At 42.6% G+C, this 40,772-nt stretch carries 38 protein-coding genes and 2 pseudogenes; 39 read left to right on the top strand and 1 reads right to left on the bottom strand.

Annotated elements, in window-relative coordinates:
• From J6I68_RS02610 to J6I68_RS02485, 26 genes are all read left to right on the top strand, one after another.
• Window positions 1–358: DUF1064 domain-containing protein (locus tag J6I68_RS02610; RefSeq protein WP_330622378.1), on the top strand; the 358-nt coding region annotated here is incomplete at its 5' end.
• Between the two features lie 11 nt (window positions 359–369).
• Window positions 370–2,484 carry an AAA family ATPase gene (locus tag J6I68_RS02605; RefSeq protein WP_292217099.1) on the top strand — a complete coding sequence of 705 codons (2,115 nt, stop codon included), beginning with the start codon at window positions 370–372 and terminating at the stop codon, window positions 2,482–2,484.
• A complete protein-coding gene (locus tag J6I68_RS02600) occupies window positions 2,484–3,038 on the top strand; it encodes a hypothetical protein (RefSeq protein WP_292217096.1) in 555 nt (184 codons plus the stop codon). Before J6I68_RS02605 ends, J6I68_RS02600 begins: the two co-directional genes overlap by 1 nt.
• 2 nt (window positions 3,039–3,040) lie before the next feature.
• Entirely contained in the window at window positions 3,041–3,217 is a 177-nt protein-coding gene (locus J6I68_RS02595) for a hypothetical protein (RefSeq protein ID WP_292217093.1), read from the top strand.
• Window positions 3,207–3,494, top strand: coding sequence for a hypothetical protein (locus tag J6I68_RS02590; protein WP_292217091.1), 288 nt, complete (start codon window positions 3,207–3,209; stop codon window positions 3,492–3,494). Before J6I68_RS02595 ends, J6I68_RS02590 begins: the two co-directional genes overlap by 11 nt.
• Before the next feature lie 47 nt (window positions 3,495–3,541).
• Complete coding sequence (locus tag J6I68_RS02585) at window positions 3,542–3,838, top strand: hypothetical protein (RefSeq protein WP_292217089.1); 297 nt, start codon at window positions 3,542–3,544, stop codon at window positions 3,836–3,838.
• 452 nt (window positions 3,839–4,290) lie between these two features.
• Window positions 4,291–6,645 (top strand): ATP-dependent DNA helicase, encoded by a 2,355-nt coding sequence (locus J6I68_RS02580; RefSeq protein WP_292217087.1) that lies wholly within the window; start codon window positions 4,291–4,293, stop codon window positions 6,643–6,645.
• A gap of 70 nt (window positions 6,646–6,715) precedes the next feature.
• Window positions 6,716–6,922: a hypothetical protein gene (locus J6I68_RS02575; protein ID WP_292217084.1), complete on the top strand. Its 207-nt coding sequence runs from the start codon at window positions 6,716–6,718 to the stop codon at window positions 6,920–6,922.
• 89 nt (window positions 6,923–7,011) lie between these two features.
• On the top strand, window positions 7,012–8,838 hold the full coding sequence (locus tag J6I68_RS02570; RefSeq protein ID WP_292217082.1) for an AAA family ATPase: 1,827 nt from the start codon (window positions 7,012–7,014) through the stop codon (window positions 8,836–8,838).
• Window positions 8,839–9,279: 441 nt separating this feature from the next.
• Window positions 9,280–9,450, top strand: coding sequence for a hypothetical protein (locus tag J6I68_RS02565; RefSeq protein WP_292217078.1), 171 nt, complete (start codon window positions 9,280–9,282; stop codon window positions 9,448–9,450).
• Window positions 9,429–10,388 carry a hypothetical protein gene (locus tag J6I68_RS02560; RefSeq protein WP_292217075.1) on the top strand — a complete coding sequence of 320 codons (960 nt, stop codon included), beginning with the start codon at window positions 9,429–9,431 and terminating at the stop codon, window positions 10,386–10,388. The genes J6I68_RS02565 and J6I68_RS02560 overlap by 22 nt, the downstream gene beginning before the upstream one ends.
• A gap of 131 nt (window positions 10,389–10,519) precedes the next feature.
• The gene (locus tag J6I68_RS02555) at window positions 10,520–10,801 is read left to right on the top strand and encodes a hypothetical protein (RefSeq protein ID WP_292217072.1); all 282 of its coding nucleotides are present in this window, start codon (window positions 10,520–10,522) and stop codon (window positions 10,799–10,801) included.
• 107 nt (window positions 10,802–10,908) lie between these two features.
• Window positions 10,909–11,673: a nuclease-related domain-containing protein gene (locus J6I68_RS02550; RefSeq protein WP_292217070.1), complete on the top strand. Its 765-nt coding sequence runs from the start codon at window positions 10,909–10,911 to the stop codon at window positions 11,671–11,673.
• Between the two features lie 68 nt (window positions 11,674–11,741).
• Window positions 11,742–12,257 carry a hypothetical protein gene (locus tag J6I68_RS02545; protein WP_292217066.1) on the top strand — a complete coding sequence of 172 codons (516 nt, stop codon included), beginning with the start codon at window positions 11,742–11,744 and terminating at the stop codon, window positions 12,255–12,257.
• Window positions 12,258–12,350: 93 nt separating this feature from the next.
• The gene (locus tag J6I68_RS02540; RefSeq protein ID WP_292217064.1) at window positions 12,351–13,580 is read left to right on the top strand and encodes a hypothetical protein; all 1,230 of its coding nucleotides are present in this window, start codon (window positions 12,351–12,353) and stop codon (window positions 13,578–13,580) included.
• A 188-nt stretch (window positions 13,581–13,768) separates the two neighbouring features.
• Window positions 13,769–14,407 (top strand): hypothetical protein, encoded by a 639-nt coding sequence (locus J6I68_RS02535; protein ID WP_292217062.1) that lies wholly within the window; start codon window positions 13,769–13,771, stop codon window positions 14,405–14,407.
• Window positions 14,400–15,143 (top strand): N-6 DNA methylase, encoded by a 744-nt coding sequence (locus tag J6I68_RS02530; protein ID WP_292217059.1) that lies wholly within the window; start codon window positions 14,400–14,402, stop codon window positions 15,141–15,143. Before J6I68_RS02535 ends, J6I68_RS02530 begins: the two co-directional genes overlap by 8 nt.
• A 166-nt stretch (window positions 15,144–15,309) precedes the next feature.
• Window positions 15,310–19,410: a DNA polymerase III subunit alpha gene (dnaE, locus tag J6I68_RS02525; RefSeq protein WP_292217057.1), complete on the top strand. Its 4,101-nt coding sequence runs from the start codon at window positions 15,310–15,312 to the stop codon at window positions 19,408–19,410.
• Between the two features lie 146 nt (window positions 19,411–19,556).
• Entirely contained in the window at window positions 19,557–20,465 is a 909-nt protein-coding gene (locus tag J6I68_RS02520; RefSeq protein ID WP_292217055.1) for a single-stranded DNA-binding protein, read from the top strand.
• A 120-nt stretch (window positions 20,466–20,585) separates the two neighbouring features.
• On the top strand, window positions 20,586–20,789 hold the full coding sequence (locus J6I68_RS02515) for a hypothetical protein (RefSeq protein ID WP_292217053.1): 204 nt from the start codon (window positions 20,586–20,588) through the stop codon (window positions 20,787–20,789).
• A 35-nt stretch (window positions 20,790–20,824) separates the two neighbouring features.
• Window positions 20,825–22,108 carry a hypothetical protein gene (locus tag J6I68_RS02510; protein WP_292217051.1) on the top strand — a complete coding sequence of 428 codons (1,284 nt, stop codon included), beginning with the start codon at window positions 20,825–20,827 and terminating at the stop codon, window positions 22,106–22,108.
• 328 nt (window positions 22,109–22,436) lie between these two features.
• Window positions 22,437–23,270, top strand: coding sequence for a hypothetical protein (locus tag J6I68_RS02505; RefSeq protein ID WP_292217050.1), 834 nt, complete (start codon window positions 22,437–22,439; stop codon window positions 23,268–23,270).
• Window positions 23,270–24,043, top strand: a complete 774-nt coding sequence (locus tag J6I68_RS02500) for a 3'-5' exonuclease (protein WP_292217048.1) — start codon at window positions 23,270–23,272, stop codon at window positions 24,041–24,043. The genes J6I68_RS02505 and J6I68_RS02500 overlap by 1 nt, the downstream gene beginning before the upstream one ends.
• A 166-nt stretch (window positions 24,044–24,209) precedes the next feature.
• Window positions 24,210–24,494: an HU family DNA-binding protein gene (locus J6I68_RS02495; protein ID WP_292217047.1), complete on the top strand. Its 285-nt coding sequence runs from the start codon at window positions 24,210–24,212 to the stop codon at window positions 24,492–24,494.
• Window positions 24,495–24,704: 210 nt separating this feature from the next.
• On the top strand, window positions 24,705–24,962 hold the full coding sequence (locus J6I68_RS02490; RefSeq protein WP_292217045.1) for a hypothetical protein: 258 nt from the start codon (window positions 24,705–24,707) through the stop codon (window positions 24,960–24,962).
• A 71-nt stretch (window positions 24,963–25,033) separates the two neighbouring features.
• A complete protein-coding gene (locus J6I68_RS02485) occupies window positions 25,034–25,453 on the top strand; it encodes a single-stranded DNA-binding protein (protein ID WP_292217042.1) in 420 nt (139 codons plus the stop codon).
• A 52-nt stretch (window positions 25,454–25,505) separates the two neighbouring features.
• Here J6I68_RS02485 and J6I68_RS02480 read toward each other — a convergent pair whose 3' ends face one another.
• Window positions 25,506–26,138: a hypothetical protein gene (locus tag J6I68_RS02480; protein ID WP_292217039.1), complete on the bottom strand. Its 633-nt coding sequence runs from the start codon at window positions 26,136–26,138 to the stop codon at window positions 25,506–25,508.
• Window positions 26,139–26,345: 207 nt separating this feature from the next.
• Here J6I68_RS02480 and J6I68_RS02475 point away from each other — a divergent pair, with 207 nt between their 5' ends.
• From J6I68_RS02475 to J6I68_RS02420, 13 genes and pseudogenes are all read left to right on the top strand, one after another.
• On the top strand, window positions 26,346–27,722 hold the full coding sequence (locus J6I68_RS02475; protein WP_292217037.1) for a hypothetical protein: 1,377 nt from the start codon (window positions 26,346–26,348) through the stop codon (window positions 27,720–27,722).
• A 5-nt stretch (window positions 27,723–27,727) separates the two neighbouring features.
• Window positions 27,728–28,963 (top strand): annotated as a pseudogene (locus J6I68_RS17400) (VirD4-like conjugal transfer protein, CD1115 family); the annotation flags it as partial.
• A gap of 282 nt (window positions 28,964–29,245) precedes the next feature.
• Window positions 29,246–30,109 (top strand): annotated as a pseudogene (locus tag J6I68_RS17395) (type IV secretory system conjugative DNA transfer family protein); the annotation flags it as partial.
• A 237-nt stretch (window positions 30,110–30,346) separates the two neighbouring features.
• Window positions 30,347–30,715 (top strand): hypothetical protein, encoded by a 369-nt coding sequence (locus J6I68_RS02465; RefSeq protein WP_292217035.1) that lies wholly within the window; start codon window positions 30,347–30,349, stop codon window positions 30,713–30,715.
• A 63-nt stretch (window positions 30,716–30,778) separates the two neighbouring features.
• The gene (locus J6I68_RS02460) at window positions 30,779–31,738 is read left to right on the top strand and encodes a hypothetical protein (protein WP_292217034.1); all 960 of its coding nucleotides are present in this window, start codon (window positions 30,779–30,781) and stop codon (window positions 31,736–31,738) included.
• Window position 31,739: 1 nt separating this feature from the next.
• Entirely contained in the window at window positions 31,740–32,189 is a 450-nt protein-coding gene (locus J6I68_RS02455; RefSeq protein ID WP_292217032.1) for a PrgI family protein, read from the top strand.
• A 9-nt stretch (window positions 32,190–32,198) separates the two neighbouring features.
• Entirely contained in the window at window positions 32,199–34,793 is a 2,595-nt protein-coding gene (locus tag J6I68_RS02450; protein ID WP_292217030.1) for a VirB4-like conjugal transfer ATPase, CD1110 family, read from the top strand.
• Between the two features lie 12 nt (window positions 34,794–34,805).
• Window positions 34,806–35,027, top strand: a complete 222-nt coding sequence (locus J6I68_RS02445) for a hypothetical protein (RefSeq protein WP_292217029.1) — start codon at window positions 34,806–34,808, stop codon at window positions 35,025–35,027.
• A gap of 53 nt (window positions 35,028–35,080) precedes the next feature.
• Window positions 35,081–38,518: an NlpC/P60 family protein gene (locus tag J6I68_RS02440; RefSeq protein ID WP_292217027.1), complete on the top strand. Its 3,438-nt coding sequence runs from the start codon at window positions 35,081–35,083 to the stop codon at window positions 38,516–38,518.
• 85 nt (window positions 38,519–38,603) lie between these two features.
• Window positions 38,604–39,689, top strand: coding sequence for a ParM/StbA family protein (locus J6I68_RS02435; protein ID WP_292217026.1), 1,086 nt, complete (start codon window positions 38,604–38,606; stop codon window positions 39,687–39,689).
• Window positions 39,686–40,249 carry a hypothetical protein gene (locus tag J6I68_RS02430; RefSeq protein WP_292217024.1) on the top strand — a complete coding sequence of 188 codons (564 nt, stop codon included), beginning with the start codon at window positions 39,686–39,688 and terminating at the stop codon, window positions 40,247–40,249. Before J6I68_RS02435 ends, J6I68_RS02430 begins: the two co-directional genes overlap by 4 nt.
• Window positions 40,242–40,565 carry a hypothetical protein gene (locus J6I68_RS02425; protein ID WP_292217021.1) on the top strand — a complete coding sequence of 108 codons (324 nt, stop codon included), beginning with the start codon at window positions 40,242–40,244 and terminating at the stop codon, window positions 40,563–40,565. Before J6I68_RS02430 ends, J6I68_RS02425 begins: the two co-directional genes overlap by 8 nt.
• A gap of 4 nt (window positions 40,566–40,569) precedes the next feature.
• Window positions 40,570–40,772, top strand: a 203-nt coding sequence (locus J6I68_RS02420) for a hypothetical protein (protein ID WP_292217019.1), incomplete at its 3' end; no start/stop codon positions are given.

Raw genomic sequence — 40,772 nt, 5'->3', positions numbered from 1 at the left:
ATATCAAAATCACAAGATTGAAGTAGACGGTCACACCTTCGACTCAAAAAGGGAAGCAAGGCGCTATAAAGAGCTAAAACTTCTTGAACAGGCGGGGGAGATAAGCGATCTTCAGATGCAGGTAAAGTTTGTTCTTATCCCTGCGCAGAGAGAGCCCGACACCGTTGGGAAAAGAGGCGGTATTCACAAGGGAAAGCTTCTTGAAAGGGAATGCGACTACTTTGCTGATTTTGTCTATACAGAAAACAGCACGGGACAGAAAGTAGTGGAAGACACCAAGGGAATGCGGACCACAGAATATGTGATAAAGAGAAAGCTCATGCTCTATACCCACGGAATAAAGATCGTTGAGATATAAGGAGAGGCGATTTGGAGAGGATATCGGTTATCTTTGACAAGTTCATACAGAGAAATGAAAAAACAGGGGAGAGCACTTTTATCGCAAGGATAAAGGCTCATCCTGTTAAATGCTGCGGAGAAGTCTTTTCATATCCAAAGAATGCCCCTCTTTCCCTTACAGGGGAATATGAGACCGTAGATGGCAAGAAGCTCTTTAGGATATCCGATTGCCATATAGAGGACGGAGAAGGTTCATCCATACACACATTCCTTTCTGACGGGAAATTTAATGGCGTAGGCAGCGCAGTGGCAAACATCATCACATCTACGCTCGACGAAGGCGTAATATACTCCCTTAAGAACAATTCTTTATCTGATGCCATGGATCTTTTTAAGAGCAACAGGGATGTTATATACAGATGCCTTTTACAGATCAAGAACATCGTTGACTTCGAGGAAGTGCATGATTATCTGAAAACCCTTGGATGTTCTTACTATAATGCATTTGTAATCTATGAAAAATTCGGTAAGGACTCAAAAGAAAGGATCTTAAACAATCCCTACATACTCAGATATGCAGACACATCTTTTGAAAAATGCGAGGAGATAGCAAAAAGAGAAGGGATAAAGTATTATGATGACAAGAGGATAAGGGCGCTTGTCGAGACTGCCATGGATTACAACCATGACAGCGGTAACACAAGGATGCCTTTTGATAAATTGTGCGAGCTGACAGAAAAGCTTGAAAACAAGGGCGGATTTTATAAGACAAAAAAGCTCTTCGTTGCCAAAGAGATAGTCTCCGACAGATACATCCTTGAGGATAACAGGGATCTTTTTGTCTACAAGAAAAGCGACTATGACAACGAGATGGAGATAATAAGGAATATAAGACGCATCAGCCTTGGAAGCAGAGCTGTTAATGATATCACCCCGATAAGGGATATTGAGGCTGAGCTTTGTGTAGAGTATTCAGATGAGCAGAGGCAGGCTTTTGACGCCATAAAGACCACCGGTATCAAGATAATCACAGGCGGGCCAGGTACAGGCAAGACAACTCTTGAAAACGGGCTTTTAAAGAAATATGAAGCAGACAACAAGAACAAGGAGATAGTCCTTTGTGCGCCCACGGGATGCGCGGCAAGAAAGATGAGTGAGCACACCGGAAGGCAGGCACTTACCATCCACAAACTCCTTGGAATATGCCCCTACGATGGCGAAGAGACAAAATCAAGGGTAGATATGCTCACGGCAGACTGCATTGTGGTTGATGAGTGCTCCATGATAGATAATGAGATCATGGCACTGCTCCTTAAGTCCGTAAAATCAGATGCACTTGTACTTATGCTCGGAGACAAGGACCAGCTCCCTCCGGTAAATGCAGGCAACTCATTTGCCGACATGATTGAGTCTGGAGAGGTAGAAAGCTATGAGCTTAAGAAGATATTCAGACAAAAAGGAAAGAGTCTTATTGTTTCCAATTCAAGAAAGGTTATAAACGGAGATCCAGACCTTGATACAGACAAGAGCTTTTCTATCCTCAGATACGAAAACGAAGGTCAGATGGTCGAAAAGGCTAAATCCATCTCAGATAAGTGCAGGGCCAGGGGTATAACCGACATTAAGTTTTATACGCCTTCAAGGAATAGGAAGTTTGCAACAGGCACTATAAGACTAAATCAGATGCTTAAGATAAAAGCATCCGATGAGTCCATCACCTACGGGCCGTACACTTTCTCTGTTGGGGATAGGGTCATCTTTAACAGGAACAACTACGACAAGGGCTATTTTAATGGTGAGGAAGGTAAGATAACATATATCCAGAAGAACTCGGCGGATATCAATATTAAGATACTGACAGATGACGGTGCGATCTTTTTAAAGGGCACAGAGCTTTCGGACATCGAGCTTGCCTATGCCATAACCGCTCACAAGGCGCAGGGTTCTGAATGCAGAAATGCAGTAATCATCATCCCTAAAAAGCCCATGTCAATGCTTAAGCGTCAGCTCCTTTACGTGGAGATTACAAGGGCAAAAGAAAACGTGATGATACTTTCCGAGGGCAATGCTCTGGAAGAAGCTATAAGCTCTAAATTTGAATTTGAGAGAAATACAGGACTTATTGAAAAATTAAGGAGTGCGTGATGAAAAAGACTATAATAAGCAACTTGTTTGCGAGTAAAGAAAAAGATCCCATAACCACAATATATCCCGATCAAAGCGAATCCTTTATCCAGGCAACAATGAAGCATGGACGCTACTCGGGCGTAATAAGGGGTGAATCAAGGAAGAATCTTATGCTTATGTTAGTTCCTCTTATTAACGATGCATTCCAAACACTAAATGTCCCATATGATGAAGGCATAAAGCTGCTACAATATGCCAAAATGGGGGACAAGGGAGAAGCCGTCATCAACACGTCTTCCCGTGAGCTAAGAGCCTTGACCGAGCAGTGCAATAAACTCGATAGCCTTCAAGACATGGAGACAGAGAACAAAAAACTAAGCCAAAAGCTAAAACAGACCGAAGATGAAATGGATAAGCTTAAGGCTTTGACAGAGGGAAAAGTAGCGCGCTATGAGAAGATCATAAGCCAGAAAGACGACGATATACGCGCTCTTAACAAAGAGATAAAGAGGCTGGAGCACAGGCTCAAAGAAATGGAACAAAAGACAATATTGCCTTTTGAAGAGGAATGATTATGGAGCAAAAAGAAGCATGGATATGTGCGTTGTCCTGTCTTGCAAGCGAGCAGGAGGCGATGCTCCGAATTCAGATGGAAGAAATCAGCAAAAGAATAACGGAAGTAAGAAATGCCGCCAACCATGCATCTGATACAGGCGAGGCTATAGGAAGGGGGAAGGGCTATGAAGTGTAGAAAATGCGGCGATAACATCATCAATAACAAAAAATATTATAACAAGGTATGTCTTGAAGAATACAAAGAAATGGCAAGTTCAGAGCTATGTCCGAACTGTAATGCGGTAGACTCCGTTGTGAACAGGTTAAGCGCAGGGAAAGGTTTATGCATGGCAGACCTTAAGATGTTACCCAAATACCTGGTATTTGATCCAAAAAATAATAACCCTGTGGAGCATTCTTATGGCTTGCAGTTTGCTCGGATAGTTGAGAGCCTTGAAAATGCGATGGTATAATGTAATTATCGCAACTACAATTATTGGTTTTAAGGGGGGTAACAAGTATGGGAAAAACAGTATCAAATGAAGCTATCAACAAGGCAGTAGATTATATCAAGACTAATTTAATAGGGACTAGAACACGCATTTTAGTTCAAAACCGTGACAAGTTAGATTTTAGTTTTTACAGCACTCTTAAAACAGTTATGTATGACGGCATAGAAATTAGAGTTGATGGAGAGAACTATACGGGATTTATTGAGGGGAATGCTGTCACCGATATCTTCTATCCTAATAACATTAGTAGTCCTGAAGTAGAATTTGATTGCGGAGAGGACAAGGTGACATTTATACAGGCATGAACTACCATGACCGACAACATCGGAAATGATTTCAACAATACCATGCGGTATAGTAAGGCACGTTCACGGTGCCACTACTCCGTCGGGCAAAACCCTTCGGCATACTTGAAATTGTAGTTTAGTGCGCTTGTGGCGCTTGGGAACTAACACCTTGTATATTTTACGCACCACAGGTTCTTGGTTTGTTAGATTCGTGGTACAACCCTATATACAGTTTTCAAGGTTCCGATATACTTATTTTATCACGAACAGTTGTTCGTGTAAAGTGCGATTCATTCCACACCCGACTTTATCGGAAGGGGTTTTCTCGCAAGTTATTTATAATGTGAATATAAAGCCTCGGAGCACGCTTCGGGGCTTTTATATTATTTGGGCAAATATCCTGTACAGAAAAGCTATTATACCTTCCAATAACCTATATTATAAATAGGACAATTTGCGGAGGGATATTTATGATCACAGGCGAGATAAAGAAAATCCTCACTCAGAAAGACAATGATTGGGGTAGATATGAGCTTTTAAATGCCGGAAAGAAAACCCTGGCGGTTGGTGTTATACCAAACGCTTCCATCGGTATGCTTGTAACCCTTGAGGGCGGAGAAGAAGTAAATAAGTATGGAAGACAGTTTAAGATAAGCTCTGTCATCAATGTGGAAGCCGATAAGAATGCGGGCGTAGTGCGCTTTCTTGCAGACGGATATGTAAAGTACATTGGCCTTGCCAAAGCTAGGGCTATTGCGAACGCCTTTGGCAGAGATGCCCTCAAAATGTTCGAGACAGAAGAAGGAAGGATAATGCTCTCTACGGTAAAGGGGCTTGGGACAGCCACTATCGAGAAGGCGCTTCCTTCATTTGAAGAGAATAAAAAGTACATGGATATTGTCATGTTCCTTAACGGGACAGGCACAAAGCTCCAGGTACAGCAGATATATGATAAATACGGCGATGATGCAGTAAAGACGCTCAAAAAAAATCCATACGTCCTTCAGACAGATCTTGACGGCTTTGGATTTATCAAGGCAGACAACCTTGCTATGGGGTGTGGCATTAAGCCCGACTCCATATACAGATTGCAGGCAGCGGTTTACTATGTTATCGAAAATGCACAGCAGGCAGGCGGGCACTGCTTCCAGACCATGGAAGAGATAAGGGAGCAGATCGTGCACATTCTTTGCCCGATGCCTAAATTTCCCGATGACACAACAGAAAAGACCGCTGAAAACGCCGCAAAGAACTGGGCTGTAAACAGGGAAAAGTTTATCAAAAAGTACGATCCCTGCGCAGAGACATTAGAGCTCATTGACAGAACGGTAGAGTCAAGGACTCTTATTCTTGACACTCTGGCTGACGCAATTTCACAGTCGGTTGAAAACGGGACTCTGGTAAATGATTATGGCAGGATCTACACCGCAAAGATGTATAACGTTGAGACATCCTGTGCAAAGATGCTCAAGGATATGCTTTCAGAGCACAGCGTCCGCTTTATCGAAAAAGACGTGATAGAAAAGTCCATTAAGAATGTGGAAGCAAGAAAGACTAAGGAGATGGAGAAGTCCTCCCTTGGAACTTTCGTAGTTACAGAAGAGCAGAGAAAAGCAGTATATCTTGGTCTTATGAACAGAGTGTCTATCATATCCGGAGGCCCCGGTAGAGGAAAGACCGCTATTGCCGAGATCATCGCAGAAAGCTTCTTAAATGCAGGTAAAAGATACGACAAAAAAGATATCATCATGCTTGCACCAACTGGAAGAGCTGCACAGAGAATGACGGAAAGCACAGGCTATGACGCAATGACAGCCCACAGGGCAATCTTTTCGATGGAAAAGACAGGACAGGCACCCGAGGGAAAGCTCATACTTTGCGATGAGTCCTCAATGGTCGATATCTTCCTTATGCATAAGATCCTTAAGTACGCAAGGGACTGTAATATCATCTTCATTGGTGACGTTGACCAGATCGCATCCGTAGGTCCTGGCAAGGTCTTAAAAGACATGATCGACTCAGAGGTAATTCCGTGCATCCTGCTCAAGCAGGGACATAGAAACTCCGGTACGATAGCCCATAATTCAGAACTTATAAATGCAGGAATGAAGATAGATAAGTATTGCTATGACGAGCATTTTGTCTATATCCCTGCAAATTCAGATAATATCGCCGACCTTATTGTTGCTGATTACAAGAAAAAGGTGGAGCAGTACGGTATCACAAATGTAATGCTCTGCGCAGCAATGAGGGAAAGGGGCTGTGTTGCAGTAAACAAGCTCAACAGCCTTTTGCAGGACGAGTTTACCAAGGGCAAGGATGAGGCTGTGTATTCACCAACCCTTAAGTTCAGAGTCGGCGACAGGGTAATGCAGACAAAGAACGACTATAACTTTGAGATGCGAAGAGGCGGCGAAATGGTACAGGGTATCTTTAATGGCGAAAAAGGAACTGTACAGAAGATTATGCCGGACGAAGAAAACGACTCATACAAGATGATCGTAAAATTCGATGACGGCTCTGTTGGTGGGTATACAAAGGCCACTGCTCTTAACCTTACACTTGCCTACGCAACAACCCTCCATAAATGCCAGGGGTCAGAAGCGGTCTGCATGATGATGGCTTATACCTTCGGAGACTACATCCTTTTAAACCGCTCACTTTTCTATACAGGAGAGACCAGAGCAAAGAAGGAGTTCCGCTTCTACGGGGAAGAAAAGTTCCAGTATGGTCGTATGCTCTCGGCATTTGACATCGCAGTTGGCAAAACCGATGACAATGAAAGGAACACAGCCCTTTCAGAAAGGCTCAGAGAAGCGGTCTAAAATATTGTTATACCTCCTCTTATCTATATTTTAAATGTAGCTATTATTGAAATGGAGTTGGAGGGACAATATGAAGAAAAAAATTGCGTTTGTGATAATGCTACTTATCTACACGGTTTACAGCATTGTAACTCACATTGCCGCAGGATATGGCGGAGTTGTTGGAACGGTCACAATGTTCTGTTGGATAGCGTTCACAATGCCTGTTGTAAGTGTGATAGTAGGTGTAATATCAGATACGTTGTTCCAGAAGAAGGAGTGGCTCAGTGAAAACTGAGCCTTTTTTCTATATTTTCAAACATTCATCTTTCTCCCATATTCTCTATGTAACTATTTTATTGGAAATGGAGCAGGAGGAATTTAATTATGGTAATCAAACACTTAAGAGTAGTCAATTTTATGGGCTATAAGGGCGCTACAGAGTTCGATGTACCCTCGATTGCTGCGCTTGTTGGAAGAAACGGTATCGGAAAGACATCCATCCTTAATGCGATCCGCTACGCACTTGCAGGAGAAGAGCCAGACGGGTCTATCATCAATAATGATGCTGATGAGTGCAGGGTTGATGTTACGCTTGTAGATCCCGTTGACGGGTCAGACATTGTGTTTTCCCGTTCTAAGCATCGCTCAAAGCCGTCAAAGTTTAAGATCGACGGAGTTGCAACAACAGCAACAAAGCTTAACGAGAAGATACAGGATGTGTGCGGCATCCCGATAGACAAGATCAAGGTGCTGTCTTCAGCCGAGGTTGTGGCTAATATGAAGCCACAGGAGTTCTCAAAGTTTATCTTGGATTATATTCCGGAAAAGGTAAATATTGAGTTCATCATCGACCATCTGGATAAGACAAACCCCCGCATACTTGATACTATCGCGGCTAATCTCCCCGAGGAGAATATCGACATGTCCGATATCGACGCTTTTCTGGATATGCTCAAGAGCTCAAGAAAAGAGCTTAAAGCCCGCATTGCTGAGAAGAAGGCGCTCTACGAGACCAAGCCAAAGGATATGCCAGCAATAAAGTCAGAGGTTGAAGGAAAGCTTTCTCTCTATACCGAGATCGCAAATAAGAGAGAGGTGTTGGAGGTTAAGAAGAAGGCATATAACACGGCGGTTGAGAACGCAAAGAAGCAGGAAGAGGTCATCGCATCGTTAAAGTCAGAATATGACTCTATCACGGCGGCAAGACCAAATCCCGCAGAGCTTCATTCCCTTAACGAAAAGAGGGCAGAGCTTAATGCTTCAAGGCGCAATCAGGACATCCAGCTTACAGGAATGACAAGCGCCTTAAAGAGACTTGAAACAACCCTTGCAGCCATCGAGACTTCTGTATGCCCCATCTCCCCTCTTATCACATGCCACACAGATAAGAGTGTTGCCAAAGAAGAAATCATGGACTCCATTGAGGCAACAAAGGAAGGGCTTAAGGCTTTCGATGAGGAGTCGAAGAAGCTCGACGAGAAGATAGCTCTTGTTGAGGCTCAGATAGAGGAGTACAACAAGGGCAGAATAGCCTACGAGAAGAAAGTAGACCTTGCAAGACGTATCAAGGAACTTGAGGACCGCAAGATCGAGATCCCTGAAAAGCCCGAGATGGAAGTACCGGAAGATGCCGGAGTGGCAGAAGAAATCGAGAATTGCAAAAAGCTCCTTTCGATCATCGAGGAGTATGAGGAAGGCATCAAAATCTCTGGTAATATCGAGGCCATGACAGAAGAGCTTGAGTGCCTTGAATATCTGGTAAAGGTATTTGGAGAAAAGGGCTGCGTAAGAGTAGCCATTATCGCCAAGTATGTGAAAGTCTTCGAGGATCTTATCAACGAAAGGTCACAGAAGATAAGAGGAGATGTGTCGTTCTCCATCATTCCGGAGGATGGCATAAAAATCCTTATGGATACGGGCAACGGGTTCCTTCCGTATGAGAACCTCTCCGGCGGAGAAAAAGCTTACATGCTCTTTATGATCATGGATATGCTCAATTCCCTCTCTGGTACACGTATTCTCTTCATTGACGAGCTCTCAGTAATGGACGCAGAGAACTTTAATGCACTTCTTGATATCATCTGCACATACAGTTCAGAATATGATCACGTTGTATTCGCAGCTGTAAACCATATGGAGACCGTAGCCGCCATCAAGGCACACGGTATTCCTATGGTCGAGATTGACGTTAAAGCGCCCGCTGCGGCTTAATTCCTTAAAAGTCCCTGGTTTAACCGCCAGGGATTTTTTATGTCAGATTTCTGAAAAATGCGAACACACATTCGTCCTTTAGAGTAATAAACAAATAAAAACAAAGACGTTAAATCATAAATTTTTTATAAACTGACAAATAAATTTCACCGTATGATGGGATAAAACGAAACAATAAATCACACCAAAAGCCGTATAAATACTGGTGTCTCAAAAATTTAATAATTTAAAATTACGATTTTGAATACCTGAGAACAAGACATATCGTTTTATGTTGTTTTTCGGCACTTGAAAACCTAAAAATCTGCGTTATGATAATTGTGTAGCGATTCAATAAGCAGTTCCTTTCCAACACAAATCCCCCTAACGATTTTTATTCCCCTGTCCTTCTTCCATATTTACTGTGTAATCATTAACAACAGCACAGGAGGACAAGGATAAATGCATAAGATATCTAACGATGAGGCAATCGAAGCTTACAACGCGTCCTACGGCGGGCAAGGAAAGCCCCTTGAGGAAGTTGTAAAAGAGCTCGAAGCTCTCACGAAAGTCCGAACTGTGTCCCTTGACCTTACAAGGAGGGTTTTATCATGGGATACGACCAGGAATTAAACATCAACGCAGAAACAACAGAACAGACAGAACAGAAAGACAACACTGAAGTGATCGCCATGCAGGACAAGTATCTGGCAGGCATCATCGACAAGGACTCTTGGATTCTCTTTGTGGCAGCCAAGATAAAGGGCTATTACGAGAGCCTGTACCGTCTCAACCACATGGCAGGATATGTTGAGCATGAGGACTACGAACAGCAGTGTCTTGAGATGATATGTAAAGAGATTGACAAGTATGACGCCAGAAAGTCAACTCTTACAACATTTTTTAAGACTAAGTTCCTTGAGGCGTTCAACACTGTACAGAAAGACAGTGGTAAGGCTAATTCGCGTCACTACGAGAAGCAGATCAAGTACCTTACAAGGGTAGCGCAGCAATATGGCTACGACGGAATCCTTGATCCAAGGCTCACACCCGAGAAGCTCTCGAAGCTCGCAGGTTCAAAAGAGCATTCACTGAAGACCGTTATTGAGACGAGGAAATATCTGATCGGCAATTCTGTATCATCACTTGATGACGTGACAGAAAACCACGATTTTGAATCTCCTTATAAGGACCCGGCTGTTATATATCTCAAGAACGAACAGTCCGAGGAAGTCTCCAGTGCGGTAGAGCGTTTGCATCTTACATCTTTTGAGGAGTTCCTCATTGAAAACCACATCAAGGACGATGGTTTAAGGCTTAAAACAAAAGAGGTCATCCGTTATCTCAGAGATTATGCCAAGGATTATCCCGACGACGAGGTGTTTGGAATGGACGTAAGAAGTTTCAATTCTCAGTACGTCAACTCAAGGTCATCACTTCTTAAGCAGAAGCTTTACAGCTCACTCAAGAAGTTTGCTCCGGTAAAGGAGAACAATGTCCTTATTGAGAGTCCCGTACTTGCATCCGACGAGGATCTGAAAAAGGCATTTGATCTTGGCGATCTGTTCTAAAAACAATCCTGAAAAGAGAGCGGCGAAAACCGTTCTCTTTTTTTGCTGTACAGAAATTATTTTTGTAAGCAAAATAACCCATATTATATGTAGGAGTAAAAGTATTGTGTATTTTCAAGGAGGATAATGATATGTACAACGAACACAAAAACAATTCAGGCGCAGTCATCGCATTAAGCTTCAGCCTTTTGTTTATCTCTTTTGCCTGCTTTTTCTCGGTCGTAATGATCGGCAAGGCCATAGGCCCCGAGCAGATGAACCAGGCGGGCAGCCTTTTCAGTTTCATGTTCGTGGAGATGGCAGATCTTATGAAAAAGCTCACCATTCTTGGAACTGCATGTTTTGTAGGGGGACTCGGGATATACGGGTTTTCTCTGTATAAGGTGCATAAGGATCTGACAAGCTGGGAATAACAGAAAGTAAACCAAAGAGTCGAGAAATCGGCTCTTTTTTACTGTACAGAAATCATATATCTAAAAGCTTTCGCCTATATTTATATCAGAAAGGCAGGATCTGACTTATGTTTAAGATTTTTATAGCCCTGGTTATCATCGGGGCGGCAGTGACACTTATCTCGATAATATCTGGCTTCATCTTTGGTGGTATCGGAGCTGTAAGGGTAAAGAGAAGAGGCGACGAATTTGAAGACATGGTAGCCTCTAAGTTCAAAAAAACATTCAATGCCGATGTTGTAAGAAACCTTATATTCTACAAGATAAAGACATCATATAAGGAACTTAAAAAACGTCCCATGGAGATAGGATATGAAGCCATGGCAAAAGAGACAGAAGCCGACATGGCATTTGTCTGCACAAAGGGCATCTTCTGTATAGAATGTAAATCCTTTAAGAATAGAGATATTCCCCTACAGGGATCATTAAATCAAAAGGTCTGGACAAGGCAAGAATATGCAGGAACATATCAGATGCAGAATCCGTTTAACCAGAACTATAAACATGTGATGGCGCTTAAAGACCATGGATTTACTAATATATATAATATTGTAATAACCAACTCTGATTTCGAGTTCACTTACTGCGGAGTCAAGAGAAAGAGCTTAAATAAACCATACGTCGGTATGCTGAAAAACAGCACCGAAAAAATGGCTCTTGTAAGGCAATGGGGTTTTACAAACGGGCTCAAACTCCTAAAGGAGGATATAAATTCACTTCCGGATGTGTTTACAGAAAAAGAAGTAGAGCAGATAACAGAAAAACTCAAGACATATGAGGCGACAAGACAGGAAAGAAAAGTCCATGCACTGGCTAAAGAACTGTTGAGATAGTTTTTTCATGGCCGTGCCAATAATCCATTTTCTATATGTAACTTAAATCAGAAATGGAGGACATAGCTATGACAAAGAAAACAGTTTTTATAGATTACGATGGTACACTTGCATATTTCCTTAAAGACAAGAGCCTTGAAGAAGTCGCACAGAAAGGATATACTCTGACGGTTCCGATGGTGGAATCTTTCTGCACTGCCATAGATATGCTTATGAATGATGATGAGCTGTCTGGGTACGACTTTAGGCTTCTCTCCGCCGTCCTTAACGAATATTCTGTACAGGATAAGAAGACCATGCTCACAAAAAGATTTGGAAGCGCATTTGCTGAAAAGTCAGTCTTTGTTGAGTATGGAATGTCTAAGGCTACATATGCCGAGGGCGGAAACATCCTTCTGGATGACTTTTCATTTAACCTGCACGAATGGGAGCGTTTCGGCGGCATAGGCATCAAGGTCTACAATGGGATCAACGGCAACAATGGTACGTGGAGAGGCTATTCTGTGCATAGCACTGCCACAAACAACGTAATCTATGCAACACTCAAAGGAATATTACTGTCCCTTGAAAAAGCTGCGGCATAACTAAGATAAAGCACTCCGGTGGGGTGCTTTTTTAGTTGGAGCAAAAATCCCATATTTAGGATGTAATCATTCAAAATAAATAGGAGGACAGTTATGGCAGCGAAAATAAGGGCAAGTAAAGCCGAGAGAAATGAGGCAAAAGAGTATATCAAGGCTCATCTTCCCCAGTACCTTGAGAGAGAAGGTATCAATCCGGAAAGGAACTTCAAGTGCCTTAATCCAAACCACGACGATACCCATGGTGACATGAGTTATCATCGCCCATCCAACTCATGTGCGTGTCATTGCGGTGCTCGCTATGATACATTCGACCTTATAGGCATTGAGTATGGACTCACAGACTTTAATGAGAAATTCAAAAAAGGATGCGAGATTTTTGGTCTCTTGGGACAGGAAGAAAATGATGAGGATTTAAAGATCCCCGCAAACTGGAGAGAGATAAATCCTCCAGATGAGTATAAGCTCCCAGAAAGGGCAGAAGACGAACTGTGCTCTAAAGTGTACTACAGGCTTACAAAGCTTAAATGCACGAAGCTTAAAGAGGAGCACAAAAAGGATCTGTTAAGGCGTGGCCTGTCTGAAGAAGACATAAAGCGTTTTAGGTTCTGTTCTGTACCCGATAGTGGTAAGGAAGCCGCAGGAGAGATAGTGTCTTCCGGCATCTTCCCCGCAAAAGTACCAGGGTTTTATACTTACGGTCATTACAGTATATATACGATGGTGGATGACACCAAAGGGTATTACTGTCCTGCATTTGATGGGGAAACAAACCAGATCGCAGGTATGCAGATAAGAGCTGATAACCCACAAAAAGGCGGTAAGTACATCTGGCTCTCATCTTCAAGAAAGCACGACGGAGCATCTTCCGGAGCACTTCCGACAATCCTTCCAGGGAAAGATACATCTCTCTGGATCGTGACAGAAGGAATACTCAAAGCCCTCATCATCTATTGCCTTCTCGGCAAAGAAGTGTCTGTGATAGGAGTGCCCGGTGTTGGCACAATCGGCGGCTTTAAAGAGTTCATGAAGAAAAAGGCGGGGCTTAACATTTGTTTTGTAGAGGCTTATGACATGGATAAAGTCGATGAAAACAAAGTGGTAAAGCAGGCTCAGCAAAATCTCCTAAGAGAGATTGAAAAAAATGGCTTTAAGGCGCATACACTGACATGGGACACCAAAAACGGACAGTGGCAAAAAAACTATAAGGGGCTTGATGACTTCCTCTGTGATTATGTGAAGACAAAAAGCGGAAGAGAGAAGTTCATTACCTATCTTAAAAAGATCAAGGCAAGCCTTTTACAGCCACAGACTAAAACTGCATAAGAAAAGAAATAGCTCGGGGAAACCGGGCTATTTTTCTGTACAGAAAACTGTCCGAAAGCCGGAATATCCCATATTTATAGTACAGAGCCGATAAAATCTAGTTTTTATATGAACAACCCAAGTGCGACCAGAGAATACTATGTAAGCGTTTACGGCCTTGAATGGGTTGAGTAATATTCGGAGGGAATATGAGTATATTTCACGTTAAGTGCGAAAAAACAATAACAGTAGATGGGGTTGAATACAGCACCGACATAGAAAAAGACATTATCATAAACTTTGCTGACGCTGGATTAAGAGCGAAGGAATGCGGAGATGAGAAAAATAGGGAGATAGAACTGATATCAGAGAGTTATGATTTCCTGCATGAACTTACGGATATTTTCCCGCTGTCTGAATATGACATAAAGATAATGCAGTTCGTCTCAAGATACAAACACCTTAAAAACCACCCATCAATCCACTTTGACATCCAGAATAAGAAAACGGGCGAAGAGGTATACTTTGCTGATGGTCCCGTACTGTCGGATAAAGATTATGACTATATAAGAGACATCCTCATGCGGGACGTTCCCCGATATGGGTGGCAGACAGCAAAAAACTATCTCAGATCCAGTATCGAAAGATGCATGGGTGATGATGAGAACAGTGATCTGTTCACTGATGATGCTTGGAACTTTCTTACCCGAATGACATCGGCAAGATACATGGAATACAAAACTGATGGTTATGTCGATTATGACTTTGACCTTATGAAGGACGTAACGAGAAAAATCCTTGAGGATGCGTTGCGAGACTTTGCAGAAAGCGGAGAAGAAGATGAGTGATAAGGATTACATCAAAGAGTTTGTAAAGATTTTTGAGAGTGAGCTCTGTTACAGGCATGGGCTAAGCAAAAGGTCAGCATGGAGCGATCTTATGCTGATGTTTGCATGTGATATAAGCAACATAACTGAAGTAAGGAGTGATGTAAAAAAGGAAAGATTGGCTGCATTTAAGGAATGTGCAGACAGACTTGGCGGAGTGGAAATCCCGATAAGACTCCTTGCTATCACAATGGAAGCATTAAGTAACAACCCTTCACAGGATTTTCTTGGAAATCTTTATATGACATTATCCATGGGCGAAGAAGGTTGGGGACAGTTCTTTACCCCGTACCATGTAAGCCATCTTATGGCTGAACTGAGTCTTAATGATATCGACAAGGATCTCAATGGAAAAGAATACACAACTATTGCTGATTCATGTGTGGGAGCAGGGGCTATGCTCATTGCCGCAGCCGATGTGATAAGAGAAAAAGGCGTGGATGTGTCAACAGGGGCACTCTTTTTCGGACAGGACCTTGACCAGACAGCCGCAAATATGGCATATATCCAGTTATCTCTCATTGGATGTGCGGCTCTTATCGTAGAGGGAAATACCCTTACAGAGCCTTACACAGGCAACCCCTTATTTGTTGATGAAAACAGCCGTTTTTGGTACACTCCTGCGCTTTTTATGAGCGAATGGAATAAGAGACGGATAGAAGAATTAAAAGCCCTAAAAAGGGAAAATATCGCATAATTTTAGAGGGAGCAGGTAAAGCTGCTCCCTTAATCTGACGCCAGAAGAAATCAAATTTTCTGTACAGCAATTTCAAAGATATCAAATCCCATGTTTATGTTAAAGGACCGATTTTCCATATTTAAAGTGTAATTATTACCTAGATTATGGAATGGAGGACATACAAATGAATATAAGAAAATTTACAGCTAGTTTACACACGCATGTAAGAAGTCTGTTTGACGCACAGATTGATGCAAAGGCACTTGCAGAGAGGATTAAAGAGCTGGGTGGAAAGGGCTGTGCTATCACAGACCATGGCGTTGTATCTTCAATCGAAGATTACAGACCGGTATTTGCAGATAGCGGCCTTAAACTCATCCCCGGATGTGAAGTCTATGTTGACGGAGGCATTCTTGGAAGAAAACACCTTATCCTTCTTGCGGCAAACGACAATGGATGGAAGGGCATCTGCAAAGTAGTTACAGAAAGTAACTATAATGTAGTAAATACTTTTCCTGTAATAGGAGAAGAAAAGCTCCTTGAACTTACATCTCTCTACAAGGGAGATATCATTGCTCTGTCAGCGTGTATGTACGGTGTGATCAATGCGGTTTATCTGCAAAACAGCGCTGTACAGAAGCTTATCGACAAGGCCCTTAAAAAGCAGGAAGGGTATGCTTCACCGTCATCAAATGATTTTGTTGATATGGGACATCTCGTATCTGACCTTAAGGACTCTGTAGAAAACCTCATTATCGAAAGAGATGAGTGTAAGAGAATGGCAGAAAGCAAGTTTGTAGCAAGAGAAAAGTCTGTATCAAAACTTGAGGCAAAAGGCGATGAGGGCGCAAAAGAGGCAAGAGCAGAGCTTGAAAAAGATAAAGCGGATGCTGAAGATGCAAAGAAGCGCCTGCCAGAAGCTAAAAAAGCTGTGGAAGATGCTAAAAAGCGTCTTTCTGAGGCTGAAAAAGAGCTTAAGGCTCTTAATGAGTCAGCTGATAAATTCATGGAAATTGAGGCTGAGATTGACGGTTTGAAAGCTCAGCTCAAATCCGATGAAGAGCTTGACGCCATGGCAGAAACTCTTGCAGTAAGATATATGGACGCTTTCGGAGAGGGCAACTTCTATATCGAAGTCCAGTATCACGGCATTGAGGAAGAGGCTCTTGTCTTTACAAAGGTAGTAAGGCTTGCAAAAAAGTTAAGGCTCCCTCTTGTGGCAACAAACGATGTTCACATTCTCACCAATTCTGAGGATGACAGGCTTCGCAGATGCATCCTACGCTCACTTCGTTATGGAAAGAACACTGATGCTACCTTTCAGGAGGAAAATACAGGAGATGCAGAGCTTTATCTTAAGGATAATTACGAGCTTGCAGATGCACTCCTTAAAATCCTTCCAGAAGCAGATGTTGAAGAGGCGATAAACAATATCGACGTTATCTTTGACAGATGTAATGTGGAGTTTAAGACAGGAAAGCACTATCCTAAGTTTTCACAGACAGAAGATGCAAACGACATCCTTGATAAGGAGATCGAAAAAGGCATTGCCTGGAGATATCCCGAAGGGATGGATGAGGAGCACAAGGCCCGTCTTGAGTATGAGACAAAAATCATTAAAGACATGGGTTATGCAGACTATCACCTTGTTGTTAAGGATTTCCTTGAGTATGGTCGCCTTCTTGGAGCAGTACCGAAGGAGAAGATTTCAGAAGCACCGCTATCTATCGCAGAGCTTAAGGAATTTATAGAGACCAACGGATGGAAAAATCCAGGGCTTCGCATCGGACCTGGCAGAGGAAGTGCAGTAGGTTCGCTTGTCTGCTATCTTCTTGGAATAACAAACCTTGATCCTATAAAATACGGGCTTCTTTTTGAGAGATTTCTTAATCCAGAAAGAGTATCTATGCCTGATATCGACAGTGATATCAGTGCTGATACCAGAGGTAAGGTTATCGAGTATGTACAGGGAAGATACGGTGAGGGTGCTGTATGTGGCATCATGACCACAAATGCACTTGCTCCCAAAGGAGCTCTGAGAACAGCTTCCAAGTTTTACGGGCTTAAGAAATATGGAAGGAGCCTGCTCAATGAAGTTGGAGCATCCATCATCAAGATGGTTCCTTCTGATGTCGGGGTATCATTTGCAACAACCGTAGATGCACAGGGAAATGTATCTGATGAGGGCACAAGCCTTTATGAGTATCTCGTAAAGAAAAATCCTTCAGAAGATGCAAAAGCCATTCTTCACTGGGCCCTCGTAACAGAAGGAGCATTCACAGCCTATGGCGCACATGCAGCAGGTATCGTAATATCTGATAATAGTGATGTATCAGAGTATATTCCACTTAGGTATAACACTACATTAAAGATGTTCACAACCCAGTGCGACATGGTGCAGGTAGAAGAACAGGGACTTCTTAAATTCGACTTCCTTGGCCTTAAGACACTTGATGTCATCACAGAGACCATGTTTGAGATCGAAAAGAACACAGGCAAGGTGATAGATCCTCTGTCAATTCCACTTGACGATGAAAGGGTTTATAAGGAGATCTTCTCAACGGGAAGAACGAACTCTGTATTCCAGTTCGAGTCAAACGGAATGAAGAGCATGTTAAAGCGCTTTAAGCCTACATGCTTTGAAGACCTTATTATTCTGGTTTCAATGTTCAGACCAGGCCCTTTACAGTATCTTGACGACGTTATCGAGGTAAAGAACGGAAGAAAGCCTATGACATTCCTTTGTCCGCAGCTTGAGCCAATCCTTGGCAAAACCTACGGTGCTATTGTATACCAGGAGCAGGTTATGGCGATATGTCAGGAACTTGCAGGTTTTACTCTGGGACATGCCGACAACGTAAGGCGTTTCATGTCAAAAAAGAAGGCTGATAAGCTGGCACATGAGCGTGATGCATTCGTCGAGGGATGCAAAAACAATGGCATTGCTGAAGATGTCGCCAACACGCTTTTTGACCAGATGATGGACTTTGCTTCCTACGCATTCAACAAGTCACATGCTGCGGCTTATGCTCACAATGCATATCTTACTGCATGGTTTAAGCTCTACTACCCGTCTGAGTTCTTTATGGCAGCTCTTAACTGGGCTACAGTAGATGCAAAGCCGCAGGAGGCAGTTTCAAAGCTCATCTACGATGCTTCTGAGGTCGGGATCAAAGTTCTTACTCCGGATATAAACCTCTCACGGGCTGATTTTACGACAGTAGACGGCTCGATCCGCTTTGGCCTTACAGCCGTAAAAGGCATAAGTAAGGCAGGCGATGTAATAATAAAAGAGAGAGTGAAAAACGGAGCATTTAAGGATCTTAAGGACTTCATTGTAAGGGTACATCCATCAGCCGCTGTTATCGAAAACCTTATCTCAGCAGGAGCTTTTGATGCATTCTCAGATAACAGAAGTTCCATGAAAGCTTTTGTCGAGGACATCAAAAAGCCTCTATCCGACAGGGACAAAAAGCTCTCATTTATTGAGAGCGCAAATTTTGCACTTCCTGTTATCGAAAAGCTTTCATCTGATGACGAGCTTATCGCTATCCAGAAAGATAATGGGCTTAAGGCAGAGGTCAAGGAGCTCACAACGGCAGATAAGCTTCAGAAAAGGATAGATAATGCTGAAAAATCTCTCATCAAGTTTGATGATGAGATCAAGGCTGTTCACTTAAATGGGGTTTATGAGGATGCAAAAGAGAGGCTTGAACTTGAAAAGCAAGCTCTTGGCATTTATGTATCATCTCATCCCATGGATATCTACCCGAAGGCAGAAGAAGTTTCACTCCTTCCTGTATCTGATACTTCAGAAGAGACAACAGCCATCTATGGCCTTGTCACTAATCTTGTGATAAAGAACAGAAAGTCAGATGGAGCAAAGATGGCGTTCTTTGACGTAGAGGACAGATCGGGCCGTATAAACTGCGCCTGCTTTACCAAGGCATATTCAAGATGTGAAAAACTCTTAAAAGAGGGAAGCGTATTCAAGATATTCGGTAAGGTAAACGTAGAAAGCGATGACGACGACAACGAGACACTTAAGTTCATTGTCGAAAGCATTTCTCCCGTTAAGGAGAGACGTGGCGCTCTTATGATGGGTGTAAGCAGCTATGCTGTATTCCACATCACAGAGGAAGAGACATTCAAGGGAAAGTACCAGGAAGAGGGCGGCTATAGATTTCTTGTCTATGACGAAGCGCTTGGAGAGGTAAGACGGATGAACTATACCGTTTCCGAGGATGTAAAACTTCTTCCCTTAGTGAAGGAAGTTAACTTATAATCACTTTAAAGGCTGCCCTCCGGGGTGGCCTTTTTATGAGTTTTTCGTTTTCGCAAAACAATTATTCAAAATTTTAAATCCGCTATCCCATATTAAAGATAGTTAAGTAAAATCATTCATCAAGCATTAAAAAGGAGACTAATAATATGGGTAGGCAGAATATAGCTTTTCTGTATGCAAGAGTGCATAAGCCCCCACAGATCAATAAGGATGTCGAAACAGGAGAGTATCTGTTTGGGACAGTATATCTCGATACTGTGAGGGGACTTCGTGAGGTTGAGGATGACCTTAAGTATGTAAAGCACGAATTTCCTCTTGTTGTATCAAGGGAAAAAGAACAGCTTGATAAGATGGCCGAATGGAAGGAAAATGATATCGTCCTTGTAAAGGGCGTTATCACATCAAAGGCTATTATGAAGGCGTCTTACTGTCCTCACTGCACTGACGAAAATGGAAATCACTGGAAAAACGAAGTAAAGAGTAACCTTGTTTACATCACGCCCATCTTTGTAGAGAAATTAAAGAGCTACGGAGAGGATAAAACAGCAGCAAGGGAAGACCTCGTTGACCACCGGGAGATTTCAAATCAGCTCTATGTAATGGGAAGGGTGCTTAAAGACCCGAAGCTCTTTACAACAAAGAAAAACGTCCAGATAACACAGTACCCTATCGCCCTCAACAGAAAATTCACCATAAGAACAGATGACCCGTCTATCAGAACAGACTGGCCTATCGTAAAGAGTTATGGTGAGAGAGCAAGGGATGACAAGCTGTACCTTCAGTATGAGTCGGATGTACTTATTGACGGCTTTGTACAGGCAAGAACTGTAACAAGAAAGATGATATGTCCTCATTGCGGCAAGCTCTATGAGTGGAAGGATAATTCCATGGAAGTGGCTGCATACGACGTTGAGTATGTAAATGGCTACAAATCAAAGGAGCAGGTTGAAGCTGAAGCGCAGGGCAAGAGTGTAGAAGAGCTTAAGCAGATGCTCTTTGAGACAGGATATAAGGACGAGCTTGAGGAAAATTTACAGTCATCTGACACCGTATAACGAAAAATCGTCATATAATAGACAGGGGTACGTTGTATCTCTGTCTATTTTGTTGTTTCCCTCCCGTTTTTCCATATTTTAGTTGTTAGATAGTTTTTATTGGAAATGGAGGACAATAGAATGAACAGGAGAATGGAGAGTGTCAAGCTGATGGCTGTACTTCAGCCGTTTACTCAGCTCGGACGCATTACTGCGTCTGACGCAAAACTTATAGTCGATTCATACAAAGAAGGAAACACCGAAAGGTTAAAGGTCTTTGTAAATGATCCGACTATGCCAAACAACTTATCCCCACTTTTGGATAAGGTAAAACAGTACATATAACCAATAGATAGCCCTGCGGGGCAAGGAGGACGATTATGAGTATATTACTTGACAATTATAGAAAAGTAGGCGACGGAATCACATCTCTTAAGGAAGAGACAGTGAAGATGGAAGAGGCAACAAAAGATGCTGTGGTTAAGCCATTTAACATCACATTTCTTTCATACTGCCCTATTGAGGCTAAGCAGAAGGAGGGTAAGACCCCGTTCTGGAAGATCACAAAGCCAACAATCGAAGATTTCCTTAACGGAAGCCCACTTCCTACGGGCACAGTACCAAACGAGTTTTTTGGAAGCGAAGAACTTCTTGAAGAAGTAAAAAAGACTTCTGGGCTGTGTCTTCTTATTGACGGAAGGCTCTACATAGTATCCACAATCGCCATCCCAACCTTTACGCTTCGTGCGGAGGTTAAGGGGGATATGACGATCCAGGTAAATAATGTCGTTCGTGACATGCACCTTGCGGATGCTGTGTACAGAAAAAACGAGGATATACACCTTGTTTACAGAGAGGAAGAGATCGGCGGCGTAACGGTCCGTAAAGTCTTTGCGGGTCTCGGAAGTGCGTATAAGCTCATTCCGCAGACTATTATCGCCAATTCTGTAGAGAAGCTTTCCGAAGATGGGACAATGGGGGCGCCTGTTGTTTCATCCTTTGAGATTGACCACGGGTACACATCTGCACATGTTATCCTTCCGGAAATTGGGGAGGAGATCGCAGAAGAGTATAAGCTCAGCGGAGAGGTAATCCCCGGTCTGTATCTCTCAACATCAGATATAGGACAGTCAAGTGTCATCATCAGAGGCGTTTATAACAAAGGCGCTTCAACCGTCATTACTGACGAGGTGGTGATAAAGCATGTGGGTAAGAATCTGACCCCGGAAGTTATTCTGGGGCTGGCAGATGAAAAGATCTTTTCTTCCATCAGAAAGCTTCCGGAGGCTCTTGCCGAGCTCATGGGGACAGAGGTTATGAATTACTCATCTCTTGACTTGTCAAAACCAAAAGATCAGGCTAAGAACAAAAAAGCCGTTCTTAAGGTTATATCGGAGGAGCTGAAGAGAGTATGCCGCGAGGCAAAGGTTTCCGGCAAGAAGGAGAAGGAACTTCTCGAATGTCTTGAAGCTGAGATCAATGAAGAGCTCTGCTACACTTACTATGACATTGCCATGATCTTCATGGGAGTGCCTGCAAGGATAACAGGACTTGACAGGGATACTGTTGCAAGACTCCAGAAAGCTTGCGGACAGACCCCGTATAAGCTCAGTAAAAAGCCAGCTACCGCGGATGAAGAAGAGATTGCTCTTCTTCCCGCATAAAACTCCATTCCAATCTAACATTCCAAAGCAGGAAGCCCATACGAAAGTATGGGTTTTTTGCTGTACAGAAAACTTATTTAACAATCTAATATCCCATATTCTATATGATATAAGTATTTTTATTCATATGAATTTGAGAACGATACATCTCCTGTCGCGCCGCGTGGTAGCGCCGCCCACCCTTTGTAGGAGTGAAAGATATCGGCAGAGGGCTCCTTTCTAAAACTCTATTCTTATTTTCACATATAAATCCACACGTAAAATTTCACAACCCCTTATTTATCCCATGTTTTGAATGTAACTACTAATTTGAAATGGAGGAAACAATATGGACAACATGAAATTCAGACCACTTTACGCATCAGAGATCGAGGCAAGAGTAGCACAGGTCAATAAGGGCGGTGCACAGATACTTCTGTACAAGGACGCCAGGGTAGACCAGAACATTCTTGACGAGACCTTTACCATCTTCGGGTGGCAGAGAAAGCATGAGCTTATCGGAGACAGGCTGTACTGCACAGTATCAGTAAAAAATCCGGATACAGGTGAATGGATCACCAAGCAGGATGTCGGAACAGAAAGCTATACAGAAAAAGAGAAAGGACAGGCATCTGACTCATTCAAGAGAGCCTGCTTCAATCTTGGAATCGGCAGAGCCCTTTACACAGCTCCGAATATCTTTATCAAGAAGGAAGACCTTTGCGGATATAAGGACGACGGTGATAAGCCAAAGTGCAATAATACTTTTAGGGTAAAAGATATCTCCTATACAGAAGATGAGAAGGCGATCAAATCCGTCACCATCGAAGTCCTGTATTATGGAGATGTTAAAAAGACCCTGGTATTTAGCAATGATGTGGCTGCTTTAAAACCTGCCGCTAAAGCTTCTGCTCCCACTGCGGCCTCTGTAAAGAGCGCCCCTGTTAAGGAAACTGCTGCAAAGACACCGGAAACAGCACCCGAGGTAACTCCTGCCGGAATCACGGATGATACGATCATCCAGATCGGCAACTGCCGTAACAAGAAGTACGGCGAAGTAAAGGGAACAGCTCAGTTCAAGTCATTCCTCAGATGGATGAGAACATCCACCACGAAGTATGACTCACCTGAACAGCAGAGGCAGTTTGATATCTTCAAGGAAATGGCAAAGGAGGCAGTTTGATGCGAAAAGAAGTTAAAGATTTCAGAGCCCATGTAGAAAGCGTGGGCTCTTATGTGGTATTTGACACCGAGACAACAGGGCTTAAGCCATCAGAGTGCGACGTTATCGAGTTCTCTGCGGTAAAGGCCGACAAGGATGGAAATATGATAGACGAGATTGATATTTATATCAATCCTGGATATCCGCTCCCGGAAAAGATCGTTGAGATTACAGGTATCACAGATAAGGAGCTTGAGGAAAAGGGAATTAGCAGAGAAGAAGCTGTAATGAAGATCAAGTCTTTCATGGGCGATCTTCCTGTTATTGTCGGCTACAATGTAGGCTTTGACATCTCTTTTGTAAGTGCTCTTTATGATAAGGTTGGAGAATCCTTTTCATACACCACTGCATTTGATGTCTTAAAGCTTGCAAGATGTATGCTCCCTAAACCCCACAAACTCATCAATGTCTGCGAGACGCTCTCCTTATCGGGATTTCAGTTCCACAGATCTATAGACGATGCGAAAGCTACCCTGGAGGTATTTAAGAAGCTTCTTTCTGACTATCAGATAGATGCTCCGCAGGATGCCCTTGAGGTAACTGGCTGTACCAGATGGAAGAAATACTCCTTCGATAGAATATACGTGAATAACAAAAATAACGCCTCGATCTATTTCGATGTTAACGAAGAGAAATGGGTGATAGGCGGAGATTATGAGGAAGAAGATGTGACCTCGAAAGTATATTCTCTCATGGGTGTAAGTGATACAGCAGAGCTTTTGCGCGTTGTCTGAAAACTCCATATAAAAGAAGTCAGCTCCCATCTGGGGGCTGTTTCTTTTTATTTAATAATTGCAGTATTGAACTGGGTTTTAAGATGTGTTAACGTTAAAACGTAGCAAATATAACGCCTGCAAAAGACAACACCTTTGCAGGTCAGTAAGACAAAGGAGTTTGTGTATGAACAAGACAGAACTAATCGAAGCTATTGCAAAGTCAGCAAATCTTTCCAAGAAAGATGCAACAAACGCACTTAATGCGTTTACAGAAGCCGTAACCAAGGAGCTTAAGAAAAAGGGCAAGGTACAGCTTGTAGGATTTGGAACATTCGAGACAGCTAAGAGAGCTGCAAGAACAGGCAAGAACCCTCAGACTGGCGCCGCTATCAAGATTCCGGCTACCGTTGCTCCAAAATTCAAGGCAGGGGCTGCTTTGAAGGAAGCTGTTAACGGCAAGAAGAAATAATTTATGATAACCAAAAAAAATTTTTTGTAAACACCCTTAAAAACGTACATTAAAACGTTTGGGAAGCTAAAGCTAAAGCGATTACAAGAAAAGAGGCGGTTTTACCGCTTCTTTTTCTTTGCCAAAATTAAGAAATTTCTCTGTACAGAAATTAAAATCAAAACTCTGCAATCCTATATTTAATATATAAAGCCCAGAAAGGAGTCCTTTATGAAAGAATCAGCTTTTTACGATGTTATTGACAAGATGGAAGAGATAGACGTTGACACTACAAAAGGATATTATCCGACTATTGCGGATCTTGAGGAATATAAAGTGGAGCAGGATATAGATCTGTTTTTACCCATCCTGGCATATTATGCTTCAGATCCGTTTAAAAGAATGAATATAAAACCGGACAACCCTAATGAATATAAGGCGACAGTAAAGTATTGTAAGGATGTCTTATCCAGAATAAAACTGACATAAATTTTATTTGGGTGCCATTCTGCCATACTTATTATGTAACTAATCATATATTGAAATGGAGGAAATTGAACATGAACAAAGTACAGTTAATCGGACGCTTAACAAAGGACCCAGAGGTTAGATACTCCCAGGGAGAGAAGCCAACTGCCATCGGTCGCTACACACTGGCTGTTGATCGCAGATTTAAGTCCAACGACGGACAGACTGCTGATTTCATCAACTGCGTTGCCTTTGGAAAGGCCGGGGAATTTGTTGAGAAGTACCTTAAGAAGGGTATTAAGATCGCAGTTGTTGGTCGTATCCAGACTGGAAACTATACCAACAAGGACGGTCAGAAGGTCTACACAACCGAGGTTGTTGTAGAAGAGCAGGAGTTTGCCGAGTCAAAGAACGCTGCCGCAGGTGCAACTGGCGCCTCCGCCGAAGCGCCTACTGATGGCGATGGCTTTGCCAATGTTGACATCGACGAAGAGGAGCTCCCCTTCAACTAAAAGTTCATAAAAAAGAGGGTTTGCCATAACGGCAAGCCCTTTTTTCTTCGCTTTAATGGAAAAGCTTCCACTCAAATTCATCCCATTTATCTTTTTGCTGTTCCTTTTTTAAATATTTCTGCCTATGCTTATCAACATAATCACTGAGCTCAAATATATTTGTCCCTTGATGTATCTTATCGCAGATATTGAGACCATATTTAGCACCTTCCGAAACAAGGGCCAGCGCAAGAGCACTAAAACTTGCAACATCTTCTATCTCGGCACATACGTCCACCCCATACTCTGAGGCAATAAGAGCATACTTCATCTGCTCTGGATCAAAGTCCGTATGAACAATGTTATAAATAATGTTCTCATTAAAGTGGGAAGGGTCTTTAAAGGAAACAATATCTCTATTACGGAAAGAGTCATGGTGAGTCGGAGCTACAGACCCGTTAGCAAGTACGACAATCAGTGTACCTATCCATTCCTCGATCACAGCCATGAGATTTGCAGGAAGACCCTTGTAGGCAAAAGAGCCAATCGGAACCATCAGGTCAACAAGTCTTCTGAGTATCTTTTGCTGTTCAACATCAAAATCCATTAAAAACTCACCCGTCTCAGTGTTCAGTACAGGCTGTTTATCAAAGTTATACAGTACAGGATCTTTCTGTACGGAGTTTTTCTTCTTAAATCCAAACATATCATCGTCTCAACTTTCTGTATAGCAATTTGCTTTTCTATATATAGTATAGGATATTTGCCTGCCACAAGGAATTTCTGTACAGCAAATTTTATACTCTTTTTATGCATGACAGACAAAACGGCTCTCTGTATAGCTCATAGATATGGTGCCTGATTAAAAAAAGAAGAGCTATAACCCATATTTATATTATGGAGGGATAAGACAATGGCTAAACAGTATTTTGAAGACCAACAGCAGTTTGATAGCACAACTAAATTCATGGCAGCGACCATTGATGAGATAAACATGTTCCTTAAGATGCTCTCAGAACAGCTTGAGAGCAGGGCAAAATATGCTCCTCAGAGAGAAATGGCAAAATGGATCAAAAATGACGGGGAATGCATTGCCTATCCTATACAGGGAAAATGTGGAGACGAGCTTAAGAGGGAACTTGCAAACAAGGGAGTTGCCTTTATAAGTACGGCAGATGATACAAAGATCATCATTAAGCAGCCGGACCTTGAGCTGGTAACAAGCCTTAACGAAAGAGTCCTTACTGCAAAGGGCAATTATTACCAGGAAATAGATGCTGCAAAGCTCGAAACAGCCATTGCAAAGACCGACAGAATAAAGGACAAGGAGATTATAACCCTCCACGGCCTTGATAAGTACCAGTATGAGGTTCTCAAGAATAAATGCAACGATATAACCAGAGGTTTTATGGTAGGCAAGGAAGAAGAGCCCGACGGCACGATTTCTCTTTCTGTACACGCCCAGAAGGTAATAGTGAAAGACCCCGAAAAGATGGACCTGTGTAAGGCTTTTGCAGAGTCGATGCTCTCCCTTAACGGGGAAAATTCAATCCTAAAGCGCCAGCAGGTAGATGCTGATGAAAGGCTTGATAGGGAAGTAGCTTCCTTAAAGGGGTGTGAGTCAACCCATTATGTCATTGGTGTAGATGATACGTCTAAGTATATCGAGATAAACTCGCAGGGCTTTGAGTTTCACAGGGTAAAGTTTGAAGACGGGAAAATAAAGAACATGCAGGAGCTTACGGTAAGTAAGGATCAGATGGACTACGAAATAGAGCTTCAGAAGTGCATGGATAAGATATATAACAAGACCATCATAAACGACGACAATAGGATTGCCGAGCATCTGATGTCCCCAAAAAGAAACTTCGAGACTGCCCGCCCAGAAAAAGACCAGGTGCAGGAAAAGATTTCGAGAATGGAAAAAGGCGTCGTTGACAAGGCGAACCTTCTTGTCAAAACAGGGCCGAAGAAAGAAGAGCTCTTTAGGCTTCCACCAAAGGAAGCGTTTATCCTCTACCAGAATGAGATGATAGATGTCATTGACGCTGCGATCACAGGGAAAGAACTTGAGGGATATTCAGGCGCAGATATAGAGAGCATCAAAGATGAGTTTGTGAGAGCCGATGTAGACCCCAATAACTATCAGCTTACTGTCCGTGGTTTTAGAAAATACGACATAGAAAACCACGATGCGAAGGAAAGAAAAGCTCCGGCAAAGAAAGAAGAAAGGCAGACTCCGCCAAAAGAAGATAAGTCTAAGGACGATGGCGAGAGAGAAAGGGCATAAGAAACATGGCAACAGCAATAGAAAAAGAAAGAAGGCGTAAGTCAAACGCCAAGGTATATATAATACTTGGTTCAATATTTTATGTCTATCTGTTATTGACATATCTCCATTCGGCCGCGATCATGCGAAACAACCCGAGGGCGAGCTTCATGGAAGCCTTTAATGAAGGCATGACAAATGTGTTTATACACCCCCTGGAGATATTTCCTATCAGCGGTATGACAATTCTGTACAGTGTGCTTTTTACGATTGCCGCAGGGACAGTCCTTATCATGCTCGGCGCCGAAAAAGCGCTCAAGAAACATGACAATCCGGATACAGTAAACGGTGAGGCTCACCTTATGAACCAGGATGAGCTTGAAAAATACAACCTAAAATACGCATCGCCCCTTGGAAAACCCGAGATAAATGGCGAAAACAATATGATCATCAGTAAGGATATAAGACTTGCCATTGATAACAGGGGTACAAGAAGAAACTGCAATATCCTTGTAATCGGCGGATCTGGTGCAGGTAAATCACGTTTCTTTGCAGCTCCCAATATCCTTCAGTACAACTGTAACTTCGTCATCACAGACCCTTCCGGAGAAATGCTCCGTGATTATGGCAAAGCCCTTGAAGATGTAGGGTATAACGTAAAGGTATTTAATCTTACCGACGTGTACAGAAGTAACAGATACAATCCTTTCCACTATATCAAAGAGGAAAAGGATGTATTTACATTGGTAAACACTCTGATCAAGAACACAACTCCGTCAGAGGGAAAGGCAGGAGATCCTTTCTGGGAGAACTCAGAAAAACTTCTCCTTACAGCACTTATCCTGTATCTGTGGCATACAGAGGAAGAAAAAAACCAGACCTTTGCAAACGTGGTTAAAATGCTGACTCTTGCACAGATTGATGAGAACGATGCAACGGCAGTATCGGATCTTGACAGACTCTTTGAAGATCTTGAGAAGAGAGACACCAACAGGACAGCAGAGCTTGCCATAAGACAGTATAAAAAATTCAAGATGGGTGCAGGCAAGACCCTTAAATCAATCCTTATTTCCGTAGGTGTACGTCTCCAGACATTTGAGCTTGCAGACATGCAGTACCTTACAGGCGCAGATGATTTTGAATTTGAGAGCTTCAGTGATACAAAACAAGCCATCTTCGTAATCATCCCTACGGCAGATACAACATTCAACTTTATCGTATCTCTTCTGTACAGCCAGTTATTCTCTTCTTTATATACTTATGCTGAAACAGAAGCAGAATTTGGATGGAAGGCATCTATCGGAGCTGCCAATAATATAAAAGTGGTACATGCAAAAAATAAAAAAGAGTCTGCCGAGGCAAAAAAAGAGCTCGAAGCATTCGTAAATGAAGTTAAAAAAGGCATCGTAGTCAGACCCGATAAGGAGAAGAGGCTCTATAAGGTTTATACGAAAGATACAAATGAACTCGTGGGATGGCGAGGTAACAAGGCAGAGCTTGAAAAGTTCAAAGCACAACTTCAGAACGTCAAGATAGAAGCTTGCGATGCAAGATGCCCCATTCATGTACGTCTAATTTTGGATGAGTTCGCTAACATTGGGCAGATCCCGGACTTCAACGAGAAGCTTGCCACAATGCGTAAGTATGAGATAAGTTGTTCAATCATCTTACAAGCTCTTTCACAGCTCAAAGATATTTACAAGGATAAGTGGAATACAATCGTGGCAAACTGCGACACAAAGCTCTTCCTTGGATGTGATGACTCAGAGACAATCGAGTGGATGCTCAAGATGCTCGGAAAGAAAACAACTACTGTACAGAATACATCCTGGCAGGTGAACGGAGGAGGGTCTACCTCTCTTAACAAATCCTCTATCGAGATTATGACAATAGATCAGATCACCATGATGCAGGATGATGAGTGTCTTGTAAGAATAAGAGGAGTAAGACCATACTACGGCAAGAAATATGAGCTGACAAACCATCCAAATTATAAATATGCCCATGCAAAAGGCGGACAATTTGTCATCCCTCTTGCAAAGGGCGTTGAGATAAGGCAGCGTGGCCCGCTCCATCTTCTTGAGCCGGATAAGTTTGCGGATGATAATACGCCGCTTGCGAAGGCTGAGAAGGACAATCCGGAAAATTCTGTACAGCCTCATTCAGCTCCTTCTGCAACAGAAGTAAAGAATGCCGCAAGAAAAGCAGAAGCAAAAGAAGCGCAGGAAGCCCTTTCCGGATTTGAAGCATACTCGCCAGAGACAGACGAGATGATAACCAAAGGGCTTGAAGATGCTCTTGGCATAAAGCCCGGTATGTCATCACAATCCATAAAAGAGACAATAGATACGCTGGTTACAATAAACGTATTGCAGGGTAGTAAACTCACATACGCAGCAACGGATTAAGTAAAAACCGTGTACAGAAAAATTAAGAAGAGGTTTAAAAAGCCTCTTCTTTTCTTTTTGTTCGGAACTACCTGATATAGCAAACCACTGTTTATATGAATTTTATGGGTAAAATACATAAAAAACCAACAAGATAAAAAATATTTATGGAAAAATATTGTTTTTAAGCCAAAAAAGACATCCGCTCTTCCATATTTATTTTAGATAGTAAAAAACAATATACAAGAAAGGACCTAAATGTATATGAAGGAAAATATCAACACACTCAAAGCAAGATGTAACCACTTTCTCATTGAGAAGGGCATCCCCGTTGGAACAGCTCTTACAACAATGGGAACAATGATGATGATGAATATGGCATCAGCGGATTCCGCATCAAGCCTTCTTAAGTTCATCATTGACGTTATCGGTAAGCTGATCCTTGCAATGGCTGTTATCATGGCAGTTATGGGACTTGTTTCCTGGGCACAGGCAAACTCAGAAGGTGACGGCCCTGCTCTAAACAAGGCGAAAATGACCCTTGCGGCAGCGATCATGCTTGTAATCTTAAGTGTTATCCTTATCGCATCTAAGAGTACACTTGCGGGAATGCTTACAACAACCTGACGGTAAGCAAAACATAAGGGGCTGGTTTAAAAGCCAGCCCTGTTATTTTTAAAGGAAAATGGTATGGATTCAATTACATTAAATAAGAAAAATCAGATCATAAGAGGAACAAATATGTTCCTTGTTATATCTTTCATAATTATATTCCTGCTTCCTGGCGCTTTTGCAGTAAACAATGACAACGCAATGGTTGTGGATATGGCACAGACCATCCTTACAGGGCCAATGAATATCGTTACCGATACTCTTACCGGCGGTGCGGCAGCAAGCGACGTGCTCATAAATCTGTGGGCCCAGTGCACCGGTTCTATGGAACCGTGGCTTGAGACCATCTTCAATTACATAAAGGGCCTTGGAGCACTTCTCGCTATTGCTATTACGATGGCTCATATTTTTGAAGGAATACAGAGAGAACAAAACCCTGTTGAGGCGGTTTGGAAAGGACTTGTAGAGCTTTTTGCCACATTCCTTATCCTTATGAACATCCCCACTATTCTTGACAAGGCAGGCGAATTTATGACTGCCATTATAAGTAGTATTACGTCAGGCGGCCTTGCGAATGCAACTGCAAGTCCCGAGGATCTTTTAAAGGCACTCACGGGACACACATCTGGAAATTTTTTCTGGATGATACAGGCATGGATATCCCTTGCGGTGCCGTGGATCTTGACACAGCTCATCATTGTTGCAGCAAAGTTCGTGGTAATCCAGATATGTCTTGAAATCATTGTAAGGAAGGCATTTGCTCCGATTGCAGTAGCAGATATTTACCATGAGGGACTCCGTTCCCCTGGAATGAGATATATAAAAAGATACTTTGGAGCATATTTCAAGATGGCAGTGTGCGCAGTCATATGCCTCGCTATAAGCAATATCGCAGGAACAATGATGACGCGAAGCATATCTGGTGGCGGAGCGAGCAATGCTCTTGATTTTTGCTTTTCACTGATTGCAGTAAACTTCTCGGCCATAGCAGTAATGCTTAAAGCAGGAGAATACACCAACGATATAATGGGAGCTTAATATGATCACAGTTGAAATGTCTGATGATATCAGAAAATACGAAAATAAGTCCTGGGGTCCGTTTACGACAAGACAGGCAGTATGCATCGGTCTTGGGGTTTTAGTGGCAGGTGTCATAGCACTTCTTATCCCCGTGGATACGGGCAATAAGATCACTATTGGTCTTATTCTGATGATCCCGTTTTTCCTTTGCGGATTTGTCAAACTCGATGGAGCATATTTTGAGACGATTGCGATAAACATGCTCTATTTATATGTTCTCACGCCAAGAAAGAGAAAGAACATACAAAAAAATACCTTTGCGGAAGAGTATAAAGAGCTTTTAAAGAGAGAAGAACAGATAAAGATATCTAAAATGGATGCAGCCACAAAGACGAAATATATGGCAACACACGGACCTAAAAAGAAGATAACATACAGTTCCAGAGAAGAATTTAAAGTTTACAGGTGAGGATAAATCATGGCAAACAAAGATTTAGCAATGAAACAGAGACAAGCAGCAATGAAGAGAAGCGAAAAGAACGCTCCGAGCCAGCCGCAAAGCACTTCTCCTGCAAGGGCAGACAGAGTAAGAAGCGGTGGTCAGACTACTCTTGTCACAGATAATAAGAAAAAGAAGGTGGTTGAATCCGGCATTGCAAGACAGATGATAAAAAAGCTCGCTAAGATCGACACCCTTCCCAAGACTGTATCAGAGTCCATCCCGATAAGGGGAGTCATGCCCGCAGGCATTATTGAAACAACTCCTGGGACATTTACAAAGAGCTATCTTCTCCACGACGTATCATTTTCTATTGCAACAGAGCAGGAGCAGTTCCAGATATTCAACGCATTTGCGTCGTTCCTCAACACTTTTAACGAGAAGACCAGATGGCAGTTTAATATCTACAACCACGAAATAAATAAGAAAAGGACTATGGCGAACATAAGGATCGCAGCTCAGAAGGATGGTCTTAACCCATACAGGCAGGAAATGAACAATGTTCTTCTTGATAACCTTAAGATGGGTAATAATTCCATTAAGCAGGATAAGATCCTTACCGTTGCTATTGACGACATAAATGCCGAACATGCCGTGTCTGTACTCAGAAGAATGGATGCTGAGATTTCAAGAAAGCTCCGTCCTATATGCAAGGTAGATACCGTGCCTATGACAAGCCAGGAGAGGCTTAACGTACTTTATCAGATCTATAACCAGGATTCCGACTACAGGCTTGAGACAGGTTTTCTTAATAATGACCCTAAAAACGAGGGCGTGTTTGACTTAAGATACGTTGAAAAGTGTGGTCTTTCTGTAAAGGATATTATCGGCCCTACATCCATGGACTGGTCTGGCGGAAAGAATTTCATGCTTGGAGACACATACGGACAGGCAATGTATCTTAAGAATGTCCCTTCATCCTTAAGCACAGCATTTCTTGAGGAACTATCGGATATCCAGTGTAATCTCCTTATCAGCACATATTCTGAGAGGATCAACTCAGAAAAGGCAATAAAACTTGTAAAGAACAAGCTCTCATCTATCGAGGCTTCTGCAACAGCAGTTAATAAGAGAAATAACGACGGCGGTGTGTTCGCCGCTCTTCCTCCGGAGCTTGAAAGGAAGCAGGAAACATCAAGAGAGCTGTTAAAAGACCTTACAGAAAGAGACCAGAACCTCTTTGATATGACATTCCTTATCGTTGTATTTGCAAGGACACTGGATCAGCTTGAGGAGAATGTAAAGCTTGTAAAAGAAGTGGGAGGAAAGTACCTCTGTCCTATACAGGATCTTCGTTATCAGCAGGAAAAGGCACTTAATTCAGCACTTCCTCTTTGCAGAAACGATGTATCTTTATCAAGACTATATACAACAGAGTCAGCGGCGGTATTCATTCCCTTCTCTTCACAGGAGATCAATCAGAAGAACGCCATCTTCTATGGGCTTAATCAGATAACAAAGTCGATGATCCTCTATGACAGGACATCCGGAGATAACTATAACGGACTTATCTTTGGTATGGCTGGCTCTGGTAAATCATTTACAGCAAAGCTTGAAATGGTGTCTGTCCTTTTAGGAAAAGCCAACGCGCAGGTCTTTGTAATTGACCCGCAGGGCGAGTATTATCCGCTCGCAAAGGCACTAAGAGGGCAGGAGATTGAACTAAGACCCGGTTCAAGGGTTTACATCAATCCTCTTGATCTTGATATATCCGAAAATGTTGACGATGAAGACGACCCTATTTCCATGAAGGTAGACTTTATCATCTCGATTTTTGAGATTGTAAACGGCACAAGGGGAGAACTTGACCCTGCGGAAGTCTCAATCCTTGACCAGTGCGTAAGAAAAATTTATCAGCCATACCTTTACATGCTTCAGGCATCCGGAAAGACTTCTGACCTTTTACAGTGCCCTACACTTGGAGACCTGTACCAGGAGCTCAGAGAATATTCAAGGGAAAGATATGAGGCAAGAGGACTTGCAGATAAAATATACCCTTATGCAGCGGGCACATTTGACACATTCGCTCACAGAACCAATGTAGAGACTAATGCAAGATTTGTTGTCTACAACACAAAGTACCTTGGTGCAGGCATGAGAGAACTTGGACTCCACATCTGCACATACGATATCTGGAACAGAATGATCATCAACTCAAAGAGAAATGTCTGGACGTGGTTTTATATCGACGAGTTCCATATCCTTCTTGAGTCAGATGGCACAACAAAGTTCCTGCGCCGTGTATGGAAAATGGCCCGAAAGTGGATGGGTGTCCCTACCGGCATCATGCAGAATACAGAGGATCTTCTCCGTACAGCAGATACAAGAGCAATCATAAATAACTCGTCCATGATAATCATTTTAAATGAGCCATTGATGGATAGACAGAATTTGCAGGAGCTTTTATCACTGTCAAATTCGCAGGTAGAATACATAAATAATGCAGAAAAAGGTCACGGGCTTATCTATACAGGAAAGATTGCAGTTCCTTTCGGGTTTGATTTCCCGAAAAACACTAAGCTTTACAGCCTCCTGACCACAGCACACGACGTTGAAGAGTCGCTATTTGCTTAAGGAGGTATGCCTATGACACTTTCTGTTACCATGATCATCAATATAGTTTTAATTTTGGGTCTCGTTATTTCATATTTAGTATATAAGGTGGTTTGTATTAACCATCAGAAAGACCCTACTTTCAAGGCGAAAGAAGAAGAACGCCTGCGGGAGCTTAAGCGCCAGCAGCGTGACAATGAAAGCCTTGATGAATATATGGCTTCAAGCGATGATTACGACAACTACGATGAATAAGTAGTAAAAGCCAGAGGGTTAGCCCTTTGGCTTTATTTTTATAAGGAGTTTATATGGCAAAGCTAGACCAGAACAGGATAACTGAAGACATGGTAAAGGCCCAGAGAGGAGAAGGCGGGAGTAAGAGCCTTAACCCCAACTATCGGGAATCTCTGGTAAAAAAGAGCGACGCAGCCCCAAAGGACGTAAGAGAAGAGTATAAGTTTACCGGGAAGGGTGGCAATGAGTTCAGAGTAGGTGATGCTTACTCCGGTTCTGCCGTGAATAATACGGTAAACGGGGACAAACTCACCATCGAACAGGGGAACCTGGGCGGGAGGAAAGACGCAAAAGTTAATATCGGTGGAGGAAATACGAGCGAAGGTACCAGTCAGAGCAAAGCCGAGGTTAACAATGTGAACACCGGTTATTACCAGGGCCATGCAAAAGTAAAGACAGATAGGATATCTGAGGTCACAAACCAGACCGTACAGGGACAGTACGAGCAAACAGAAGCCAAACAGGGCTATAACCAGATAAACAAATGGGTGGAACTCTCCGGTGCAGGCGGAATTACAAAGGGGACATCAAACGCAGATCTCCAAAGAGTTCTGTACAGCAGAAATCTTAACGATACCGTCAAAACTTATGTGGGTGAAAAATACGCTGTTGGCAAGGTACACGGCGGAAATATACTGAGCGATTATAACAACAATGTAAGGATCGTAGAGGACGCCCTTAGAAACAACTTTGCCATAAATGGTAAAAACCTCAATTTAAGAGAAATAGATATGTCCCTTGCAAAAGGACATGTGGGAGGTATGGCGCACCTTGGCCAGAAGGTAGAACTGACAAAAGAAAGCAGGGAGCTTCTTAAGGAACTGCAATTTTTAAGAAGACAGGAAGGAAGGGTTAAGCAGCTCCAGAAGTCCCATGGCGGCCTTAAAGACACATCCAAGGCGTGGGTCAAAGAAATGTATGGAGACTCTGATACCGCCACAGGATATGATTTTGCAAAAAAGGTAGGGAAGATCGGCTCTGCGGGACTCTCAGTTGGTAAAACGGGTGTCGTCGGTACAATAAAGGGCGTAGGCGGTATTGCTTATGACGCAAAAAGAGTGGGCCTTGGCGCCCAGAGCGTCGTAAATAAGGCAAAGCTTAAAGACCTTGAAAAGAAAGGCGCATCTGCTAAAAGTATAGAAGAGCTGAAAGAAAAAGGCATAAAGATAACAGAGAAGACTAAAGAGCTTCGTGTTAAAAAAATGAACTATAAGGCAAGCGTAGACAGGTACGCATCGCCTATCAGCACTGCAAAATTCAATATAAAAACAAGGTACAATGCCTTTATAAATAAAAGGCTTCCATGGCTGCGCCCTTTGCAGGATAAACTGAGGAATAATATTGTATCAAGGGTAGTAAGATCACCATTTTCACTACTTAACTTCCTAAAAAGGGCAGCGGTAAAAATTGCGATTGTTATAGGCGGCATTCTCTTAATACTGGTCCTTATATGGGTAATTGCCATGTGTATCGTTGGCATGACAGGCGACCGGGGGACGGGGTTTGACTCTGAGACAGAAACAATAGCTGACTCTGCTGCACAAAAGATGATAGACTATCTGTACTCATGGCAGGAAGCCTATACAGAAAATGTTTTTGAGTGTTCAGTAGATACAGAACAGGGGCGTATATGGGCCGCAAAGAGGTTGCCCGAGTCATGGTTTGACCAGATAAGAGCTTCAGACCCAACTCTTATGGCAGACGAAAACGTGGCTTCTGTCTACTACGACGGCGATATCGCAGGCTTTAACTTTGGTAAATACTGGGGCCAAAGGGCTTGGAAGTGGGGTGGTGGAGAAGACGCTGTTGGAGCAAAGCCTGTCTACGAAACATCAATAAGTGATACATGGGAAATAGGCGGCGAAGATGGATATACTGACTATGAAACCCATACTGTACACCTTAAATTCTATGGAAATGCAGGACTTGTTGGCGATATCGGTGATTACGACATGCCCTCTGTAAGAGATTGTTATAACGCAGGTATTGACGAACTTGAATTTAATATAAATGGTAATTCAGAAAACCCCGGCACATGGAGCGAAGCATATGAAGCATGGGAAGATCCGTCCTATTTAAATCCGGATGTTGAATGTACATTTACATACCTCGGTTCAAGATACTCTTATGCCGTGACAAACGAAAAGTATACTCAGTTTTATGACACAAACGGAGATCTCCAGAAATATGGAATAGACCAGTTCTATAAGGCTTTCCTTATTTTTGCCATGGGCTTTCAGAATAATGACGGGTCAGATGCAACTTTCTCAACTCTGTATACGAAAGAAGTGTTTGACGACATCATGGATCATGCGACGGTAACACTTACATATGAATATCTAAAAGAAGACAAGTCAAACTCAATGAAGGCGAACATGCATATAGATGGCAATGAAATTCCCTTGTACACGAATGACTACTACAGATGCAAGGTGCATGTAGACGTATTCCTTGAGGACACAGGGCTTGTCGATATGATGTACCGAGATGCAACTTTAGAAGTGGAAGAACTTGACGGAACAAATTGGGTGCACAACGGAGAAGTGGGTAATGAATGGGCTCACTCATCGCATCCTTTCTACAACATTGAAAGCAGACTCCTTGACGAGATAGTAACCGTAGAATCTGAATATGTATATATTACAAAAGACCGTTCCGATAATGGATATAGGGCATGGTATACGGAGTCGCAGGGAGAAAATACTCTGCCTCTTTGGGGAATGACGGAATATGAAAATGCTGACAGGTCGATGTTAAGAGAAAGAGCCTATGACGCAGACGGACTCCCAAGAATGTACTCCGAGGTAATGGATAACTGCATAGCATACTTTGACCTCGACCCGGAAGATCTTGATGTACTATTTGGGGAATTATCATTCCCATCCGGATGGGCGGCCACGCTTACACAGACGCAGATCCTTCGTATTATGAACAATATGCAGAAATGGTATGAAGAACAGGGGCTTGATATGTCACAGTTTGCAAGCCTTGAAGAATACATGCAGTTTATCCTTTCGACCATAGGCAGATACGGATATATATACGGAATGCACAATACTGGCGATTGGGCTGCATACAATGGAAGAGGTTTTGACTGTTCTGGTTATATCTCATATCTTCTCCAGGCAATGGGTAAGATACCAAATGGAGCATATTATTCATGCGGAGCTATGGTGAGCGGAGCGATGGGGTATCCGGTGACAAGTTATAGTGGGGACCCAAGTTCCCTTGTCCCTGGCGATCTTGTTGTTAAAAACGCATCATGGGGAACAGCCGAAGGATCAAGCAACCACGTTGTTATGTATGTCGGAAAGCTGCAACTTGAAGGTGATTCTGAACCGGTAGACTATTTCGTAGAGTGTACGACATCTGGTAAGTCAAAAGGCACTCAGCTCACCAAGGGGACCAGCACAAGAATTGCAGGCTATGATTATGTTGTGCACACAGGCTAAGACGCTGTACAGAAAACGGATTACCACTGCAATTATCCTATATTTAATATAAGAAACAACATCGTTTAGATTATTTGGAGGTCTTATGGAAAGATATATTGCAGTAGATTCTGGAAAATTCGCAACAAAGGTAGCAGAGTATAATGCAGCAAAGAAGTCTGTAAGATCATTTTCTATCCGCACAGCGGTATCAGAAGGTGATTTCAGGGATGATGCTATCGAGGAAAATACAGTAATCGTCAAGATCGGCGATAAGGTACATAAGGTAGGCAACGGGGCAAGAGGGCAGGGCGCTCCTCTTGATACAGACAAAAAGAGCGAAATGCATAGGATATGCGTCCTTACAGCACTTGCAACCCTGGCATCTGCAAATGAAAAGGATGTTATCAATGTTGCAGTAGGGCTCCCTGCATCAGAATGGGCCAGCGTTTCAAAACGTGAGGATTTTAAGGCTTTTATTCTCCCAGAGGGAGAAGTAACGGTTGAGATCAAGAAGGACTCAAAGAGCGATGTTCTTAAAAAGACCTTCACTATCAAAAACAGATTCGTGTTCCCGGAGTCATACGGTGCGCTCGCGCAGGACGGTGTTGTTGAGACTCTTACACCCACAACTATTACCGGTGTGCTCGACATCGGAAACCTTAATCTTAATGCCACATTATGGCAGGGAAAAGAGCCTCTCCTTGATTATTCTGCAACAGCAGAGCTTGGCGGAGCAATCCTTATCCAGAAACTCTCACAGGATATTTCAACAAGCATTACTCCGTGTAATGAACTTATTACTGCAAATATCTTAAAGAGCAGCGACAGGGCGCTTCCCAGAGGACCGAAGGTCACTGAGGATATGGTGAATGAGTCAAGAAACCTTATCAAGAAGGTACTCCGTGAACACGCAGCGCAGGTAAAGAGCGTATGCAGGACAAAGGGATGGTCGCTTGACGTTACAAAGATCGTTGCCATCGGCGGTACTTCCAAAGACCTTAAGGAAGAGCTCGAAGAGGTATTTGGCGACATTACGGTGCTTCCGAATGCACAATATTGTAATGTTCTTGGATATCTCCGCATGATGTGTGCAAAGGAAGAAGTTCTTGGAGAGCTCATAGACATATCTGATACTCCAAAAGTCGTAAAAACAGAAAAAACAGAGGTAAAGGAGAAAAAGGCGGGTTGATAAAGAAAAGGCTTGCAAATAACATCGTGATCATGAAGAGTGATGACGGGCGGGCAATCATAGAAATGGAAGAAAGCGCAAGAAAGGTCATCAATATTGAAACTTTCGAGAGGGATATGAGAAGGATATTTGCTAACAGGGCAAAAACAGACCGTCTTTTAAAAGGTATATGCGATATGCTCTGTATGGCATCACTCCTTCTCGGGATAATCTCTTTTATCACATCATACAGACTCAGCTTCCAGTCGCTTATTGCAAGCTTGATATTCTATTTTGCATCGTCTGGCCTTGCAATATCCACAGCGGATAAAAAATATTTCCGCACACAGTTTGCCATATCAGCGGCAGCATTTGTTGTAGGATGCATGGTTTTATCAAAAGCTCCTGCTGAGATAGGAACTTTATATCTATATGTTCCGCCCGCAATGGCTATTACGTCAGCCTTTTTAGGTCAACAATTTATAAACATGAGCAGGGGCTATAAAAAGACAGCCAAAATGTTTAAGGAACTCTCGACTTTAAGATATGAGATCCATTTAAGAAAGGATATCAATGAGTGATATAAGGTCTCTTTTGGAAGAATACACACAAATAACAGGTCGCCCGATGGCAACCATTTCCGTAGAAGAGTATCTGTCCTTTAAGAAATTTGAGGTTAAAAATGCAGTCCCAGTACAATCCCTTGACACTGAGACAGACAAAAAGACAGAAGAAATCCTCTGTACAGAAAACAACGCTAAGCCTCAGAGCGAAAATATAAGACCCATTCAGCAAAGAGCAGAAAAGAAGACCGAAACAAAAAAGCAGGAGCAGAAAAAGGATGCTGTGAATGACAAAGAAGCCATTTTGGCTATGCTCCGCTCAATACCAGGATAACGCCATGGACGAAAAACTAATGAATGTTCTGACCTTGCAGGAATATCACTTGCTTACGTCAGAAAAGACACTAAAACCATATATCGACGAAAAAGGTGCTTGTTATCTCTTTTATCTAAGGAGCGATGCAGAGAAGTTTATCTCCGATAAGTCCGACATAAAGATAGAGGATGCCAAGCACTTTAGAATGCCTTTTATTGCAGAGCT

The sequence above is a fragment of the Butyrivibrio sp. genome (genome assembly GCF_017940685.1).
Lineage (GTDB): Bacteria > Bacillota > Clostridia > Lachnospirales > Lachnospiraceae > Butyrivibrio.
This window is presented reverse-complemented; position numbering and strand designations above follow the sequence as displayed.

Excerpts from the sequence above, each read along its gene's own strand:
- J6I68_RS02600 (WP_292217096.1), top strand. The coding sequence starts at position 2,484 with ATGAAAAAGACTATAATAAGCAACTTGTTTGCGAGTAAAGAAAAAGAT.
- J6I68_RS02595 (WP_292217093.1), top strand. The coding sequence starts at position 3,041 with ATGGAGCAAAAAGAAGCATGGATATGTGCGTTGTCCTGTCTTGCAAGC.
- J6I68_RS02590 (WP_292217091.1), top strand. The coding sequence starts at position 3,207 with ATGAAGTGTAGAAAATGCGGCGATAACATCATCAATAACAAAAAATAT.
- J6I68_RS02585 (WP_292217089.1), top strand. The coding sequence starts at position 3,542 with ATGGGAAAAACAGTATCAAATGAAGCTATCAACAAGGCAGTAGATTAT.
- J6I68_RS02580 (WP_292217087.1), top strand. The coding sequence starts at position 4,291 with ATGATCACAGGCGAGATAAAGAAAATCCTCACTCAGAAAGACAATGAT.
- J6I68_RS02575 (WP_292217084.1), top strand. The coding sequence starts at position 6,716 with ATGAAGAAAAAAATTGCGTTTGTGATAATGCTACTTATCTACACGGTT.
- J6I68_RS02570 (WP_292217082.1), top strand. The coding sequence starts at position 7,012 with ATGGTAATCAAACACTTAAGAGTAGTCAATTTTATGGGCTATAAGGGC.
- J6I68_RS02565 (WP_292217078.1), top strand. The coding sequence starts at position 9,280 with ATGCATAAGATATCTAACGATGAGGCAATCGAAGCTTACAACGCGTCC.
- J6I68_RS02560 (WP_292217075.1), top strand. The coding sequence starts at position 9,429 with ATGGGATACGACCAGGAATTAAACATCAACGCAGAAACAACAGAACAG.
- J6I68_RS02555 (WP_292217072.1), top strand. The coding sequence starts at position 10,520 with ATGTACAACGAACACAAAAACAATTCAGGCGCAGTCATCGCATTAAGC.
- J6I68_RS02550 (WP_292217070.1), top strand. The coding sequence starts at position 10,909 with ATGTTTAAGATTTTTATAGCCCTGGTTATCATCGGGGCGGCAGTGACA.
- J6I68_RS02545 (WP_292217066.1), top strand. The coding sequence starts at position 11,742 with ATGACAAAGAAAACAGTTTTTATAGATTACGATGGTACACTTGCATAT.
- J6I68_RS02540 (WP_292217064.1), top strand. The coding sequence starts at position 12,351 with ATGGCAGCGAAAATAAGGGCAAGTAAAGCCGAGAGAAATGAGGCAAAA.
- J6I68_RS02535 (WP_292217062.1), top strand. The coding sequence starts at position 13,769 with ATGAGTATATTTCACGTTAAGTGCGAAAAAACAATAACAGTAGATGGG.
- J6I68_RS02530 (WP_292217059.1), top strand. The coding sequence starts at position 14,400 with ATGAGTGATAAGGATTACATCAAAGAGTTTGTAAAGATTTTTGAGAGT.
- dnaE (WP_292217057.1), top strand. The coding sequence starts at position 15,310 with ATGAATATAAGAAAATTTACAGCTAGTTTACACACGCATGTAAGAAGT.
- J6I68_RS02520 (WP_292217055.1), top strand. The coding sequence starts at position 19,557 with ATGGGTAGGCAGAATATAGCTTTTCTGTATGCAAGAGTGCATAAGCCC.
- J6I68_RS02515 (WP_292217053.1), top strand. The coding sequence starts at position 20,586 with ATGAACAGGAGAATGGAGAGTGTCAAGCTGATGGCTGTACTTCAGCCG.
- J6I68_RS02510 (WP_292217051.1), top strand. The coding sequence starts at position 20,825 with ATGAGTATATTACTTGACAATTATAGAAAAGTAGGCGACGGAATCACA.
- J6I68_RS02505 (WP_292217050.1), top strand. The coding sequence starts at position 22,437 with ATGGACAACATGAAATTCAGACCACTTTACGCATCAGAGATCGAGGCA.
- J6I68_RS02500 (WP_292217048.1), top strand. The coding sequence starts at position 23,270 with ATGCGAAAAGAAGTTAAAGATTTCAGAGCCCATGTAGAAAGCGTGGGC.
- J6I68_RS02495 (WP_292217047.1), top strand. The coding sequence starts at position 24,210 with ATGAACAAGACAGAACTAATCGAAGCTATTGCAAAGTCAGCAAATCTT.
- J6I68_RS02490 (WP_292217045.1), top strand. The coding sequence starts at position 24,705 with ATGAAAGAATCAGCTTTTTACGATGTTATTGACAAGATGGAAGAGATA.
- J6I68_RS02485 (WP_292217042.1), top strand. The coding sequence starts at position 25,034 with ATGAACAAAGTACAGTTAATCGGACGCTTAACAAAGGACCCAGAGGTT.
- J6I68_RS02480 (WP_292217039.1), bottom strand. The coding sequence starts at position 26,138 with ATGTTTGGATTTAAGAAGAAAAACTCCGTACAGAAAGATCCTGTACTG.
- J6I68_RS02475 (WP_292217037.1), top strand. The coding sequence starts at position 26,346 with ATGGCTAAACAGTATTTTGAAGACCAACAGCAGTTTGATAGCACAACT.
- J6I68_RS02465 (WP_292217035.1), top strand. The coding sequence starts at position 30,347 with ATGTATATGAAGGAAAATATCAACACACTCAAAGCAAGATGTAACCAC.
- J6I68_RS02460 (WP_292217034.1), top strand. The coding sequence starts at position 30,779 with ATGGATTCAATTACATTAAATAAGAAAAATCAGATCATAAGAGGAACA.
- J6I68_RS02455 (WP_292217032.1), top strand. The coding sequence starts at position 31,740 with ATGATCACAGTTGAAATGTCTGATGATATCAGAAAATACGAAAATAAG.
- J6I68_RS02450 (WP_292217030.1), top strand. The coding sequence starts at position 32,199 with ATGGCAAACAAAGATTTAGCAATGAAACAGAGACAAGCAGCAATGAAG.
- J6I68_RS02445 (WP_292217029.1), top strand. The coding sequence starts at position 34,806 with ATGACACTTTCTGTTACCATGATCATCAATATAGTTTTAATTTTGGGT.
- J6I68_RS02440 (WP_292217027.1), top strand. The coding sequence starts at position 35,081 with ATGGCAAAGCTAGACCAGAACAGGATAACTGAAGACATGGTAAAGGCC.
- J6I68_RS02435 (WP_292217026.1), top strand. The coding sequence starts at position 38,604 with ATGGAAAGATATATTGCAGTAGATTCTGGAAAATTCGCAACAAAGGTA.
- J6I68_RS02425 (WP_292217021.1), top strand. The coding sequence starts at position 40,242 with ATGAGTGATATAAGGTCTCTTTTGGAAGAATACACACAAATAACAGGT.